At 73.7% G+C, this 57671-nt stretch carries 51 protein-coding genes and 1 riboswitch (2 of these 52 running past the window's edge); of the genes, 28 read left to right on the forward strand and 23 right to left on the reverse strand.

Translation table 11 applies throughout. The features are described from left to right. The 3 genes from AC060K_RS05405 to AC060K_RS05415 form a co-directional block, all read right to left on the reverse strand. Nucleotides 1–629 carry the 5' portion of a hypothetical protein gene (locus AC060K_RS05405; protein ID WP_483764438.1) on the reverse strand. The gene continues 106 nt to the left of window position 1, outside the view, so the window shows 629 of its 735 coding nt (coding positions 1–629); the start codon lies at nucleotides 627–629; its stop codon lies beyond the left edge, outside the window. Nucleotides 630–782: 153 nt separating this feature from the next. Then, nucleotides 783–1355, reverse strand: coding sequence for a hypothetical protein (locus AC060K_RS05410; protein ID WP_483764439.1), 573 nt, complete (start codon nucleotides 1353–1355; stop codon nucleotides 783–785). Nucleotides 1356–1375: 20 nt separating this feature from the next. Continuing rightward, nucleotides 1376–2515, reverse strand: a complete 1140-nt coding sequence (locus tag AC060K_RS05415; protein ID WP_483764440.1) for a zinc-dependent alcohol dehydrogenase — start codon at nucleotides 2513–2515, stop codon at nucleotides 1376–1378. A gap of 154 nt (nucleotides 2516–2669) precedes the next feature. Here AC060K_RS05415 and AC060K_RS05420 point away from each other — a divergent pair, with 154 nt between their 5' ends. Genes AC060K_RS05420 through AC060K_RS05430 form a run of 3 tightly spaced genes read left to right on the forward strand, consistent with a single transcriptional unit; the run spans nucleotide 2670 to nucleotide 5760 of the window. Then, complete coding sequence (locus AC060K_RS05420) at nucleotides 2670–3695, forward strand: tripartite tricarboxylate transporter substrate-binding protein (RefSeq protein ID WP_483764441.1); 1026 nt, start codon at nucleotides 2670–2672, stop codon at nucleotides 3693–3695. Nucleotides 3696–3732: 37 nt separating this feature from the next. Further along, nucleotides 3733–4248 (forward strand): tripartite tricarboxylate transporter TctB family protein, encoded by a 516-nt coding sequence (locus AC060K_RS05425; RefSeq protein WP_483764442.1) that lies wholly within the window; start codon nucleotides 3733–3735, stop codon nucleotides 4246–4248. A gap of 3 nt (nucleotides 4249–4251) precedes the next feature. Then, on the forward strand, nucleotides 4252–5760 hold the full coding sequence (locus AC060K_RS05430) for a tripartite tricarboxylate transporter permease (protein WP_483764443.1): 1509 nt from the start codon (nucleotides 4252–4254) through the stop codon (nucleotides 5758–5760). 9 nt (nucleotides 5761–5769) lie between these two features. Here AC060K_RS05430 and AC060K_RS05435 read toward each other — a convergent pair whose 3' ends face one another. Then, nucleotides 5770–6516: a sulfite exporter TauE/SafE family protein gene (locus tag AC060K_RS05435; protein WP_483764444.1), complete on the reverse strand. Its 747-nt coding sequence runs from the start codon at nucleotides 6514–6516 to the stop codon at nucleotides 5770–5772. Nucleotides 6517–6570: 54 nt separating this feature from the next. On the opposite strand from AC060K_RS05435, the gene AC060K_RS05440 reads away from it, so the two are divergent. The 4 genes from AC060K_RS05440 to AC060K_RS05455 all read left to right on the forward strand — a co-directional run bounded on the left by AC060K_RS05440 (nucleotide 6571) and on the right by AC060K_RS05455 (nucleotide 12073). Then, the gene (locus AC060K_RS05440; protein WP_483764445.1) at nucleotides 6571–8682 is read left to right on the forward strand and encodes an acyltransferase family protein; all 2112 of its coding nucleotides are present in this window, start codon (nucleotides 6571–6573) and stop codon (nucleotides 8680–8682) included. Nucleotides 8683–8921: 239 nt separating this feature from the next. Beyond that, nucleotides 8922–10238: a UDP-N-acetylglucosamine 1-carboxyvinyltransferase gene (gene murA / locus AC060K_RS05445; RefSeq protein ID WP_483764446.1), complete on the forward strand. Its 1317-nt coding sequence runs from the start codon at nucleotides 8922–8924 to the stop codon at nucleotides 10236–10238. A 60-nt stretch (nucleotides 10239–10298) separates the two neighbouring features. Further along, nucleotides 10299–11051, forward strand: coding sequence for a lysophospholipid acyltransferase family protein (locus AC060K_RS05450; RefSeq protein WP_483764447.1), 753 nt, complete (start codon nucleotides 10299–10301; stop codon nucleotides 11049–11051). Beyond that, nucleotides 11048–12073, forward strand: coding sequence for an NAD(P)H-dependent glycerol-3-phosphate dehydrogenase (locus AC060K_RS05455; protein ID WP_483764448.1), 1026 nt, complete (start codon nucleotides 11048–11050; stop codon nucleotides 12071–12073). Before AC060K_RS05450 ends, AC060K_RS05455 begins: the two co-directional genes overlap by 4 nt. Before the next feature lie 92 nt (nucleotides 12074–12165). Here AC060K_RS05455 and AC060K_RS05460 read toward each other — a convergent pair whose 3' ends face one another. From AC060K_RS05460 to AC060K_RS05475, 4 genes are all read right to left on the reverse strand, one after another. Continuing rightward, nucleotides 12166–12834, reverse strand: a complete 669-nt coding sequence (locus tag AC060K_RS05460) for an AMIN-like domain-containing (lipo)protein (protein WP_483764449.1) — start codon at nucleotides 12832–12834, stop codon at nucleotides 12166–12168. Nucleotides 12835–12937: 103 nt separating this feature from the next. Further along, the gene (locus tag AC060K_RS05465; protein ID WP_483764450.1) at nucleotides 12938–14083 is read right to left on the reverse strand and encodes a trans-sulfuration enzyme family protein; all 1146 of its coding nucleotides are present in this window, start codon (nucleotides 14081–14083) and stop codon (nucleotides 12938–12940) included. Nucleotides 14084–14105: 22 nt separating this feature from the next. After that, entirely contained in the window at nucleotides 14106–15125 is a 1020-nt protein-coding gene (locus AC060K_RS05470; RefSeq protein ID WP_483764451.1) for a DNA topoisomerase IB, read from the reverse strand. Between the two features lie 10 nt (nucleotides 15126–15135). Continuing rightward, on the reverse strand, nucleotides 15136–16119 hold the full coding sequence (locus tag AC060K_RS05475; protein WP_483764452.1) for a GlxA family transcriptional regulator: 984 nt from the start codon (nucleotides 16117–16119) through the stop codon (nucleotides 15136–15138). A gap of 72 nt (nucleotides 16120–16191) precedes the next feature. On the opposite strand from AC060K_RS05475, the gene AC060K_RS05480 reads away from it, so the two are divergent. From AC060K_RS05480 to AC060K_RS05490, 3 genes are all read left to right on the forward strand, one after another. Then, nucleotides 16192–17511: an MFS transporter gene (locus AC060K_RS05480; RefSeq protein ID WP_483764453.1), complete on the forward strand. Its 1320-nt coding sequence runs from the start codon at nucleotides 16192–16194 to the stop codon at nucleotides 17509–17511. A gap of 621 nt (nucleotides 17512–18132) precedes the next feature. Further along, nucleotides 18133–19401: a choice-of-anchor E domain-containing protein gene (locus AC060K_RS05485; protein ID WP_483764477.1), complete on the forward strand. Its 1269-nt coding sequence runs from the start codon at nucleotides 18133–18135 to the stop codon at nucleotides 19399–19401. Further along, the gene (locus AC060K_RS05490; protein ID WP_483764454.1) at nucleotides 19398–20237 is read left to right on the forward strand and encodes a choice-of-anchor E domain-containing protein; all 840 of its coding nucleotides are present in this window, start codon (nucleotides 19398–19400) and stop codon (nucleotides 20235–20237) included. Before AC060K_RS05485 ends, AC060K_RS05490 begins: the two co-directional genes overlap by 4 nt. A 55-nt stretch (nucleotides 20238–20292) precedes the next feature. Here the strand turns inward: AC060K_RS05490 and AC060K_RS05495 are convergent, their stop codons facing one another. Both AC060K_RS05495 and AC060K_RS05500 read right to left on the reverse strand, forming a co-directional pair. Further along, complete coding sequence (locus AC060K_RS05495) at nucleotides 20293–21438, reverse strand: acyl-CoA dehydrogenase family protein (protein WP_483764455.1); 1146 nt, start codon at nucleotides 21436–21438, stop codon at nucleotides 20293–20295. Between the two features lie 48 nt (nucleotides 21439–21486). Further along, nucleotides 21487–22731, reverse strand: coding sequence for a helix-turn-helix domain-containing protein (locus AC060K_RS05500; RefSeq protein WP_483764456.1), 1245 nt, complete (start codon nucleotides 22729–22731; stop codon nucleotides 21487–21489). 184 nt (nucleotides 22732–22915) lie between these two features. On the opposite strand from AC060K_RS05500, the gene AC060K_RS05505 reads away from it, so the two are divergent. The 3 genes from AC060K_RS05505 (at nucleotide 22916) to AC060K_RS05515 (ending at nucleotide 26994) form a co-directional block, all read left to right on the forward strand. Next, a complete protein-coding gene (locus tag AC060K_RS05505; RefSeq protein WP_483764457.1) occupies nucleotides 22916–24619 on the forward strand; it encodes an aldehyde dehydrogenase family protein in 1704 nt (567 codons plus the stop codon). Nucleotides 24620–24676: 57 nt separating this feature from the next. After that, complete coding sequence (locus AC060K_RS05510; RefSeq protein WP_483764458.1) at nucleotides 24677–25858, forward strand: D-alanine--D-alanine ligase family protein; 1182 nt, start codon at nucleotides 24677–24679, stop codon at nucleotides 25856–25858. 122 nt (nucleotides 25859–25980) lie between these two features. Continuing rightward, complete coding sequence (locus tag AC060K_RS05515; protein ID WP_483764459.1) at nucleotides 25981–26994, forward strand: hypothetical protein; 1014 nt, start codon at nucleotides 25981–25983, stop codon at nucleotides 26992–26994. A 5-nt stretch (nucleotides 26995–26999) separates the two neighbouring features. Here the strand turns inward: AC060K_RS05515 and AC060K_RS05520 are convergent, their stop codons facing one another. The 3 genes from AC060K_RS05520 to AC060K_RS05530 all read right to left on the reverse strand — a co-directional run bounded on the left by AC060K_RS05520 (nucleotide 27000) and on the right by AC060K_RS05530 (nucleotide 28760). Then, nucleotides 27000–27407, reverse strand: coding sequence for a VOC family protein (locus AC060K_RS05520; protein WP_483764460.1), 408 nt, complete (start codon nucleotides 27405–27407; stop codon nucleotides 27000–27002). 18 nt (nucleotides 27408–27425) lie between these two features. Then, a complete protein-coding gene (locus tag AC060K_RS05525) occupies nucleotides 27426–28151 on the reverse strand; it encodes a TetR/AcrR family transcriptional regulator (RefSeq protein ID WP_483764461.1) in 726 nt (241 codons plus the stop codon). 90 nt (nucleotides 28152–28241) lie between these two features. Further along, the gene (locus AC060K_RS05530) at nucleotides 28242–28760 is read right to left on the reverse strand and encodes a DUF3515 family protein (protein WP_483764462.1); all 519 of its coding nucleotides are present in this window, start codon (nucleotides 28758–28760) and stop codon (nucleotides 28242–28244) included. 64 nt (nucleotides 28761–28824) lie between these two features. Between AC060K_RS05530 and AC060K_RS05535 the strand changes: the two genes are divergently transcribed. Further along, entirely contained in the window at nucleotides 28825–29805 is a 981-nt protein-coding gene (locus AC060K_RS05535; protein WP_483764463.1) for a thiamine-phosphate kinase, read from the forward strand. Here the strand turns inward: AC060K_RS05535 and AC060K_RS05540 are convergent. Further along, nucleotides 29802–30248 (reverse strand): MarR family winged helix-turn-helix transcriptional regulator, encoded by a 447-nt coding sequence (locus tag AC060K_RS05540; RefSeq protein ID WP_483764464.1) that lies wholly within the window; start codon nucleotides 30246–30248, stop codon nucleotides 29802–29804. The two genes, AC060K_RS05535 and AC060K_RS05540, sit on opposite strands and share 4 nt — an antisense overlap. A gap of 126 nt (nucleotides 30249–30374) precedes the next feature. On the opposite strand from AC060K_RS05540, the gene AC060K_RS05545 reads away from it, so the two are divergent. Further along, nucleotides 30375–31394, forward strand: coding sequence for an NAD-dependent epimerase/dehydratase family protein (locus AC060K_RS05545; RefSeq protein WP_483764465.1), 1020 nt, complete (start codon nucleotides 30375–30377; stop codon nucleotides 31392–31394). On the opposite strand, the gene AC060K_RS05550 is transcribed toward AC060K_RS05545, so the two are convergent. Both AC060K_RS05550 and rpmB read right to left on the reverse strand, forming a co-directional pair. Continuing rightward, a complete protein-coding gene (locus tag AC060K_RS05550) occupies nucleotides 31373–31894 on the reverse strand; it encodes an N-acetyltransferase family protein (protein WP_483764466.1) in 522 nt (173 codons plus the stop codon). The two genes, AC060K_RS05545 and AC060K_RS05550, sit on opposite strands and share 22 nt — an antisense overlap. Nucleotides 31895–32039: 145 nt before the next feature. Continuing rightward, entirely contained in the window at nucleotides 32040–32237 is a 198-nt protein-coding gene (rpmB, locus tag AC060K_RS05555; RefSeq protein ID WP_483764467.1) for a 50S ribosomal protein L28, read from the reverse strand. A 244-nt stretch (nucleotides 32238–32481) separates the two neighbouring features. On the opposite strand from rpmB, the gene AC060K_RS05560 reads away from it, so the two are divergent. From AC060K_RS05560 to mutM, 9 genes are all read left to right on the forward strand, one after another. Continuing rightward, the gene (locus AC060K_RS05560; RefSeq protein ID WP_483764468.1) at nucleotides 32482–34281 is read left to right on the forward strand and encodes a DAK2 domain-containing protein; all 1800 of its coding nucleotides are present in this window, start codon (nucleotides 32482–32484) and stop codon (nucleotides 34279–34281) included. Nucleotides 34282–34285: 4 nt separating this feature from the next. Beyond that, nucleotides 34286–36583, forward strand: coding sequence for an ATP-dependent DNA helicase RecG (locus tag AC060K_RS05565; RefSeq protein ID WP_483764469.1), 2298 nt, complete (start codon nucleotides 34286–34288; stop codon nucleotides 36581–36583). Between the two features lie 41 nt (nucleotides 36584–36624). After that, on the forward strand, nucleotides 36625–37605 hold the full coding sequence (locus tag AC060K_RS05570) for an endonuclease/exonuclease/phosphatase family protein (protein WP_483764470.1): 981 nt from the start codon (nucleotides 36625–36627) through the stop codon (nucleotides 37603–37605). A gap of 66 nt (nucleotides 37606–37671) precedes the next feature. Then, complete coding sequence (locus tag AC060K_RS05575) at nucleotides 37672–38301, forward strand: RsmD family RNA methyltransferase (protein ID WP_483764471.1); 630 nt, start codon at nucleotides 37672–37674, stop codon at nucleotides 38299–38301. Between the two features lie 4 nt (nucleotides 38302–38305). Continuing rightward, nucleotides 38306–38788, forward strand: a complete 483-nt coding sequence (coaD, locus tag AC060K_RS05580; RefSeq protein ID WP_483764472.1) for a pantetheine-phosphate adenylyltransferase — start codon at nucleotides 38306–38308, stop codon at nucleotides 38786–38788. A gap of 162 nt (nucleotides 38789–38950) precedes the next feature. After that, nucleotides 38951–39505, forward strand: coding sequence for a YceD family protein (locus AC060K_RS05585; RefSeq protein ID WP_483764478.1), 555 nt, complete (start codon nucleotides 38951–38953; stop codon nucleotides 39503–39505). 2 nt (nucleotides 39506–39507) lie between these two features. Beyond that, nucleotides 39508–39702: a 50S ribosomal protein L32 gene (gene rpmF / locus AC060K_RS05590; RefSeq protein ID WP_125777564.1), complete on the forward strand. Its 195-nt coding sequence runs from the start codon at nucleotides 39508–39510 to the stop codon at nucleotides 39700–39702. A 1-nt stretch (nucleotide 39703) separates the two neighbouring features. After that, entirely contained in the window at nucleotides 39704–40513 is an 810-nt protein-coding gene (rnc, locus tag AC060K_RS05595; RefSeq protein ID WP_483764473.1) for a ribonuclease III, read from the forward strand. Next, the gene (mutM, locus tag AC060K_RS05600; protein WP_483764474.1) at nucleotides 40506–41453 is read left to right on the forward strand and encodes a bifunctional DNA-formamidopyrimidine glycosylase/DNA-(apurinic or apyrimidinic site) lyase; all 948 of its coding nucleotides are present in this window, start codon (nucleotides 40506–40508) and stop codon (nucleotides 41451–41453) included. The genes rnc and mutM overlap by 8 nt, the downstream gene beginning before the upstream one ends. On the opposite strand, the gene AC060K_RS05605 is transcribed toward mutM, so the two are convergent. After that, the gene (locus tag AC060K_RS05605; RefSeq protein WP_483763731.1) at nucleotides 41454–42437 is read right to left on the reverse strand and encodes an NAD(P)-dependent oxidoreductase; all 984 of its coding nucleotides are present in this window, start codon (nucleotides 42435–42437) and stop codon (nucleotides 41454–41456) included. A gap of 57 nt (nucleotides 42438–42494) precedes the next feature. Continuing rightward, nucleotides 42495–43388, reverse strand: coding sequence for a C40 family peptidase (locus AC060K_RS05610; RefSeq protein ID WP_483763732.1), 894 nt, complete (start codon nucleotides 43386–43388; stop codon nucleotides 42495–42497). Further along, nucleotides 43389–43569: riboswitch (cyclic di-AMP (ydaO/yuaA leader) on the reverse strand. Nucleotides 43570–43675: 106 nt separating this feature from the next. Here AC060K_RS05610 and AC060K_RS05615 point away from each other — a divergent pair. Further along, nucleotides 43676–45364, forward strand: coding sequence for a phytoene desaturase family protein (locus tag AC060K_RS05615; RefSeq protein ID WP_483763733.1), 1689 nt, complete (start codon nucleotides 43676–43678; stop codon nucleotides 45362–45364). Between the two features lie 14 nt (nucleotides 45365–45378). Here AC060K_RS05615 and cydC read toward each other — a convergent pair whose 3' ends face one another. The 4 genes from cydC to AC060K_RS05635 are packed head-to-tail and all read right to left on the reverse strand — an operon-like array spanning nucleotide 45379 to nucleotide 51730. Next, nucleotides 45379–47217: a thiol reductant ABC exporter subunit CydC gene (gene cydC / locus AC060K_RS05620; protein ID WP_483763734.1), complete on the reverse strand. Its 1839-nt coding sequence runs from the start codon at nucleotides 47215–47217 to the stop codon at nucleotides 45379–45381. Beyond that, the gene (gene cydD, locus AC060K_RS05625) at nucleotides 47214–49106 is read right to left on the reverse strand and encodes a thiol reductant ABC exporter subunit CydD (RefSeq protein ID WP_483763735.1); all 1893 of its coding nucleotides are present in this window, start codon (nucleotides 49104–49106) and stop codon (nucleotides 47214–47216) included. The genes cydC and cydD overlap by 4 nt, the downstream gene beginning before the upstream one ends. A gap of 22 nt (nucleotides 49107–49128) precedes the next feature. Next, on the reverse strand, nucleotides 49129–50178 hold the full coding sequence (gene cydB / locus AC060K_RS05630; protein WP_483763736.1) for a cytochrome d ubiquinol oxidase subunit II: 1050 nt from the start codon (nucleotides 50176–50178) through the stop codon (nucleotides 49129–49131). Between the two features lie 52 nt (nucleotides 50179–50230). Then, nucleotides 50231–51730 (reverse strand): cytochrome ubiquinol oxidase subunit I, encoded by a 1500-nt coding sequence (locus AC060K_RS05635; RefSeq protein ID WP_483763737.1) that lies wholly within the window; start codon nucleotides 51728–51730, stop codon nucleotides 50231–50233. 470 nt (nucleotides 51731–52200) lie between these two features. Here AC060K_RS05635 and AC060K_RS05640 point away from each other — a divergent pair, with 470 nt between their 5' ends. The 3 genes from AC060K_RS05640 (at nucleotide 52201) to AC060K_RS05650 (ending at nucleotide 57398) form a co-directional block, all read left to right on the forward strand. Beyond that, the gene (locus AC060K_RS05640; protein ID WP_483763738.1) at nucleotides 52201–56124 is read left to right on the forward strand and encodes an Rne/Rng family ribonuclease; all 3924 of its coding nucleotides are present in this window, start codon (nucleotides 52201–52203) and stop codon (nucleotides 56122–56124) included. Nucleotides 56125–56209: 85 nt separating this feature from the next. Next, on the forward strand, nucleotides 56210–56788 hold the full coding sequence (locus tag AC060K_RS05645; protein ID WP_483763739.1) for a GNAT family N-acetyltransferase: 579 nt from the start codon (nucleotides 56210–56212) through the stop codon (nucleotides 56786–56788). A 22-nt stretch (nucleotides 56789–56810) separates the two neighbouring features. Continuing rightward, on the forward strand, nucleotides 56811–57398 hold the full coding sequence (locus AC060K_RS05650) for a thymidine kinase (RefSeq protein WP_483763740.1): 588 nt from the start codon (nucleotides 56811–56813) through the stop codon (nucleotides 57396–57398). Nucleotides 57399–57489: 91 nt separating this feature from the next. Here AC060K_RS05650 and AC060K_RS05655 read toward each other — a convergent pair whose 3' ends face one another. Continuing rightward, a protein-coding gene (locus AC060K_RS05655; RefSeq protein WP_483763741.1) for a protein-L-isoaspartate O-methyltransferase family protein crosses the window boundary here: on the reverse strand, nucleotides 57490–57671 show its final stretch. Its footprint extends 421 nt past the window's final position; 182 of the gene's 603 nt are visible here — the last part of the coding sequence; its start codon lies beyond the right edge, outside the window; the stop codon is at nucleotides 57490–57492.

The following is a 57671-nucleotide window of genomic DNA, read 5'->3' on the forward strand; positions in this document are numbered from 1 at the left end:
GTGCTGGCGAGGGGCCCGTCCGAGCCCTCGGCCACGGCGGTCGAGGCCGACGCGGACGGGGACGGCACGGCGGCGGACACCGGCGAGGCGCTCGCGGACGGGGAGGCGGCGGGAGTTCCGGCGGGAGCGGGGGCAGCCGGTGCCGGGTTGCCGGGAGGGGCGTCGCCGGACGGTGTGGACGTCTCCGGCGACGGCTCCGGGTTCGGCGACTCGTCCGGTCCGGGGGCGTCCCGGGTCACGGGGGTGGCCGGGGTGTCCTCGGTGCAGACCGGCTCCTGGCCCCCCTCGCCAAAATGCTCGTTGTAGTCGCCCACCTGCACCCAGGTGATGCAGTACGTGTCGGTGCCGGTCAGGTCCCGCCAGGCCAGCGACGACTGGCCGACGTACCTCGCCGACTGCTGGCCGTTCTGAGCCTCGACGTGCAGGTTCTTCTGCCGCGTCTCGCCGCCGACGGTGAACCTCACGTTGACGTGGTCGCCGTCCTGGAACGTGGCGCCGTGCGGCAGCGTCAGCGTCTCGGCCGTGACGGTGTAGGGCGTCGGGTCGTCGGAACCGCCTGGCGTGGCCGCGGCCGAGGAGGCCGGGACGAGGAGCAGGAGGGTCGCGAGCGCCACGGGCGCGGTACGCATGGGTGGTCCTTTCGGGCAGGGGGATCACCTGGTCCGCCGCGCGCGCGAGGGCGCGGCGGGCCCGACGACTGGGTCCGCCCAGCATGGTAGGACATGGACATACAACCGATTGACCACGTTTCGCCCTGCGTCAGGGCGGGCGTCGGGGCGGCGTCAGGCGCGGCGCCTCCGGAGCGCGCGGACCGCGGCGACGACGGCCGCGCCGCCCAGGACCCAGGGTGCCGCCACGATCACCGGGTCGAGCATCATGTGCCCGACGTCGGTGCGTTTCCTGCCGACCCGCGACGACCAGCCGTGGTGGGAGAGCTCGCTGCGGATCCCCGTCTCTGCCACCGGGTTGTCCGGGCGCCCGGTGACGACGGCCGTGAGGGTGCTCTCGACGACGTCGACGCGGTCCGCCAGGATCAGCAGCAGCCAGTGGGCGGCGCGGCCCTCGCTGAACCGGGCGTAGGAGAGCCGGCGGATCGCGCCCGACACGCCCTTGAGCGGCACCGCCGTGCCGAAGACGGGGGTCAGCCGGGCGTGCTCGACCGAGCGCTCGCGTGGCCGCAGCTCGGGCTGCTGGTCGGGGACGTCCCAGTGGGCGCCCGTCGCGTCGGGGTCGTACCGCTCGCGCGGCACGGACGGGCGGTCGCGCGGGTCGAGGTCGGCGCCCCAGCCCGGGATGCGGGCGCGGAGCTGTTCCGGCGTCTCGGGGAGCGGTGGCTTGTTCCGGGTGTAGGCCATGCGGGGGCTCCTCTCGGTGGTCAGAGCACGACGAGCGGCTTGATGCAGCCGTCGAGCTTGGCCGAGAAGATGTGGTACCCCTCGGCGATGTGCTCCAGCGGGATGCGGTGGGTCACGAGGTCGCTCGGCGTGAGGTGCCCGTTGCGCACGTGCTCGAACAGGCGCGGCCACTGCCGCTTGACGTGGCACTGGTTCATCCGGAGCGTGAGGCCCTTGTTCATCGCGTCGCCGAACTTCACGGCGCTGAACATGGGCCCGTAGGCGCCCATGACGGAGACCGTGCCGCCCTTGCGCGCGGCGTCGATGGCCCAGTTGAGCGCGATCGGGGAGCCGCCCTGCAGCTTGAGCTTGGCGGCGGTGACGTGCTGGAGCAGGTTGCCGTCGGCCTCGGCGCCCACGGCGTCGATCACGACGTCGGCGCCGAGGTGGTCGGTGATCTTCTTGACGTGGACCACGATGTCGTCGTGCTCGGTGAAGTTGTACGTCTCGGCGTAGGCGAACTCCCGGGCCTTGGCGAGGCGGTACTCGAGGTGGTCGATCACGATGACCCGCCCAGCGCCCATCAGCCAGGCCGACCGCGCGGCGACGAGCCCGATCGGTCCGGCACCGAGCACGAGCACGACGTCACCCTCGTGGATGCTGCCGAGCTGGGCGCCGAAGTAGCCCGTCGCCACGGCGTCGGTGAGCAGGACGGCGTCCTCGTCGGCCATCCACGCGGGGATCTTGCTCGGTCCCACGTCGGCGAACGGGACCCGCACGAGCTGCGCCTGGCCGCCGTCGTACCCGCCGGTGGTGTGCGAGTAGCCGTAGATGGCGCCCACGGCGGTGGCGTTGGGGTTCACGTTGTGGCAGTTGGCGTAGAGCCCCCGCGCGCAGAAGAAGCACGAGCCGCAGTAGATGTTGAAGGGGACCATCACCCGGTCGCCCACCTGGAGGTTCTGGACCGACGGGCCCACCTCCTCGACCACGCCGATGAACTCGTGGCCGAACGTGCTGCCCACGCGCGTGTCGGGCATGAGGCCGTGGAACAGGTGCAGGTCCGACCCGCAGATCGCGGCCAGCTGGACCCGCACGATCGCGTCGTTCGGGTGCTCGATCCGGGGGGCGTCCTTCTCCTCGACGCGGACCCGGTACGGCCCGCGGTAGACCATGGCGTGCACGGCGGCTCCTCGGTGGTCGGGAAGGTTCGACCGGCCCAGGCTGACACCGGGCGGGCGCACTCGCAGGGCATCGAGCGGCCCGGTTTGTGGCGCGGGTCACATAGAGGCGAGTAATGTCACCCTCCTACCAGATCGACGACGATCGGAGACCGCCATGACCCGCGTAGCACGCCGCAAGACCCCTGTGGCCGCCGTGACGCTCCTCTTCCTCGGCCTCAGCCTGGCCGCCTGCGTGCCGGGCACCGGCGGAGGGGGAGGCGGGGAGGGTGACGGAGGGCAGGCCTTCCCGGAGGACGACATCGAGATCATCGTCCCGTTCGCGGCAGGCGGCCCCACCGACACCGTCACCCGCATGATCGCCGACCCGATGAGCGAGAGCCTCGGCGTGCAGATCGTGGTCCAGAACATCGAGGGTGCGGGCGGCACCGTCGCGGCGGGGCAGGCGGCCACCGCCCAGCCGGACGGGTACACGGTCCTCATGCACCATATCGGCATGTCCACGGCCCCGACCCTGTACCCGGACCTCGCCTACGACCCTCTCACCGACTTCCAGACCGTCGGCCTGGTCACCGAGGTGCCGATGACGATCATCGCGCGCAAGGACTTCGAGCCCACCACCCTGGACGAGCTCATCGCCTACGTGCAGGCCAACCAGGCCACCGTGACGCTGGCGCACGCGGGCGTCGGGTCGGCGTCGAACCTCTGCGGGCTGCTGCTCCAGGACGCCATGGGGGTGAAGGTCCAGGAGGTGCCCTACGACGGCACGGGGCCGGCCATGGCCGACCTCGTGGGCGGCCAGGTCGACTTCATGTGCGACCAGACCACCAACACCACCGGCCAGATCACCGCCGGCGAGGTCAAGGCCTACGCCGTCACCACGCCGGAGCGCGTGGAGAGCCTGCCGGACCTGCCCACCACGGCCGAGGAAGGGCTGCCCGACCTCGAGGTCACCGTCTGGCACGGCCTGTACGTCCCCACCGGCACGCCCGACGACGTCGTCGCGACCCTCACCGAGGCGCTCCAGGCTGCCCTCCAGGACGAGGGGGTCGTGGAGCAGATGGCCGACCTGGGCACCGCGCCCGTCGAGATCGACCGCGCGACGCCCGAGGCGCACAGCGACCTGCTCGAGGAGCAGCTCGGCGCCTGGGAAGAGGTCATCACCGCGAGCCAGGGAGGCTGAGATCTCCCGGCTCAGCCCCCGCTCCACGGCCGACCTGGTGGCGGGGACGGTGTTCGTCGCGCTCGGCGCGGCCTTCGCGGTCGGGTCGCTGGCGTACGACGTCGGCTCGCTCCTCGCCATGGGGCCCGGCTACGTGCCGCTGGTCCTCGGCGGAGTGCTCGTCGCGCTCGGCGTCGCCACCGTGGTCAAGGCGTACGTCGGCGCGCCGGCGGCGGCCGACGCGCCGGTGGGCGACGCGCCCGGCGACGGGTCGCCCGCCGACGCGCCCGGCGACGACGAGGACGCCGGCGACGACCGGCCGCTCGCCGGGCTGCGCTGGCGCCCCCTCGTGCTCGTCACCGCCGCCGTCGCGTTCTTCGCCTACACGGTGGACGGGCTCGGGCTGCTGCCCGCGGCGTTCGGCGCCGGACTCCTGGCCGCACTGGCGGACAGCGGGACGCGCTGGCTGCGCGCCCTGCTGATCGCCGCCTGCCTCACCGCGGCCAGCTACGTCATCTTCGTCCTGCTGCTGCAGCTCCGGCTGTCGCTGCTCGGCCCGTGGCTGGGGGGCTGACGCATGGACCTCCTCGACAACCTCGCGCTCGGGTTCAGCACCGCGCTCCAGTGGCAGAACGTGCTGTTCTGCCTCGCGGGCGTGGCGCTCGGCACGGCGGTGGGCGTGCTCCCCGGCATCGGCCCCACCGCCGCGATCGCCATGCTGCTGCCGGTCACGTTCGGGTTCGACGACCCGACGTCGGCCCTCATCATGCTGGCCGGCATCTACTACGGAGCCCAGTACGGCGGCTCCACCACGGCGATCCTGCTCAACCTGCCGGGGGAGTCGTCGGCGGCGGTGACGGCGATCGACGGGCACCAGCTGGCGCGTGCCGGGCAGGCGGGGACGGCGCTCGCGGTAGCCGCGATCGGGTCGTTCGTGGCCGGGACCGTCGCCACCGTGGTGCTCGCCGTGGCGGCGCCGCCGCTCGCCCGGGCCGCGCTCAGCTTCGGGGCCGCCGAGTACTTCGCGCTCGTGGTGCTGGGCCTCATCGCGTCCATCGCGCTCGCGAGCGGCTCCACGCTCAAGGCGCTCGCCATGATCGTGCTGGGCATCCTGCTCGGTCTCGTGGGCCAGGACCTTTACACAGGCGTGCCGCGGTTCACGTTCGGTCTGCGCGAGCTGTACGGCGGCCTGAACTTCGTGTCGGTGGCGGTCGGGGTGTTCGGCGTGGCCGAGATCCTGCGCAACCTCCACGACCCGCGGACCCGACGACGCATCGTCTCCCGCGTCACGAACATCTGGCCCTCGCGAGCCGACCTCCGCCGGATCACCTGGCCGGTGGTGCGGGCCACCGGCCTCGGGTCGGCGCTCGGCGTCCTGCCCGGCGGCGGGCACGTGCTCGCGTCCTACGCGTCGTACGCGGTGGAGAAGCGGGTGTCGCGGCACCCGGAGCGGTTCGGCCACGGGGCGATCGAGGGGGTCGCCGGCCCCGAGTCGGCCAACAACGCGGCGGCGCAGACGTCATTCATCCCGCTGCTCACCCTCGGCCTGCCCGCCCACCCCGTCATGGCGCTCATGGTGGGCGCCTTCATCATCCAGGGCATCACCCCCGGGCCCGACGTCATGACCGACCAGCCCGAGCTCGTCTGGGGGCTCATCGCGTCCATGTGGATCGGCAACGTTCTGCTCGTGCTGCTCAACCTCCCGCTCATCGGCCTCTGGGTCCGGATGCTGCGCGTGCCGTACTCCGTGCTGTTCCCCACCATCGTGGTCTTCGCCTGCATCGGCACGTACTCGCTGGGGCAGAACCCGTACCACGTGCTGGCCGTCGCGTTCTTCGGGATCCTCGGGTTCGTGCTGGTGCGCTGCGGGTGCGAGCCCGCACCCCTGCTGCTCGGCTTCGTCCTGGGGCCGCTGCTCGAGGACAACCTGCGGCGGGCGCTGCTGATCTCCCACGGCGACCCGTCGGTGTTCGTCGCCCGGCCCATCTCCGCGGTGCTGCTGGCGCTCGCGGTCGTGGCGCTCGTGGTGGCCGTTCTGCCCTCGATCCGGCGCAAGCGCGAGGTGGTGTTCGCCGAGGACGAGTGATCGCGGGCGTCACAGCGCCAAGAGGCCCCGCACCAGCGCTGTCGCCGCGCCCGCCACCGCGACGGTCACGGCGAGGGCCGCCGCTGCCCGGGACGGCACCACGCGGGCGAGGACCCCGCCGAGCGCCACGCCGCCGAACACCGCCACTGCGATCACCGGCCAGGTCCACCAGGACGGGACCGCGTCCGCCGGCACCGCGCCGAGCAGCAGCTTCGTCGCGAGCGACGTCACGTTGGCGACCAGGAGGAGCGGCTGGAGGGTGGCGGCGAACGACCGGTGCTCCCACCGCGTCGCCAGGGCGTACGCGGTCCAGGCGGGTGCGGCCACGCCGCAGGTCGTGTTCATGAAGCCCGCGGCCAGGCCCGTCCCCAGCGCCGCGGCCCGGCCTCGCACCCGTGCCCGACGGCGCAGCACCACCGTCGCAGCCAGTGCCACCAGCACCGACCCGCCCACGAGGACGTCGAGCCAGGTGGTGCTCGCCGCCCGGACCGTCAGCGCGCCGAGGACCGAGCCCACGAGGACGAGCGGCGTCAGCGCGGCGACGCGGCGCCAGTCCACGCCGTGCCGGAGCGCGCCCAGGACCAGCAGCGAGGTGACGACCGCCGCACCGTTGCTCATCAGGACGCCCGCGGACGGACCGAGGAGCACCGTCAGGACCGGTGCCGCCACCATGCCGAGGCCCATCCCGGCGACGCGCTGCAGCGCCGCACCGAGCACGACGGCGGCGCAGGCCGCGACCAGCGCCGTGGTGTCCACCGTCCCACGCTACCGACCATCGACGCAGCTACCGGATTCACCTAACATGCTCGGATGCTGACGACTCCGGTCACGGGCGCTGAGGCCCTGAGTCCGACCGAGAGCGAGCCGCGACGTGCCTTCCGTAGCGATATCCAGGCCCTGCGAGCGCTCGCCGTGGCGCTCGTGGTCGCGAACCACGTGTGGCACGACGACGTGCCGGGTGGATATGTCGGCGTGGACGTGTTCTTCGTGATCTCCGGGTACCTCATCACGAGCCACCTGGTCAAGGAGCTCGCCCGGGACGGGAGGATCCGGCTCGGTGCGTTTTACGCCCGGCGCGCCCGGCGTCTGCTCCCGGCGGCACTCCTGGTCCTTCTTGTCACGCTGGCCGCGGTCTGGTTCCTCCTGCCCTACTCCGAGTGGCGGGCGAACGCGCTCCACGCCGCGGCGGCCGCGCTGTACGGCGAGAACTGGCTCCTTGCCCAGCAATCTGTCGACTACTCAGCGCTCAACGACTCGGCGACCGCGACGCAGCACTACTGGTCCTTGTCCGTGGAGGAGCAGTTCTACCTCGGATGGCCGCTCCTCATCCTGGCGGTGGCCTGGGTCGGGCGCCGGCTCGGGAAAGGTCTGCGCCGACCGCTCCTGGTGGCAGTCGCCGGGTGCACGGTCGTCAGCCTCTCGCTGAGCGTCGTGATGACCGCAGCCGACCCCAGCCCCGCTTACTTCGTCACGTACGCGCGGGTGTGGGAGTTCATGCTCGGGGCGGGAGTCGCCGTCGCCGCACACAGGTTGCTGCTGCCGACCAGGACGGCGAGCGCACTGTCGACGGTGGGCTTCACGGCGATCCTCGCCTCCGCGTTCGCCTACGGGCCTGCCACGCCGTTCCCCGGCTGGGCCGCACTGGTGCCCGCCGGTGCGACGGCGCTCGTGATCGTGGCAGGGCTGAACCCGGTGGCCACACCCTGGCACAACCGGCTCACGGGGTCGCGACCGGTCCAGTACCTCGGCGAGATCTCCTACTCCGTCTACCTGTGGCACTGGCCCCTCGTCGTGGTGCTCCCATGGGTGGTCGGGCGTGCACCCGGCATCCTCGACCTGGTGGTGATGGTTCTTGCGACGCTGCTGCTCGCCGGACTCACCAAGCGCTTCGTCGAGGATGCCGTCCGGGACTGGCCTCCCTTGGGGTACGGTCCGCGAACCCTGGTCGCCACGGTGGCCGCCATGGCGCTGGTCGGCGTCTGTGCAGTGGCCGTGCACCGCGCCGCCGCCGTGGCAGAGCAGCAGGCCCTCGACGAGGCTACCGACCGGGCAGTCGTGGCGCCGCAGTGCTACGGGCCCGCAGCCCTCGCACCGGGTAGCGCCTGCGACGACCCCTTCGGGCCGGCTGCGGTCACGGTCATGGGCACGGCGAACGAGTACTTCCCGATGGCCCCCGAGTGCGTGCCGCTCGACGTCCTCGTGAACTCCACCGGCAACACGACGTTCCAGTGCGACTTCTCGTCCGGTGCGCCGGCGGAGGACGTCTGGCTGGTGGGCGACTCCCACGCCCAGCAGTGGCAGCTGGCGATCACGGATCTTGCGCGGGAGCGCGGCTGGCGGCTCACCCAGAGCTATCACGGTGGGTGTCCGCCGGCCGACGTCGCGTTCTACGCCTTCCGCGTGCCGATGTCCCAGGACCACCTGGACCGTTGCACCGCCTGGCGCAACGGCCTGATGGAGGTCATCCCGCGGTCCGGGGCAACGATCGTCTTCACGTCGGGTTTCACACGCAAGGAGACGGTCGACGACGGCTCCGGCCGGAGCCAGACCGAGCAGTACACCGAGGGGCTCCACACGTTCTGGCGGGAGATCACAGCGGGCGGTGCGCGCGTCGTGGTGCTCGCAGACCCGCCGATGAACGGTGACGTCCGTGACCACACCTGCGTCGCCCGGAACGCGACGGACCCGGCGGCGTGCGCAATCTCCCGGGCGAAGGCGGCTCCCCAGGACCCGATGGTGGTCGCTGCGCGGGCGTGGCCGGGGAACGAGGTCCAGGTTGTCGACCTCACCGACCGCTTCTGTGACGAGACGAGATGCTACGCCGTCGTCGGCAGCGTCACCGTGTACTACGACCGGGATCACCTCAACGCGGAGTACGTGCGGCTTCTGGGCCCCCTGATCGAGTCGGGTGCGGACCTGTGACGGAGGTCCGTGCAGCAACCACCTCCTCGATCCACGGCGTGTCGGTGCGGTTCTGCGATGGGGCGGGCGTGAAGGTGGTGTGAACGTGAATACGGGGACGCCCGCGCGTGTTGGCACCCGGGGGCGCGCGGGGGAATGATCGACCGGACGTCCCGCCGGACCGCCCGCGAGCCCGCAAGGTGCGCGAACCGATTCGGCTCGCCCCACGTCACATCCGACCGAGACCGAACGCCGAGGACATGACCGACCTGCTCTACGTGAACGGTGGCACTCCCCTCGAGGGGACGATCACCGTACGAGGTGCCAAGAACTTCGTCTCGAAGGCGATGGTCGCCTCGTTGCTCGGCGAGACGCCCAGCGTCCTGCGCAACGTGCCCCAGATCCGCGACGTCGCGGTGGTCTCGGGCCTCCTCGAGCTGCACGGCGTGAACGTCAAGTACGACAGCGACGCCGGCATCCTCGACCTCGACCCGTCGAACGTGGAGTCGGCGCACGTGGCCGACATCGACGCCCACGCCGGTTCGAGCCGCATCCCGATCCTGTTCTGCGGGCCTCTGCTGCATCGTCTGGGGGAAGCGTTCATCCCCGACCTGGGGGGCTGCCGCATCGGGGACCGGCCCATCAACTACCACCTGGACATCCTGCGGCAGTTCGGCGCGGTGGTCGACAAGCGCCCCAACGGCATCCACCTGCGTGCCCCGCGGCGGCTGCAGGGCACCAAGATCGCCCTGCCCTACCCGTCGGTGGGCGCTACGGAGCAGCTCCTGCTCACGGCCGTCCGCGCCGAGGGCATCACCGAGCTCACCAACGCTGCGATCGAGCCCGAGATCATGGACCTCATCGCCGTGCTCCAGAAGATGGGCGCCATCATCTCGGTCGACACCGACCGGGTGATCCGCATCGAGGGCGTCGACCGGCTGGACGGCTACGCCCACACCGCGCTCGGTGACCGCATCGAGACGGCCTCCTGGGCCTCGGCGGCCCTCGCCACCGGCGGCGACATCACCGTCAAGGGCGCCACCCAGCCCGAGATGATGACGTTCCTCAACACGTTCCGGAAGGTGGGCGGCCGGTTCGACGTGCAGGACGACGGCATCCGCTTCTGGCACCCCGGTGGCGACCTGCACTCGATCGTCCTCGAGACGGACGTGCATCCCGGCTTCATGACCGACTGGCAGCAGCCCCTCGTCGTGGCGCTCACCCAGGCCAAGGGTCTGTCGATCGTCCACGAGACCGTCTACGAGAACCGCTTCGGGTTCGCCGACGCCCTCCGCAGCATGGGCGCCACCATCCAGGTCTACAAGGAGTGCCTGGGCGGGCGGGACTGCCGCTTCGGCCAGCGCAACTTCCACCACTCCGCGGTCATCTCCGGCCCCACCCCGCTCGACGCGGCCGACATCGAGGTGCCGGACCTGCGCGGCGGCTTCTCGCACCTGATCGCGGCGCTGGCCGCGAAGGGCCGGTCCACGGTCCGCGGGATCGGCCTGATCGACAGGGGCTACGAGAGCTTCCAGGAGAAGCTGGTCGCCCTCGGCGCGGACGTCGAGCGCGGCTGACGCCCCGGCGTCGCGCACCGGGCGAGGTGCGCGACGCCGCCGACGGTAGGCTGTGGGCTCGTGCCCATCGCGAGACCCGACTCCCGCGCGTACCGAGCTGTCGCCTGGCTCGTGCGCCACCTGATGTTCGCCATGTGCCGGTACGACTGGCGTGGGGGCGAGCATCTCCAGCAGCCGGGCGGCGTCATCGCCGCCGGCAACCACGTGACGGAGCTGGATGCGCTGACCTTCGCGCACTATCTCTTCGACCAGGGCGTGGAACCGCGCATCCTGGCAAAGAAGGGCCTGTTCGACTCGCCGGTGGGCTTCGCCCTCCGCGCCACCCGCATGATCCCGGTGGACCGCGGCTCGGCCGGGGCCGCGAGGTCGCTCGAGGCGGCCGGCGAGCAGCTGCGCCGCGGCGACTGCGTCGCGATCCTCCCCGAGGGCACGCTGACCCGTGACCCCGACCTGTGGCCCATGGAGGGCAAGACCGGCCTGGCGCGCATCGCGCTCGCGACCCGCCTGCCTGTGGTGCCCATCGCCCAGTGGGGCGTCACGGAGATCATGCCCCGCTACGGCCGCGTCCTGAAGCCGTTCCCGCGCAAGAAGGTGTGGGTGTGGGCCGGCCCTCCGGTCGACCTGTCCGACCTGTACGACCGCCCCACCGACTCCGCGGTGCTGCGTGAGGCGACCACACGGGTCATGGACGCCATCACCGCCCTCCTGGAGGAGATCCGCGGCGAGAAGGCGCCCGAGCACCGGTTCGACCTGCGTCTCCACCCGGAGTACGAGGCGAAGCGCACGGTCTACCCGCCGGTGGAGCGCCCGTGAGCGCCCCCGCGAACGCCGCGCCGGTGCGCGCCGCCGTCCTCGGGTCGGGCGCCTGGGGCACCACCTTCGCGATGGTCCTGGCCGACGCCGGGTGCGACGTCACGCTCTGGGGCCGGGACGAGGCCGTGGCGCGCTCTGTCACCGACGACCGCCGCAACGAGAAGTACCTGCCGGGCGTGGAGCTCCCGGTCATGCGCGGCACCACGGATGCCGTGGAGGCGCTGGCCGGGGCATCGCTGGTGGTCGTGGCCATCCCGTCGCAGGTCTCGCGGGCGACGCTCGAAGGGCTGGCCCACCTCGTCGAGCCGGACGCGGTCGTGGTGTCGCTCATGAAGGGCGTCGAGCTCACCACCGACAAGCGCATGAGCCAGGTCGTGTCCGAGGCCCTCGGGATCCCGCCGGAGCGGGTCGCCGTCGTCTCGGGGCCCAACCTCGCGCTGGAGATCGCTGCCCGCCAGCCCACCGCGACGGTGGTGGCCTCGACGAGCGACGAGACCGCGCGCTTCGTGGCCGACGCGTGCGCCAACGCCTACTTCCGGCCCTACACGAACGACGACGTCGTGGGCGTGGAGCTGTGCGGCGCCGTGAAGAACATCATCGCGCTCGCCGTCGGCATGGCGCAGGGCCGCGGGTTCGGGTGGAACACGACCGCCACGCTGATCACGCGTGGCCTGGTCGAGATCACGCGTCTGGGCCGTGCGCTGGGCGCCGAGGCCGAGACGTTCGCCGGACTGGCGGGCATGGGCGACCTCGTCGCCACGTGCGCCTCGCCGCTCTCCCGCAACCACACGCTCGGCAAGCACCTGGGCCAGGGCCTCTCACTCGAGGAGGCGCTCAAGGTCACCGGCGGCACGGCGGAGGGCGTCAAGTCGTCGCAGTCGGTCCTCGAGCTGGCGGGGAAGCACGGGGTCGACATGCCCATCACCGCCGGCGTCGTGGGCGTCCTCAGCGGTGAGCTGCCGCTGAGCGAGCTCGCGGTCACCCTGCTCTCCAGGCCGCAGAAGTCCGAGGGCGTCTACTGACCTGCCCGGGGCGGGGGGGGTGTGGGTGGGGTGTGTTTCGCCCGGCCCCACCCCCCCCCCCCCCCCCACCCCCCCCCCCCCACGGGGGGTGGTCAGTGCTGGACGTCGACGACGACGCGGGTCGGGTCCTCCAGCAGGAAGGCCCGGAAGGGCTTCTGGCCGCCCTCGATACCGATGAACGCCGTGCTCGACCCCTCGAACGTGAAGCGGTAGTCGACGGCTGCCACGACCTCGGTGTCGTCCGGGTGGATGGGGTCGCCCGCGTACTCCTCCACGCCGCTGTCGAACGGGTACGCCGTTCGGTTGATGATGACGGAGAGGATCGTGTCGCCGTCGATCTCCACGACGCTCCCGCTCCCCTCGTCGATCGCCTGGTCGACGTACTCGACGCGCCAGCCCGGCGTCACGTCGCCGGTGCCGGCCAGCTCGAACACCACGCGGTCGTATCCCTCGTGCCGGCCGGTCCGTACCTCGGTCACCGAGTAGAAACCGTCGCCGCCGGGCTCGGACAGGTCCGGCTCGGTGTTCGCCGTGAACGGCGGAGCGGCGGCGTCGTCGGCCTCGTCGGCGGGTGCGTCGCCGGAGGGGCTCGCGCTCGGTGAGCTCGTGGCGCTGCCCGACGGCGACGGGGTCGCCTCGACGCTCTCGACCGGGCTCGGGGTGGCGTCGTCGGCGCCGTCGCCACCGGCACAGCCGGTGAGGGCGATCGCCACCGCGGCGAGGATCGCGAGCGACGCGGCACGTGCTGAGCGGTTTCTCATGCGTCGATCGTAGGGACGAATCCGGCGACCTACCCGACGGCGCCCCTCATCGTTGCCGGAACGCGGCTCAACCGAGGCCGAAGCTCCACCTCTGCCGAGCGGGTCAGACCAGCGTGCGCAGCGCCTGGTCGAGGTCGGCCCACAGGTCCTCGACGTCCTCGACCCCGACGGAGAGCCGCAGCAGGTCCTCCGGCACGGTCAGGGACTCCGTGGGGAAGCGGCGGCGGCGCTCCAGGCTCGACTCGACGCCACCGAGCGACGTGGCGGGCACCCACAGGCGGAGGGCGGCGACGACGCCGTCGGCCCCCGTGGCACCGCCTACGGGGCGCAGGCCGATGATGGCGCCGAAGCCGTTCATCTGCGCGGCCGCGCGCTCGTGGCCCGGGTCCGCGGGCAGCGAGGGGTGGCGCACCTCGGCGACCGCGGGGTGCTCGGCGAGCCGGGCGGCGAGCGTGGCGGCATTGGCCTGCGCCCGCTCGACCCGCAGGGCCAGGGTGCGCAGCCCGCGGAGCGCGAGCCAGACCTCGAACGGGCCGGCGATGGACCCGTGCAGCGTCCGGTACGCGCGCAGCTCGGCCTCGATGGCGGGATCGTTCGTCACGGCGGCGCCGAGCACCACGTCGGAGTGCCCGGCGAGGTACTTCGTGACCGAGTGGAAGACGACGTCGGCCCCGTGGGCGAGCGGCTGCTGACCGAGCGGGGTGGCGAACGTGTTGTCCACGACCGAGCGGACCCCGCGCTCCCGGGCCCCAGTCAGGATGGCGGGCAGGTCCGCGACCTCGAGCATGGGGTTGGTGGGCGACTCCACGAGCACCACGTCGGCGCCGTCGAGCGCGGCGACCACCTGGCCGGTGTCCGCGATGTCCACGCGGCGCACCTCGACGCCGTGGCGGGAGGCCAGGTCGTCGGCGTAGCCGAGGCTCACCTGGTAGGCGTGCCGGGGGACCACGAGCACGCCGCCGTCGGGCACCGCGGACAGCACCGCGGCCACCGCCGCCATGCCCGACCCGTACACGATCCCGGGCCGCTCGGCGCCCTCCAGCGCGGCGAGCGCCTGCTCGAACGGCTCCCACGTCTCCGTGCCGATCCGCGTGTAGAGCAGCTCGCCCGGGCCCACGACGCCCTGCGAGACGTAGGTCGAGCTGAGCACGAGCGGCGGGTTGACGGGACCGCCCTGCACCTTGGGCGGCCGCCCGGCGGTGACGGCGACGGTCGCGGGGGAGAGGGGCTGCTCGTGCGCGGTGCTCATGCTGGCGAGGATACGTGGCGTCTCACGATGCCCGCTCCGCCGTCCTGAGGACCTTCAGCAGGGCGCGCTCGTCGGCGTCCATCCAGCGGGACGTGCGAGCGGCGTCGGCCCCGGAGCGCTTGATCAGGCGGTCCAGCTCCGTGCGGTCGTCGGCGAGGATCACCGGATGGACGTAGCTCCTGCGGCACACCGCGGGGGTGTTGTGCAGGTGGGCCGCCGCGAGCCGGACCGCCTCCGCGCGCTGCGCGTCGTGCTCACGCTGGCTCGCGGGCTCCAGGCGGCGCAGGTGGCCGAGGGCGAGCGCGCTCGCGCCCCACGTGCGGAACGTCTTGGCGGTGTAGTCGGCCGACGTCGTCTCGCTCAGGTAGGCGTTGACGTCGCCCGAACCGATCTTCCGCACCTCGTCCCCGTCCACGTACTGCAGCAGCTGCTGGCCCGGCAGCTCCCGGCAGCGCCGGACGACGCTCGCCACGCGGCGGTCCTCGACCACCACGTCGTGCGGCGTGCCCGACTTCCCGTTGAACCGGAACCGGATCTCCGCCCCGTCGACCCTGGCGTGCCGGTTCCGGAGCGTCGTCAGCCCGTACGACTCGCCGGTGCGGACGTACTCGTCGTTGCCGACGCGGACCAGGGTGTTGTCGAGCAGCCAGACGGTGGTGGCGACGACCTTCTCGAAGGAGAGCCGCGGGGACCGCAGGTCCTGGTCCACCCGCTTGCGCAGGTCGACCAGCGCCTCCCCGAAGCCCACGAGCTCGTGGAACTTGGCGGCGTCGCGGTGCTCGCGCCAGCGTGGGTGGTACAGGTACTGCTTGCGGTTCTTCGCGTCGCGGCCGGTCGCCTGGACATGGCCGGTCGAGTCCACGCAGATCCACACGTCCGTCCACGCGGGCGGGATCACGAGCCCGCGGATCCGCTGGAGCGTCTCGGGGTCGGTGACGCGGTGCCCCCGGTCGTCGACGTACGTGAACCCCCGGCCCTGCCGCTTGCGGCGGAGGCCGGGGTCGGCGTCGCAGCTGTGGGTCAGCCCCTCCGGGGTGGACATCCGGGTTCCCTCACCGTGCCAGGAGGAACGTACGCCGGTACGACGTCGGCGTGGTGCCCAGGGCCTCCTGCATGCGCAGGCGGAGCGACTGCGCCGTGCCGAACCCCGCCCGCACCGCGACCTGCTCGACCGGCAGGTCGGTGGTCTCCAGGAGGCTGCACGCGCGCTCGATCCGGCGGCGCGCCAGCCAGGTGCCCGGGCTCTCGCCCGTCTCCTCGCGGAACCGACGGGTGAACGTCCGCACGCTCATGGCGCAGCGGTCCGCCAGGTCGCGCAGGGCGACGGGCTGGTCGAGGTGGTCCAGTGCCCAGGCGCGCGCCACCGCGGTGCCGGTGTCGCCGACGGCGGGGACGGTTCGCCGGACGTACTGCGCCTGGCCGCCGTCGCGGTGCGGTGGGACGACCGTGCGCCGCGCGACCTCGTCCGCCACCGCCGCGCCGTGGTCGCGGCGCACGATGTGCAGGCACAGGTCCAGGCCGGAGGCCACACCGGCCGAGGTGAGCACGTCGCCGTCGTCCACGTAGAGCACGTCCGGGTCGAGGAGGACCTTGGGAAAGAAGCGGCGGAAGTCGTCGGCGTCGGCCCAGTGCGTCGAGGCCGGGCGGCCGTCGAGCAGGCCCGCCGCGGCGAGCACGAAGCTGCCCACGCAGATCGAGACCAGGCGGGTGCCCGGGCGCACGTGGCCCAACGCGACCGCTGCCGCGTCCGAGAGGCGTCCCTCGCGGAGCTCCGGGCCGTCGTCGAGGGCAGCGGGAAAGATGACGGTGTCTGCCTCCGCCAGCGCCTCGGGGCCCCGCTCCACGAGGATCGTGACGTCGGTGTCGGACGGCACGGGGCCGGGCGCGGGCGTGCAGGTCACCACCTCGTACAGCGGGTGGCCGACGGCGTCGCGGGCCCGGCCCAGGATGCGATGGGGGATGCCGAGCTCGAGCGGGATGAAGCCCGGCCGGACGAGCACGGCGACCTTGTGCGGTACGGGCGCGGGACCGGTCATGGCCTGATCCTATCGGACGGTGTCATTCGGGCCACTGGTGGCTGTGGCGGCTCGAAGCCCATGCTTCCAGTCATGACCGGACTCACCACCCCGACCTCGCCGGAGCCGACCACCGGATCGGCGGGGGCTCCGCCCGAGCCGGCCGGGCGCCGTCGTCGGGCACCTCTGGTGCACCGCGCATGGCTCGTCGCGGCCGTCGGCTTCGTGGCTCTCATGGGTGCCGCCGCCTTCGGGTCCGCGCCCGGGCTGCTCATCGAACCGCTGAACGCCGAGCTCGGCTGGTCGCGGGCCACCATCGGGCTGGGCGTGTCGGTGCAGCTGGCGCTGTACGGGCTCACCGCGCCGTTCGCGGCGGCGCTGATGGACCGGGTCGGCATGCGCCGGGTGCTGTCCGTCGCGCTGCTCGTGATCGCCGGCGGGGCCCTGCTCACCGTGAACATGACCGAGCCGTGGCAGTTCGTGCTGTGCTGGGGCGTGCTGGTGGGCGTCGGCACCGGGTGCATCGCGCCGTCGTTCACCGCGACGCTCACCAGCCGCTGGTTCGTGGCCAGGCGTGGCCTGGTGACCGGGATCCTGACGGCCGGGGCCGCGTCGGGCCAGCTCGTGTTCCTGCCGCTCCTCTCGTGGCTGATCGAGAACCACGGCTGGCGGCCCGCGAGCGTGACCGTCGCGCTCGCCGCGGCCGTGGTGCTGCCGCTGGTGCTCCTGTTCCTGCGCGACCACCCCGCCGACGTCGGCCTCGCGCCCTACGGCGGGGACTACCAGGCGAAGCCCGCACCCCTGCGCGGCGCTGCGCTCCGGACCGTCACGGTGCTCGCTCGCGCGGCCCGGACCGGACCCTTCTGGCTGCTCGCCGGGGCGTTCGCCATCTGCGGCGCGTCGACCAACGGCCTGGTCAAGACGCACTTCGTGCCCGCCGTGCACGACCACGGCATGGCGATGACCGCCGGGGCCTCGCTGCTGGCCGTGATCGGGATCTTCGACATCGTCGGCACGATCTTCTCCGGCTGGCTCACCGACCGGTTCAACGCCCGCGTGCTCCTCGGCGTCTACTACGTGCTGCGCGGGCTGGCGCTCATGGCGCTGCCGTCGCTCATGGCGCCCGAGGTGGAGCCGCCCATGGTGCTCTTCATCGTGTTCTACGGGCTCGACTGGGTCGCCACGGTCCCGCCCACCCTCGCGCTGTGCCGGGAGCTGTGGGGCGACGACGCGCCGGTCGTGTTCGGCTGGGTGCTCGCCTCGCACCAGGTCGGGGCGGCGGTCGTCGCCTGGGCCGGCGGGCTCGTGCGCGACCTCACGGGGACCTACGACCCCGTGTGGTTCGGGGCCGGGGCGCTCTGCGCGGCGGCCGCGGCGATGTCGCTCGTGGTGCGCAAGGCGACGCCGGCGTGAGGGCCGAAAATGGCAAGAGCAATGAGCGGGTGAAATGCTTTTGTTGAGTTCTTATCAGTTGACGGGAAGTAATTGCCCGGAGCGGGTGAAGTTGATGTGCGACATTTCGGTGTGACCGCGGTTCTCCGTGGCTCCGACCTGCAGATCTGCGGCTCAAATGCAGCAATGGACTTTTGTCAAATCATTCGCCGGATGTGAGGGCCCGTAACTCACCTCCGCACCCTGGGGCGGGCCAGATCGGCGCCACGGGCACTCCATCACCAGCTCTCGCTGGGGATCGGCGGCGCCCTGGAAGAAATACGCAGGGGGTGTTCCACGTATGACAAGACGTCATCGCGCGATCGCCACCGTCGTCACCTCCGGGTTGATATCCGGCATGGTGACAATGGTGGCCGCGCCGGTGCAGGCAGAGACCGTGACGCATACCGCGTCGGTCGAGCTGCAGTCCTTTCCTGCCGTCCACAATGTCTAGCTCCAGCAGTTCGACGACCTCGGCGGCACGTTGATCCTCGACAGCATCACGCTGAGCGGCTGGGTGTCCGGCACCGTCACGGGTGGCCTCGAGAACCTCAGCACCTACGAGGACAAGACGCTGACCGCCTCGGTCGACGCGAGCATCACATCGACGGCCAGCTCGCCGAGTACACGGCGGAGGCGCACGACGCACAGACATTCACGCTGGCCCCTGGCGAGCAGGTCGACTACGAGATCTCGGACGAGGGCACCACCTCGGCCACCACGACCGACCCTGGTGTGCTCGCGTCGTTCGTCGGCGACGGCTTCGTCACGTACCCGGTGACGAGCCTGATCGAGACGAGCGTGTCCGGGCCGGCGCCGTACGTCTCGACGGGCGTCGCCGTCGGCGAGGCCGAGGTCACCGTCTCGTACGAGTACCACCCGGCCCCGACGCAGTCGCTCGCGATCTACGTGTACGAGTGCGTGGACGGGGAGCCGACGACCACGCCGGTGGTCTCCACGGTCGCAGGTACCCGGGCGGGGATCTCCCAGCCCGGCCCGCTGCTGCCGACGCAGGTCGAGGCAGGGGTGCACGACACCACGGCTGTGGTGGGCCCCGAGTGGGAGTTCGTGGCGTGTGGTCAGCAGGGTGTGACCATCACGGACGGGCAGCACGCCTCGCAGCCGGGCACCGTCCCGGTGGGTGGCCACACGGACCTGTACTACTACGTGAACGCGGTGCCGCCGCCCACGCAGTCGCTCGCGATCTACGTGTACGAGTGCGTGGACGGTCAGCAGACCACGACGCCGGTGGCCTCGACGGTCGCTGACGCGACGGCGGGGATCTCGCAGGCGGGTCCGCTGCTGCCGACGCAGGTGGCCGCGGGGGTGCACCAGACCACGGCTGTGGTGGGTGACGAGTGGGAGTTTGTCGCGTGTGGTCAGCAGGGTGTGACCATCACCGACGGTCAGCACGCCTCGCAGCCGGGCACCGTCCCGGTGGGAGGCCACACGGACCTCTACTACTACGTGACCGAGCGCGTCTGCTACTGCGACCTCACCGAGAACACCTACAAGCGGCCCCTCACGGTCCGTGTCTGGAAGGAGATCCAGGGCTGGGCCTATGAGGACGGTCAGTGGGTCGACAAGGGGGACGACGGCTGGTACTCGCTGCCGGAGTCGTTCGGCGCGTTCCACGACTGGGACGTCAGCCACCTCGACGAAGGCCCGGCCTGGCTGCCGCCCGGCGTCTACGCCGGGAACCCGCCCGGGCTGACGTACCGGTACAAGGTGTCAGAAGGCACCCCGCTGACCTGGGAGTACTCGGGCGTCTGGTCCGAGACCCCGCCCACGGAACCCGACCCGGCGCCGAACGGCTTCGGCTGGGTCGTGGACCAGACCCGCACGACTCAGGTGGAGGTGCCATGCGAGTGACGCGAACAGCCCTGGCTCTGGCCGCGGCCGGGGTGCTGAGCATCGCCGGCGCCGGCCCGGCCGCGGCGGAGACCACGCCGGAGGAGACAGCCACCTTCGACCTGGGGGACCTCGACCTGTCGGGTGAGGGAACCTTCCAGCAGTTCGACCCTGCCCTGGGGACGCTCCAGTCGGTGGTGATCACCGCCGACGTGACCATGGACTTCGACGTCTGCCTGACGAACCTGAGCCAGGAGGCGAGCACCATCCCGGCGGGATCGGTGTCCGGCCTGGCACCGGTCACGTTCGCCGGCGACGTGGTGGCCACCGCGACCGGGGCGATGGACGTCCCCGGCGGGGAGCTCACCGCCAACACGGGTGCCGACGCGTGCTCGGAGTGGCTCGAGACCGGGACGGTGCCGACGGCGTCGGACTCGTTCTACTACACGGAGACGGACGTGTCGCCGTTCAGCGAGACGCTGACCGACCCGGCACAGCTCGCGCTCTACACCGGGACGGGCACCGTGCCCTTCTCGTTCGAGGCGTCGTCCGCGTCGGACCTCGCCCAGCCGTCGGAGTGGACGATCATCTTCCTCGCCGGTGGCTCGGGCAGCGCCACGATCCAGTACAACTACGTGCCGGCGCCGGTCCCCGTACCGGCTCCCGTGCCCACGCCGTCGGTCACGCCGACCCCCAGCGTGGCACCGGCCGCGGCGGCCCGGCCGGCACCCCCGGCCGCCCCGCTCCCGGTCACGGGTGGTGACGTCGCGAGGGTGATCCTCGTCGCGGGTCTCCTCCTGGCGGGGGGCACGACAGCCCTCGTGGTGGGTCGCAAGGTGCGGTCCCGGAAGGTCTGACAGACCCCTCGGCCGGTGGGGACGCCCCGAGCGCCCCACCGGCCGAGGCATGTCTCTACTCCAGCGGGCCGAGCAGCGACTGCGCCACCGTCGCGTGCGCCGACTCGTCGTCGGACGGGTGGAAGATGCCCGCGAGGACGTCGCGGTAGAGGCGTCCCAGCTCCGAGCCGCTGAAGTACGTGGACCCGCCCGACGACCGCACCGCCTGGTCCACCACGAACCGGGCCGCCTCCGTGGCTCGCACCTTGAGCCCGGCGGTGGCGCGGAACCAGCCGGCGCCACGGTCCTCGCCGGCGTCGATGGCGCCCGTGAGGGCGTCGAGCTGGAGCCAGATCCCGTCGAGCGTGAGCGCCGCGTCGGCGATACGCCACCGGATGTCCGGGTCCTGCGACAGCAGCTTTCCCGTCTTCATCGACGACCGCCGTTCCACCGCCTCGACAGCGAGCTCGAGCGCGCGGTCCGCGATCCCCGTGTACACGGCGGCGAGCAGCAGCTCGAACGAGGTGAAGATGCCGACCACGTAGGGGTCCAGGGTGGGGCCGGGGGCGAGCCGTCGCAGCACGCGCGACGCCGGGGCGTGGGCGCCCTCCAGCACGGTCGTGCGGGACTGGGACGCGCGCATCCCGATCGTGTCCCAGTCGTCGAGGATGTCGAAGCCGCCACCGTCCCGCGTCACGAACGCGTGCACCAGCACGGGCGCGTCGGGCGACGTGTCGTCCCGGCCCAGCACGCCGAGACGCGTCCAGGCGGGGGAGTTGCTCGTGAAGATCTTGCGGCCGTGGAACGTGTACCCGCCCTCGCCGTCGGGCCGCGCCTCCGTGCGGGAGCCCAGCAGCACCAGGTCGTTGCCCGCTTCGGAGTACCCGAACCCGAACACCTCGCCGGCCGCCGCCTCCTCGAGGAGCCAGTCGAGCGAGGAGTCGCCGCGCGCGTGCAGGTAGCGCGCCACGCCGGTCCAGACATGGTGCATGTTGACGGCCAGGGCGGTCGCGGGTGCTGCCGCGGCCAGGCGGGCCTGCTCGCGCGCCAGCTCGCGCAGCGAGAGGCCGGCGCCGCCGAGCGGGGCGGGCACCAGGGCGGCGAGGTAACCGGCGGCCCTGAGGTCGTCGAGGTCCTCGGTGAAGAAGGAGTTCTCCCGGTCGTATCGCGCGGCCCGGCCGCGAACGGTGTCCAGCAGGTCGTCGCTCAGGATCTGCGTCATGCTCCCGACGCTACGCCGCACCTGGTCAGGGTCGCGCGGTGTCGTGCGTCACGCGGGCTCGTGGAGGCGGCGCGCCCGCACGGCGGCATAGAGCTCGGCGGCGTCACGCGGGTGGTTCACGTCCCTGCCGGTCTGCTCGGTCACGCGGGCGAGCCGGTTGAGGACCGTGTTCCGGTGGCAGTGCAGCGCCTTCGCGGCGCGGGTGGACGAGCCGCCGGCGTCGAACCAGGCCTCCAGGGTGCGCACGAGGAGTTCCTCGTCCCGTGCGTCCCGGCCGCCGAGCCCGGTGAGCACCGCCGCGGCGAGCTCGCCGGCCCGGGCGCTGTCGGACGCCAGGAGAGCGTCCAGGGGCGCCGAACCGTACCGGAGCGTCCCCGTCGCCCCGGGAGAGAGACACTGCAGCGCCGTGCGCGCCTGGTCGAGCGCTGCCGGCGCCTGCGCCAGGCTGGTGAACGGCCGGCTCAAGCCGGCCCGGCCGTCGCCCAGGCAGGCCTCCACGGCGGCGACCGCCGCCTCGGCGGTGGCCGCCGTGACGAGACCGAGTCGCTCACCCCCGTGGTCCACCCAGCGTGCCGTCGTCCCCCGCGTGGCGTCGTCGCTCCAGGAGCGCGCGTGCTGCCCGACGCCGGCCGCTCGCCCGGGTGCACCGGACCGGCCGGGTGCCTGGCGTGCCGGGCGGGGCGCGGCGCCGCGTGCGGGGCCGGGACCCGGCAGGGAGCCCGCGTCCGCGACCGCCACGACGAACACCCCGCGCTCCGGGAGGCGCAGGGTACGGCGTGCGGCGTCGCTGTACGGGTCGGACCCGTCGAGGAGACCGAGGAGGGCCGCCTCCCGGGCCGCGCGCACCCCGGCGGCGCGCTCCGCAGCGGCCCAGCGGTACGCGTCGGTGGCGGCGCTCGAGAAGCGGTCGATCGCCGCCCACACCCTGGACGACAGGCTGACCAGCGCCGTCGGGTCCGGGCTGTGGGATGCGCGGCTGGTGAGCTCGTCCCAGATCAGCATCCCCGCGACCCGGTAGGCCCGCAGCACGTTCTCGAGGGGTGCACCGGCAAGGGCCGTGACCTGGCCGGCCCGGCGTGCGGGAGCGAGGGACTCGGGGTCGCCTGCCAGGCCGGCGAGCAGCTCCACCACGTTGGCGCGGACCAGGGCGCGGACCTGGTCCGGGGTGATCGTCGGGTCGCCGTCGAGGGCGCCGGGAGGGAGGGCACCCTGCGCCACAGAGTCCGTCAGCTGGTCGACCTCGTTGCGCAGGTCGACCAGGGCCGGGCAGGTGAGGCGGGCCGGCCCCCGCACGCAATGTCCGACATGGGGGAGACTACCGACGCGGGCGTGATTGTGCATTCGCACAGTGAATGTCAAACAACTGGGTGCAGGCGGCTCTGGCGCTGAGACCACGTATCAGGTCACACTGTGGGGCGGTGGCCCCCTCGCAGGGGGACGGGGCCGCTGTCGTTCCGACGATCGAAGGAGATCTGCGATGAGCGTCACGGACGCACGCGCCCTGACGAGCCACGAGCTCGACGACGCGATCGACCGGCTCACCGTCGGAGCCGAGCGCTGGGCCACCCTGCCCCACGACGGCAGGGCCCGGCTGCTCCGCGAGGTCAGCGCTGCGGTGGCCGGCGTGGCCGAGCGGTGGGCGACCGCGGCCTGCCGGGCCAAGTCTGTCGCCGAGGGGTCGGAGCTCGCCGGCGAGGAGTGGCTCACGGGCCCCTACGGTGCGCTCTGCGCCCTGACGGCTTACGCCCAGGCCTACGACGCGGTCGCGAAGGGCCGGTCGGCCCTCGCCGGGTCTCGTCCGCAGCCGGCGCCCGGGGGCCGGGTGGCCGTCCGCGTGCTCCCCGAGAATGCCCACGAGCGCGTGATGTTCCACGGCTTCCTCGCCGAGGTGTGGATGCCGCCAGGGGTCACGGCCGACGAGGTCCGGCGCCACGTGGGCCCGCCGACGCCGGCTCCGGGCGGCCACGGCGGCGTGTGCGTCGTGCTCGGTGCCGGCAACGTCTCGTCGATCGCGCCGCTGGACGCCCTGTACGAGCTGGTCGCGCACGACCGTGCGTCGATCGTGAAGCTCAACCCCACGTTCGCGGACCTCCTGCCCGTGTACGAGGAGGCGTTCGCGCCGCTGGTGGCTGCGGGCGTGGTGCGGTTCATCACCGGCGGTGCCGAGGTCGGTGCCCGCCTCACGGCGCACGACCGCATCGCCACGGTGCACATCACCGGTTCCGCCCGGACCCACGACGCGATCGTGTGGGGCACGGGCGAGGAGGCGCGACGTCGTCGGGCCTCGAACGAGCCCCGGCTGACCGTGCCCATCACGAGCGAGCTGGGCGGCGTCGCGCCCGTGATCGTGGTGCCCGGCCGGTGGAGCCGCGCGGACCTCAGGTTCCAGGCGGAGCACGTCGCCACCATGCGGCTGAACAACGCGGGCCACAACTGCATCGCCGGGCAGGTCCTGGTCCTGCCGGCGGACTGGCCGCAGAAGGACGACTTCCTCGCCGAGGTCCGGGCCGCCTTCGGACGGCTGCCCGCCCGCGCCCCCTGGTATCCCGGCGCCGAGGCGACGATGGCCCGCGTGGCCGCGGACCACCCGGACGCCGAGGAGGTCAACGGCCGCCTGCTCGTGCGGGTGGACCCCGACGACGCCGCGTGCACGGACGAGTACTTCGCGCCCGTCCTGGCATGGACGGAGCTGCCGGGCGAGGGCGCCGCGTACCTCGACGCCGCCGTCAGGCTCGCCAACGACCGGCTCGCCGGGACGCTCGGCGCCAACGTGATCGTGCGGCCCCAGGACCGGCGCGCCCTGGGCGCCGCCTTCGACCGGGCGGTCGCCGACCTGCGGTACGGGACCGTGGCGATCAACGCCTGGACCGGGATGGGCTTCCTCCTCCCTCGCGCCACGTGGGGCGCCTTCCCCGGCCACACGCTGCACGACGTCGGCAGCGGGATCGGCGTGGTGCACAACAGCCACCTGGTGCACGATCCGGAGCGGACGGTCCTGACCGGGCCGTTCCGCCCGTTCCCGCGGTCGGTCCTGCACGGCGAGCCGTCGCTGTTCCCCAAGCCGCCGTGGTTCGTCGGCGCCCGGAGCGGCCTCGCCACGGCGCGGGCCCTCACCGCCTACGCGGCGGCGCCGTCGTGGGGCAGGCTGGCTGCCGTGCTGGTCCACGCCTTCCGAGCCTGAGCTCGCACCACGGCCCCGGCGCTGATCCGGCGGGGCCGGTCGGGTAGGGTCAGGCCGATGTCGCACCACAGCCTCACCCCTGAGCCCACGCCCGAGCCGGCCCCTGCGGCGGCCCTGCCGGACGGCGGCGCGCGCAAGCCGCGCGTCGTGATCCTGTTCGGCGGTCGCTCCGGCGAGCACGCCGTCTCCGTGGCGACGGCCGGTGGCGTGCTCGGCGCGATCGACCGCGACAAGTACGACGTGATCCCCGTGGGGATCACGCGTGAGGGTCAGTGGGTCCTGGCCGAGGACACGCCGGGCCGCTGGGCCATCACGGACGGGCGCCTGCCCGAGGTGACGGCCGGGGGCGGCGAGGTCGTGCTGCCGCTCGCGGTGGGCGAGCGCTCGCTGCGGGTGCTCGCTCCCGGGCAGGTGCCCGAGGTGCTGGGCGACGTCGACGTCGTGTTCCCCCTCCTGCACGGTCCGTTCGGCGAGGACGGCACGCTGCAGGGCCTGCTCGAGCTGGCAGACGTGCACTATGTGGGCGCCGGGGTGCTCGCCTCCGCCGTGGGCATGGACAAGCACTTCATGAAGCTGGTCCTGGCCGGCCAGGGGCTGCCCGTGGGGCCGTACGCCGTGATCCGGCCCGGGGAGTGGGACACCCGGCGCGACGTGTGCGTCCAGACGGTCGAGACGCTCGGGCTGCCGCTGTTCGTGAAGCCGGCCCGCGCGGGATCGTCGCTGGGCATCAGCCGGGTCGACGACCTGGCCGACCTGCCCGCAGCCGTCGAGGAAGCCCGCCGGCACGATCCCAAGGTGATCGTCGAGGCGGGCATCAGCGGCCGTGAGATCGAGTGCGCGGTGCTCGGCGGACGGGCCGGTGCCCGGGCGCGGGCGTCGCTGCCGGGCGAGATCGTGGTCACCGGCGGTGAGCACACCTTCTACGACTACGAGGCGAAGTACCTCGACGAGGCCAACGTGCAGCTCTCCTGCCCGGCCGACCTGCCGGAGAACCTCATCAAGGAGATCCAGGAGGTCGCGGTCCGCACCTTCGAGGCGGTGGGTGCCGAGGGGCTGTCGCGCGTGGACGTGTTCGTCACCGACGACGACCAGGTGGTCGTCAACGAGATCAACACGATGCCCGGCTTCACGCCGTTCTCGATGTACCCGCGCATGTGGCAGGCGTCGGGCATGACGTATGCCGAGCTCGTCGACGAGCTGATCCAGCTCGCGCTGGACCGCCCCACCGGCCTGCGCTGACCGCCGCACCGGATCACCCGCGGGTTCACCCGGTCCGGACGTCACGAGCGGGGTGCCGCGCGCTCTTGAGCGGCGACACCCCCAGGCCCGGTCGCGACCGGGCTCTCGTCACGAGGAGACCCGTGCCTTCCACGCACCACCGGCCCGGCGCCCTGCGCCGGGCCGTCGCCCTGTCCGCCGCGCTCTCGACGGCCTTCCTGCTCGCCGCGTGCGACGACCTGGACCCCGCCGTCCCGGACGGCTTCGACCAGCCCGGCCCCAGCCCGTCGTCGGGCACCACTGCGGCTGACCTCGGCCTGACCTGGGGGGCCGACGGCGTCGCGACCCTCGCCTCGGGCGCGGTGCTGCACCGCTCCACCGGCCACGTGGAGCTGCCCGCCGACCGGTTCCTGGAGACCTGGGAGGAGATCCAGACGCTGGAGATGGCGCGCAACGTAGCCGTCGCGGCGTGCGGCCGGCTGTCCGGGCTGGACGTCCAGGCCGTCCGCTGGGAGGTGGACCCCCTCGCCGGCGTCAGCCAGCCGTTCGGGGCCTGGTCCCGCGAGGTGGCTGAGCAGTACGGGTTCGGCGTCGGGCCGGTGGACCCGTACGCGACGCAGGACGTCGGCGACGAGGGGCTGCCCCCGGCGTTCGCCGGCGCGTCGGTGGGCCCGGACGGGTTCGCGACCCTGCCCGAGGACCAGGCCGTGCTCGACGCGTGCTACCAGGAGGCCGACGCGCAGCGCTTCGACCTGGTCACGGTCACGTCCGGCGGGACCGCCCAGTGGCGCATCGACCTGGAGCAGGTCTGGATCGAGTGGCAGACGTACCCGGAGGCCCAGGCGGTCGAGGCCGAGTACGCCTCCTGCCTCGCCGGCGTGGGGGCCGAGCCCAACCCCGACCTCTGGGGCGGCGCGGCGGGCATGGACCTCGGGTCTGCCTCGCAGCCGCAGATCGACCTGGCGCTGCTGGTGGTCGGCTGCAAGGAGGAGGTGGCCTACGTGCCGCGTCTCGCCGACCTCGTGGCAGGGCGCCAGGCGCCCGTGCTGGAGGCGTATGCCGCGGAGCTCCACGCCTACCGGGCCGACGTCGACCTCGTGGTCGAGGCCGCTCGCGAGGTGCTGGAGCTCAACGCGGACGTGATGGTCCAGGGCTGAGGCCCTCAGGGCACCAGGTCCGGGGCGTCGGGGTTCCAGGCGATCTCCCAGCGGAAACCGTCCGGGTCGGCGAAGTAGCCGCTGTAGCCGCCCCAGGCCCGGTCCCGGGCGTCCTGGACCTCGGCGCCCGCCGCACGCGCGGTGCTCAGCACGGTGTCCACGTCCTCGCGCGAGGCGACGTTGTGGGCGAGCGTCAGGGGAGGCACGCCCGTACCGCGGGCGATCGGGCCCACCTCCTCCTCGAACGCCGCGGCGTCCCAGAGGGACAGGAGCAGGTGCTCCGCCGTCTGGAACATGAGCACCTCGCCCGGGGCCTCGAAGCGTGGCTGCCAGCCGAGGCCCTCCACGTAGAAGCGGCGGGCGGCGCCGAGGTCGCGCACGGGCAGGGTGACGAGGCTGACGCGCTGGTCCATGGGACCAGCGTGCCACCGTCACCGCAGGTTCGGGCTGACCTCGAGGTTCAGATACGTGAGGATCGACGCCATCATGTCGTCGAACAGCTCCACGTGGCCCTTGTAGGCGAACTCCAGGTGCCCGTACGCGGCCATGCTGAGCAGGCCGACGACCTGCCGCCAGCCCGTCGACATCATGTAGACCACGCCGAGCGGGAGGCTCGACGACAGGGCGTCCCGGTGGCGCTCGATCGAGGGGCGCAGCGGGGCCGGGATCTCGTCGTCGGCCGGATAGGGCAGGCCCGCCCGCACGTAGTCCTCGAAGAGGCCCACGTAGACCGTGCCGATCTCGAGCACGAAGAAGCGGTCCACGGCCGGGTCCAGCTCGTACGCGCCCCGGAAGCCGGAGCCCATGAGGAGGTCGAACTCCGGCCGGTTCGCCGTGGTCCAGCGGAAGATCGCACGGGTGGCCGCGTGGATCCGGGCGCTCAGGTCGTCCGGGTCCTGGAGGGCGACGTCGTGCCGCATGGCCTGGAGGAGGTCGTCCATGGACGCCTCGTAGACGGCGCGGATCAGCTCGCCGCGCCCGTCGAAGTACCGGTAGAGGGCAGGAGCCGTGACGCCGACCGCCTTGGCGACGGCCGCCATGGTCACACCCTGGATGCCGCCGCTCTGGGAGAGGATCGTCCGCGCCTCACGCAGGACGTCCCGCTGCAGCTCCTGCTGGAGCCGGTCTCGTCGCGACCCGACCGCAATGTCGCTCAACACAATTACCCCTTCCATTGCGGTGCCCAGCTCGCGAACGATCCGGCACAGTGTCGAAGAACCTTCGACAGGAAGATTCGCACGTTCGCGTCAGGAGCAGTGCTTATTGGCACGAACATGCCGTACAGCGGGTGCGAGGTCGGAGATGAACGACGTGGACCGGGTCTCGCTGACGGCGGGCGGCACCACGACCTCGACGGCGGGGTCCCGGCCGTAGGTGGTGAACGACCAGGTGCCCTCGCCGTCGGTGACGACGATCCAGTCCACGACCGTGCCGTCGGCGGACTCCACCCGCTGGCAGTCCGCAGCGACCTCGGGCGGGGTGACCCCGCACCGCATGGTCACGGCCGCACCCGGTTCGCCCCAGGCGGCCGTGGCCTGGGCGTTCGTCCGTACCTTCGGCAGGCCCTCGCCGAGGGACTCCGGGACCGCGAGCATCACCTCGGCGCAGACAGGGTCGGCGGCGTCGTCGGCCACCTCGACGCCGATGGTGGGGGCGCAGCCGGCGAGCAGGGTGGCGACGGCCGTTGCGCAAGCCCCCGCGAGCAGGGTCCGGTGCCCCGTCCGGTGTGCGGGACGGGCGTCGTCGGAGGTGTCTGGGGATGCCACGCCGCCACGTTACCGTCGAAGAACTTCGAGCCGGAGCGAGGGCTGGAACGCATAGGGTCGGAGTGTGACAGAACTCGTCCGCGACCTCACCGAGGAACAGCTCCTCGCCCGCATCTTCCCGCTGCTGCCTGCGGGCGCAGCGACCGTGCTGGGGCCGGGCGACGACGCCGCGGTGGTGGCCGCCCCCGACGGACGGTTCGTGGTCTCCACCGACGTGCTCGTCGAGGACCGGCACTTCCGCGCGCGGTGGTCGACGGGCTACGACGTCGGCCGGCGCGCCGCGGCGCAGAACCTGGCGGACGTGGCGGCGATGGGGGCCCGCCCCACGGCGCTGGTGGTGTCGCTGGTGGTCCCCGGCGCCACGCCGGTCGAGTGGGTGACAGGCCTGGCCCGGGGCCTGGCGGAGGCGTGCGCGCGCGCCGGTGCCGGGGTCGTGGGCGGAGACCTCTCGGGCGGTGACGCCCTCGTCGTCGCCGTCACCGTGCACGGCGACCTGGAGGGCCGGGCGCCCGTGCTGCGGTCCGGCGCCCGGGCCGGGGACCTCGTCGCGTACGCCGGGGTACGCGGCCGCTCGGCCGCCGGGCTGGCGCTCCTCGAGGCGGACCTCGCGGAGGCCGGGCCGTTCGAGGCGTCGATCGCGGGCTATCTCCGGCCGGACCCGCCCCTCTCCGCCGGCCCGGAGGCGGCCGACGCCGGAGCCACCGCGATGCTCGACGTGTCGGACGGCCTGCTGCGGGACGCCGCCCGTGTGGCCCGCGCCTCCGCGGTGCGGATCGACCTCGACCCCGGCGCCTTCGCCGCCGACCGGGAGGCCCTTCGCCCGGCGGCGGAGGCGGTCGCCGCGGGCGCCGTCGACAAGGTGCTCGACCAGTGGGTGTTCGGCGGCGGGGAGGACCACGGGCTCCTGGCCACGTTCCCGGGGGACGCAGTGCTCCCGGCGAGGTGGTCCGTCGTCGGGCGCGTGCTCGACGACATCCCGGGCGAGGTCACGGTGGGTGGCCTGCCGCCGGGCGTGGGGACCGGCTGGGACCACTTCAAGGCCTAGCTGCGGCCGCCGAGGATCGACATGATGTCGATGAGCTCCGACCAGCGGGACTGCGGGAGCGGGGCGAACAGCTCCTCGGCCGTGGCCTCGTAGGCCTTCAGCCACGACGCCGCCTGCTGCAGGCCCTCCGGGGTGGCGACCAGCTTGGTCACCCGCCGGTCGGCCGTGTCGGTGGAGCGTTCCACCAGGCCGTCCCGGACCAGCGCCTCCAGCAGCGCCGAGGCGGTCCCCTGCGCTACCCCGACGGCCGCGGCGACGTCGGTGACGCGGATGGGGCCCAGCCGGGCGACCTCCACCAGCACGCGGGCGCGCGGGAAGGACACCCCGACCTCGCCGAGTCGTTCGTCGAACTCCCGGGCCAGGGTCTTGGCCACGCGGCCGAACGTGTCCGCGAGCTCGGCGGCTGACGGCCGCGGGCTCTCGCCGCCGGGCTGATCTCCCATGACAAGCCTCTCGTCTGACATCTCCTCTTGACACCAGTATGCATCGGGGCCAATCTATTGGGACCGATGCATTGCCTCCGATGCATCTCGCTCGATGCCTCGGCATCGACAACCCGAGGAGTCTTCATGCGCATCTTCCTGACCGGTGGAAGCGGCTTCGTGGGCCAGCACCTGATCCGGCGGCTCCGTGCGGACGGCCACTCCGTCCTGGCCCTGGCCCGCTCCACGGCCAGCGCGCGGACCGTGCGCGACGCCGGTGCCGAGCCCGTCCACGGAGACCTGGCCGAGCTGTCCGGCCCGGACGGCCCGGCGGTCCGCCCGGACTGGCTGGACCACCTCCGCGAGGCCGACGCCGTGGTGCATGCCGCAGCCCGGATGGAGTTCTGGGGGCCCGACGCGGGCTTCCGCACCGACAACCACGAACCGACGGTCGCCCTGCACGCCGTCGCGGCGCAGGCGGGGGTCTCCCGGTTCGTGCTCATCAGCGCCGCGGGCGTGTCCCTGGGCGGGCAGCGTGCGACCGTGGTGGACGAGAGCACCGACGAAGGCACCCCCAACACCGCCTACTCCCGGGTCAAGCTGGAGACGGAGAAGGCGCTGCGCGGCGCCGCCACGCCGGGGATGAGCCTCGTGATCCTGCGGCCGCCGTTCATCTGGGGCAGCGGGGTCACCACGATCGACGACGCGATCGCGGCGGTCGTGAAGGGACGGTGGCTGTGGATCGACGGCGGCCGCCACATCATGGACCACGTGCACGTCGCCAACCTCGCCGACGCCGTCGTGCTGTCCCTCACGCGCGGACGCGACGGCGCGGTGTACTACGTCACCGACGGCGACCCCAGGCCGGTCCGCGACTTCTTCGTCGCTCTGCTCGGCACCCGGGGGGTGGACGTCTCCGGCAGCCGCAGCCTTCCGCTGGCTGTCGTCGCGCCGCTCGCGGCCGTCATGGACGGCACCGCCCGACTCGTCCGGGCGCACACCGCGCCGCCGCTCACCAACTGGCTCGTCACGATCATGGGTCGTGACCGGACCTACGACATCAGCGCCGCCCGTGCGGACCTCGGCTACGAGCCGCGGGTGAGCTTCGACGCCGGCCTGGCGGAGATGGCCGCGGCGGCCGGCGGTCAGCGGGCCGTGCGCCGGTAGCGAAGCTGCGTCAGCGGCTTGCCGCCGATGGTGTCGAGCCGCTCGACGCCGTCCGGCTGGAAGCCGTGGCGCCGGTAGAAGTGCTGCGCGCGCTCGTTGCCCTCCAGGATCCACAGGGTGACGCTCGTGCCGGGCTGCACGTCCGCCAGGACGGACCGCATGAGGTCACGGGCCACCCCGCTGCCCCAGGCGCGCGGGTGCAGGTAGATCGCGTAGATCTCCAGGTCGCCCGGCTCCGCGTCCTCGTCGCGCGAGGGCCCCACGCTGGTGAAACCGACGGTGCCGGCCCCGTCCTCGGCGACGAGGACCTTGGCGCCGGAGGCGGTGAGGACGTCCTGCCACTCGCCCGCCCGGTCGTGCACGTCCAGCGACGCGAGGAAGGAGTCCGGGAGCAGCTCGGAGTACGCGCCGCGCCAGGACGCGATGTCCACCTGGGCGATCTTCTCGGCGTCTGCCGCCGTGGCCGGCCGGATGGTCACGTCGTCGGTCTGGGCCGTCATGTCCTCACAGTGTCACGGCCCGCTGAACCTCGGCAACACGCCGAGGCAACGATCCGGGAACAGCACGACGCCCGCAGGGAATCCCTGCGGGCGTCGTGGGAAAAGCATGCGCGGCGGCCGGGTCACCGGCCGCGCGGCGGCAGCGTCAGGCCGAGACCTTGCGCGTGACCTTGCCGGCCTTGAGGCACGAGGTGCACACGTTCACGCGCTTGGGCGTACCGCCCACGATCGCGCGCACACGCTGGATGTTCGGGTTCCAGCGGCGCTTGGTGCGGATGTGGGAGTGCGAGATGCTGTGCCCGAAGCCCGGGCCCTTGCCGCAGACGTCGCAGTTGGCAGCCACGGTGGTCTCCTGAGGTTGGTCGTGCACGTCCGTGCACGACTGCAGGACGTGAATGGTCGAGGGGGCGCCCGGAGAAACTCTCCCGGGCAACCACGACAGCGTACCTGATGCGGCGACAGGCCCTCAAACGAGGGGCAAGGCTGGTGCATCACACCGTCGGGACCAGCCTACCCGCGGTAGGAGGTGAGGCGGTCCGGCGAAGTACGGTGGAGGCCGACCCGGACCGACCGCAGGAGGCCTCAGCGTGACCGACGTCACGGACAGCGCGCCGCACGTCCCGGCGCGGCCACCGGCCGCGCCGTCGCCCGAGGCCCTCGACGCGGGGCTCGTCCGCGCGTGGGCGGGGCTGGCGGCGAGGTCCGTGGGGCGCGAGCGCGCGGCCCTCGACCGCGTCAACGTGTTCCCCGTCGCGGACGCCGACACCGGGACCAACCTCTACCTCACGCTCCGCGAGGCCGAGCGTGCGGTGCGCTCGGCCGCGTCGTCGGCCACGGGGACGCAGCTGCTGGGCGCGTTCGCGCGTGGTGCCCTGCTCGGCGCGCGCGGCAACTCCGGCGTGATCCTCAGCGAGTGGCTGCGAGGGCTCGCCGTCGCCGCGCGGCGGGGTGGCGGACCGGCCGACCTGCTGGCGCAGGCCGCGCGGTCGGCGCGGGCCGCGGTGGCCGACCCGGCGGAGGGGACCATCCTGACGGCGGCGGACGCGGCGGCGGAGCGCGCGGCGGCGGCGGACGCAGCGACGGAGCGTGCGACGGCGGCGGAAGGCATCACGGAAGGCATCGCGGAAGGCGCGGCCGGCTCGCCGTCGGCGCTCCTGGCCGCCGTCCGGGCGGGGGCCGACGGCGCCCGCGAGGCTGCCCGGGCGAGCGTCCGCACGCTCGACGCGCTGAGCCGCGCCGGCGTGCTCGACGCGGGCGCGTGCGGCCTGGTCGTGGTGCTGGACGCGCTGGTGGCGGTGGTGTCGGCGGGAGTGTCAGAGGCCGGCGGCACCATGGACCCCGTGACGATCGGCCTCGAGCTCGACCTGCCGCGCGCCCGGGAGCATTCCGGGGAGCCCGGCGGGCTCGACGCGCCGCTCGTCGTCGGGTCGGTGAGCGCGCCGGAGCCGTGGCTCACGTCGGCCGGCCACGAGCCGCTGGGCGCTGGGTCGCTGGAGCTCATGTTCGTGCTCACCCGCCCCAGCGCGGCGACCGAGGGCGTGGCGGAGGCTCTCCGGGCCCGGCTCGGGGAGGTCGGCGACTCCGTGGTCGTGGTCGGGGGAGACTCCGGCGGGGGAGACGCCGTCTGGCAGGGGCACGTCCACACCGACGATCTCGGGGCGGGCCTGGCGGCTGCCTCGGCGTTCCTGGCCGACGGCGGCACGCTCGCCCAGGTCCACGTGCGCCACCTGGAGGCGGCGCCGCAGCATCAGTGGGGCGTCGTCGTGGCGACCGCCGCCCCGGCACTGGCCGCGGAACTGGCCCTGGCGGGTGCCGTCGTGCTGCTGACCGGCGGGTTCGGCGGCGCCGTCGAGCCGCTCACCGCCGCCGACGTGCACCGCGCGGCGGCGAGCACCGGCGCGCGCCGCGCGCTCGTGCTGCCCGGCGAGGCCCGGGAGGCGGCCGAGGGCGCGGCCCGCCGGGCCACGTCCGGGGAGGCCGCCGACCTGGACGCCGTGGTGGTGCTCGACGCCGCCACCGACGTGCACGCGGTCGTGGCCCTCGCCGCGCTCGGCACGCTGCTGCCCGTCGACGACTCGGACGCTGCCGATGCCTCCGAGGTTGCCGAGGAGGTGCAGGAGGTGCTGGCGGGGCTCCGGGTCGTCGTCGTCCCCGGGGGCGCGGCAGAGGCCGAGCTGGAGCGCCTGCTGACGGACCTGCCCGACGCGGAGGTGGTCACAGCCCTGCTGGACGACGACGTCCCGGCCGGGCTGGCTGAGCGCCTCGCGGACGTGGTGGTGCGCCTCGCGCCCGACGCCGAGCTGGTCGCCCGGGCCACCGGGCGGACGGGCGGGTCGGTGCAGCTGGGCGCGGAGGACGTGGACGGACCGCCGGACGAGGAGGAGTGAGCCCATGGCCGGAACGACGGCGCGGCGCGAGGACGAGAAGCTGTCCCGCGCCGTGGGGCCCCGGAGCGCGAACGCGCTCGCCAAGCTGGGCCTGGAGACGGTGGGCGACCTGCTGGGCCACTACCCGCGCCGCTACGCCGACCCGGGCCGGCTGACGGACCTGGGGTCCCTGGAGATCGGGGAGCACGCGACGGTGATGGCGCGCGTGGAGCGGGCCACGATCCGCACCATGCGGGCCCGCAGCGGCGCGCTGCTGGAGGCCACGATCACCGACGGCCGCCACCGGCTCTCGCTCACCTTCTTCGGCAAGCACAAGGGCGGGCTGTACGGCTTCGAGCAGCGGCTCACGCCGGGGGCGTCGGGCCTCTTCTCCGGCACGGTCGGCGTCTACAAGGGCGTGCGGCAGCTGGCGCACCCGGACTTCGTGATGATCGGCGAGCAGGACCTCGACAGTGACGAGGCGCTCCTGGAGCACGCGAGCCGTCCCATCCCCATCTACCCGGCGTCGGCGTCGATCTCGAGCTGGAAGATCCAGCAGGCGGCCCGGGTCGTCATCGACACCCTGACGGACGACGACGTGGTGGACCCCGTGCCGGTCGAGGTGCGGGCCCGGCTGCGGCTGCCCGGCAGGGCGGCGGCCCTGCGCATGGTTCACCGGCCCGAGTCCATGGAGGCCGCCCGGGTGGGGCAGCACCGGCTGCGGTTCGAGGAGGCCTTCGTGCTGCAGGCCGCGCTCGCCCAGCGCCGGGCGCGCGCCGCGCAGGAGGACGCCACCGCCCGCCCGCCGCGTGCGCCGGGAGAGCCCAGCATCCTCGCCGACTTCGACGCGTCCCTGCCCTTCGAGCTGACCGAGGGGCAGCGCTGGGTGGGGGAGGAGATCGCAGCGGAGCTGGCGTCGCCGCGGCCCATGCAGCGGCTGCTGCAGGGCGAGGTGGGGTCCGGCAAGACCGTCGTGGCCCTGCGCGCCATGCTCCAGGTGGTCGACGCGGGCGGGCAGGGGGCCCTCCTCGCCCCCACCGAGGTGCTCGCCGCCCAGCACGCCCGCACTCTGCGCGCCCTGCTCGGGCCGCTCGCCGAGGGCGGGCTGCTCGGCGGCGCCGAGCACGGCACCCGGGTCGCCCTGCTGACGGGGTCCCTCGGTGCGGCCGCCCGCAAGACGGCGCTCCTGCAGGCCGCGAGCGGCGAGGCAGGGATCGTCGTGGGCACGCACGCGCTGCTCGGCGAGCAGGTGCAGTTCGCCGACCTGGGGCTCGTCGTCGTGGACGAGCAGCACCGGTTCGGCGTCGAGCAGCGCGACGCGCTCCGGGCCAAGGGCCGCGTGTCGCCGCACCTCCTCGTGATGACCGCGACGCCGATCCCGCGCACCGTCGCGATGACGGTCTTCGGCGACCTCGAGACATCGTCGCTCACGCAGGTCCCGGCCGGCCGCGCGGGCGTCACCACGCACATGGTCCCCGCGGGCAACGTCGCCTGGGTGGACCGCACGTGGCAGCGGGTCCGCGAGGAGGTGGAGGCCGGGCACCGCGCCTACGTGGTGTGCCCGCGCATCCACCCCGACGACGACCTGCCGGCCGGCGGGGCCACCGCCGTGGCCGACTTCGACACCGTGCCCGACTTCCTCGCGCTCGCCGGTCCGGGCGGAGGCGGCGGCCCGGGGGCGGACGACGCCGGCGGGCCGGACCGTCCGCCCCTGCGGGCCGTGCTGGAGGTCGCCGACGAGCTGCGGGAACGGCCCCAGCTCGCCGGGCTGGAGATCGGCGTGCTGCACGGGCAGATGGCGCCCGCCGACAAGGACGCCGCCATGGCCCGGTTCGCGTCGGGCGAGACGCCGGTCCTCGTGTCCACCACCGTGGTCGAGGTGGGGGTCGACGTGCCCGAGGCGACGGTCATGGTGATCTTCGACGCCGACCGGTTCGGCATCTCGCAGCTCCACCAGCTGCGCGGGCGCGTAGGCCGCGGGAATGACGCGGGGCTGTGCCTCCTCGTCTCGGACGCCGAGCCCGGCACGCCCGCCGCAGCACGGCTGGAGGCGATGGTGCGCACCACCGACGGTTTCGAGCTGGCGAACCTCGACCTGGAGCAGCGGAGCGAGGGCGACGTCCTCGGCGCCGCCCAGTCCGGCCGGTCCAGCTCGCTGCGCCTCCTGCGCGTGGTCAAGGACGCCGACCTCATCGAGCTGGCCCGGCGCGAGGCCGGACCCGTCGTCGCAGGTGACCCCGCCCTGGCGGGCTTCCCGGACCTCGCGGCCGCCATCGCCGCCCAGCTGGACGAACAGCAGGAGGAGTTCCTGGAACGGGCCTGAGCCGTTCCCACAGCGGGTGAGTTCCGCTAGGGTCCGGGCCCGTGAGCACCGACGCGAAACACGTCCCGCCCGACGCGCGGCCGCGCAAGTCGGCGTGGCAGCGCGGCCGGATCCTCGCGTTCCTCGCCGTCGTCGCCGCCCTGCTGATCGTCCTCCACGGCCTCGTGCCCAACCGCTGGGGAGGCCTCGGCAGCCTGGTGCAGACGTTCGCGCCGTGGCTCGGTCTCGCCGTGCCGGTCCTCATCGTCCTCGCCCTCGTGCGCCGGTCGGCCACGGCCGTCCTCTTCGCGCTGGTTCCGCTCGCGGCCTGGCTCTGGCAGTTCGGGCCCGGGCTGCTCCCCGAGGACCCCGTCACCTACGACCTCGTGGTGGTCCAGCACAACCTCAGCGACGAGAACGACGACGTCGCCGGGACTCTCGCCGACCTGCTCGCCGAGGACCCGGACCTCATCGCGCTGGAGGAGGTGACGCCCGGGCTCCTGCCCGACGTCCAGGCGGCGCTCGCGGCGGGCTACCCCCATCACGCGGTCCAGGGCACCGTGGGCCTCTGGTCGCGGCTGCCGCTGGCCGAGGCCGCCCCGGTGGACCTGCGGCCCAGCGGCGTCGACGCCTCGTGGGACCGCGGGCTGCGCGTCGTCGCGCAGGCGCCGCAGGGTCCGGTCGCGGTGTACGTGGCGCACCTGCCCTCGGCCCGCGTGGGGCTCCGCGGGCTCGACGCCGATGCCCGCGACGAGAGCATCGGGATCCTCGCCGGGGCGCTCGCGGCCGAGCCGACCACCATGGTGATCCTCGCCGGCGACCTCAACTCCGAGCTGCGCGACCGGGCGCTCGACCCGGTGCTGGAGCACGTGGGCGGGTCGGTGCACGGCTTCGACCTGACGTTCCCCGCGGCCTTCCCCGTGGTCCGGCTCGACCAGGTGCTCACCCGCGAGGCCGAGGTGGTGCGCACGTGGACCCTGGACCCCACGGGTAGCGACCACCGCCCTGTCGTCGCGTACGTGTCGCTCCCGGACCCGGCGTAGGGCGCTGCCCCTTCTCGAGCTGCCGAACAAACCGGCCGGGGCGGGCGCCCGCGTTAGGCTCGGGCCGTGACGAGGATCGTGGCCGGCTCGGTCGGCGGGCGCACCATCGCGGTGCCGGCCAAGGGGACCCGCCCCACCAGCGACCGCGTGCGCGAGGCGATCTTCTCCCGGCTGGAGCACCTCGACGTGCTCGACGGCGCCCGCGTGCTCGACCTCTACGCCGGTTCCGGCGCGCTCGGCCTGGAGGCGGCCAGCCGCGGGGCGGCGTCGGTCACCCTGGTGGACAGCGCCCGCGCGGCCGCCGACGTCGCGCGCCGCAACGTCACCACCCTCGGCCTGGCCGGGGTGCGCGTGGTCGCGGACAGCGCGGAGCGTTTCGCCGCGTCGCTGGTGCCCGACGGCGCCCGGGCCGCCCAGGCGCACCACGCCGGGCCGGACGGGGCGCCCCCGGGTGGCCCGCCGCCGGCCGGGCTCGACCTCGTGTTCCTGGACCCGCCCTACGACCTGGCCGAGACGGAGCTGGCGGCGGTCCTCGCCCACCTCGCCGCGCCCGGAGTGCTCGCGCCCGGCGCCGTGGTGGTGGTGGAGCGCTCGACGCGCAGCCCCGAACCCGCGTGGCCCGCCGGCCTCGAGCCGTTCGCCCGCAAGGACTACGGCGAGACCGCCGTGCACTACGCCGAGCCCGCTAGCGTGTGACGTCATGACCACCGTCGTCTGCCCCGGCTCGTTCGACCCCTTCACCCTCGGCCACCTGGACGTGGTGCGCCGCACGCGCGCCATGTTCGACGACGTCGTGGTGGGTGTCGCGAAGAATGCCGGCAAGTCGGGTCTCCTGGACCCCGAGGTCCGCGCCGGGCTGGCGCGTGCGGCGCTCGCCGCCGATCCCGCGACCGCCGACGTGCGCGTCGCGCTGGTCCCCGGCCTCCTCGTCGACTTCTGCCGGGAGCTCGGCGCGGTCGCCGTGGTGAAGGGCCTGCGCGGGGGAGCCGACTTCGACTCCGAGGCCCCCATGGCGCTCATGAACCGGCACCTCACCGGCCTGGAGACAGTGTTCGTCGTCGGCGACCCGGCGTACGCGCACATCGCGTCGTCGCTGGTGAAGGACGTGGCCCGGTACGGCGGCCGGATCGAGGACCTGGTCCCCGCAGGGGTGGCGGAGGCCGTGCGGGCCGCCCTGGCGTAGCGGTCCGGCGCGGCCGACGTCACACCGGCCTCCAGTAGGGCGGCGGCCGCCAGTGCCGTAGACTGGTGTGCTGGCTCGCACTTCGTCGCAGGGCCGCCTCCCTCACCGGACACCCATCCTTCTTTGGAGCCTGTCATCACCCTCCACCCGCGCTCGCCGCTCGTGCTCGACACGCACGAGCTGTCTCGGCGTCCCGGCAGCATGCGCACGGTCTCGCGCACCGTGCAGGCGCCGTCGGACCTGGGCACGGTCGTCATCGGCATCCCCGAGGGGTCCGAGATCGAGCTCGACCTGCGGCTCGAGGCCGTGATGGAAGGTGTGCTGGTGTCGGGTACGGTGAGCGGCGTGGCGGTGGGCGAGTGTGTCCGCTGCCTCGACACGATCACCGAGCCTGTCACGGTGGACCTCACCGAGCTCTTCGCCTACCCGGAGCGTGCGCGCGCCGCAGAGGCTGCGGGCGACGACGAGGCGGAGGACGAGGAGTCGCTCCTCGAGGACGATCTCGCGGACCTGGAACCCCCGCTGAGGGATTCCGTCGTGACTGCGCTACCATTTCAACCGCTGTGCTCGCCGGACTGCCCGGGCTTGTGCTCCGAGTGCGGAGCGCGCCTGGCCGACGACCCCGGCCACCACCATGACGTTGTCGACCCTCGTTGGTCGGCGCTGCAGAGCATGCTCGGATCCACGAGCGTGTCGGACGAGACGAAAGAGAGCTAGCCGTGGCTGTTCCGAAGCGCAAGATGTCGCGCAGCAACACCCGTGCGCGTCGCTCGCAGTGGAAGACCACCGCAGCGACCCTCACCACCTGCCCCGCGTGCAAGGCCGACAAGCTGTCGCACACGGCCTGCCCCACGTGCGGCACCTACAAGGGTCGTCAGTACGCCCAGGCCGTGAAGCCCGTCTTCGCCGGCTGACGTGGTCAGGGACGGCGCACCGGCACGGCCGGAGCCGACCGCACTTCTCGAGAAGCTCGGGGTCCATCTGGACCCCGAGCTTCTCGTGCTCGCGCTGACGCACCGGTCGTTCGCGCACGAGGCGGGCGGCATCCCCACGAACGAGCGGCTCGAGTTCCTGGGCGACACGGTGCTCGGGCTGGTGGTCACGGAGGCGCTGTACCGGCGCCACCCGGACCTGTCCGAGGGCGACCTGGCACGGATGCGCGCGGCCACGGTGTCGCAGCGCTCGCTCGCGCAGATCGCCCGGCGCCTCGACCTGGGCCGGTACGTGCTGCTGGGCAAGGGTGAGCTGCGCACGCGCGGGTTCGACAAGGACTCGATCCTGTCCGACACGGTGGAGGCCCTGATCGGCGCCACCTACCTGAGCCACGGCCTCGAGGTGTCTCGTGCGCTGGTGCACCGCCTCGCCGACCCGCAGCTGGCGGTCGCCGCGCGGCTCGGCGCGGGCCTCGACTGGAAGACGTCGCTGCAGGAGGCCGCTGCTGAGCGCGGCCTGCCCGCACCGGAGTACCTCGCCAACGCCGAGGGGCCGGAGCATGCCCGGATCTTCCACTCCCGCGTGGTGATCGACGGCGTCACCTACGGCACCGGGTCGGGCACAGCCAAGAAGCACGCCGAGCAGGGCGCGGCCGAGGAGGCCTACCACGCGCTGCACGAGGCGTTCCCTCTCCCGGGCGACGTCGTGGTCGCCCCGGCGGACGCCCTGCCGGACGTCCCGGCTCCGGACATCCCCGCTCCTGACGTCCCCGCCGAAGGCGCGAATGCCTGAGCTCCCCGAGGTCGAGACCGTCCGTGACGGTCTCGACCGGTTCGTGGTGGGAGCGGTGGTGCGGGACGTCGAGGTCTTCCGCGACTACAGCGTCCGCCGGCACGACGGCGGTGCGGTCGCCCTCCGCGGTCAGCTCGCCGGGCAGCGTCTGATCGCCGCCGTGCGCCGCGGCAAGTTCCTGTGGCTTCCCCTCGCTCCCACAGTGGACGGGCTCCCGGCCGCGGCGCTGCTCGCGCACCTCGGCATGTCGGGGCAGCTCCTGGTCCGCGCGGAGGACCCCGGCGACGACTTCCAGCACCCCCACCTCCGCGTCCGCCTCCACCTGGAGGGCGCGCCCTCCGGCGCCCGGTACCTCGACTTCGTGGACCAGCGCACGTTCGGCCACCTGAGCGTCGTGGACCTCCAGCCCGTGCCCGACGGCGTGTCGGCCGGGCTCGGCAGCGACCTCCCCCTGATCCCGGGCCCGGTCGCGCACATCGCCCGCGACCTGCTGGACCCGCACCTGGGGCGCGACGACCTCGTGGCGCGGGTGCGCCGCCGTCGGACCGATGTCAAGCGGGCGCTGCTCGACCAGACCGTGGTGTCCGGGGTGGGCAACATCTACGCCGACGAGGCGCTGTGGCGCGCCCGCCTGCACTGGGCACGGCCGACGGACAAGCTGCGGGCCGCCGATGTGCACCGGGTGCTCGACGCGGCCGAGGAGGTCATGCGGGAGGCGCTCGTACAGGGCGGCACCAGCTTCGACGCGCTGTACGTGAACGTCAACGGCCAGTCGGGCTACTTCGAGCGGTCGCTCAACGTCTACGGCCGGGAGGGCGAGCCGTGCCGGCGCTGCGGGACGGCGATCCGCCGTGAATCGTTCATGAACCGGTCGTCGTTCACGTGCCCGGTGTGCCAGCCGCCCCCACGCGGCCGGGCGGCGCAGCGCCGGACGACCTGACTATCTCGGCACGACGTTGCGCAGGGATTCTGCCCCGCCCGACCGCCAGGCCGTGAGCTGCTCCGCCAGGAACTGCGCCGCCCGCCGGGGCCGGCCCCCGGCCACGTGCGGCGTGAGGATCGTGTTCGGCGCGTCCCACAGGGGAGAGCCGGCCGGGAGCGGCTCGGTCTCCATGACGTCGAGCGCTGCCCCGGCGAGACGGCCGGAGCGCAAGGCGTCGAGGAGCGCCGCCTCGTCCACCGTCGCCCCGCGGCCTACGTTCACGAACCGTGCGTGCGGTGGGAGCAGATCCAGCGTGGCCGCGTCGAGGGCGTGCCGGGTGGCGTCCGTGGCCGGCAGCAGGGAGATCAGCACGTCGGTCCGCGGCAGCACCCGCGGCAGGTCCGCGGCGGTCACCACCGGGAACCCGGCCCGCTCGCCCGCCGTGCCCGCCACCCCGGTCACCTCGGCGCCGAGCGCCGCGAGCAACGGCGCGAGGCGCAGCGCGATGGACCCGAAACCCCAGATCGTCACCCGCGCACCATCGAGCGTGTACTGCCCCTCGGTGGCCGGGTCGGCCTGGGCGAAGGCGATGGCGCGCTCCCACCGGTGCTCCCGCTGGGCGCTCAGGGCCACGTCGATCCGCCGCACGGTCGCGAGGACGAGGGCCAGCGTGTGCTCCGCGACGGTGTCGTCGTGCAGCGAGCGGCCCGACGAGATCACGACCTCCGGAGCGAAGCCCGCGGCGAGCGCGACGTCCGGCCCTGCGGACAGCGTCTGCACCCAGCGCAGCCGGGTGAGCCGGCGGGCGGCGTCGGCCACGACCCGCGGCGGGCTGGACCACGTCACCAGCACCTCGGCGTCGATGTGCTCCTCGGGGACCGGGTCCTTCATCCCGTAGGCCACCACCATGTCGGTGCCGCCGGCGCCGAAGGAGGCTCCGCCGTCGGGCAGCCGGGCCGGGAAGTCGAGGTCGAACGGGACGTCCGGGACGAGGATCTTCACCCGCCGGACGTTACCTGACGTCCTGGGCCGCCCCAGCGGCCCAGGACGTCAGGAGTCTCACGCGACCCGGACGATGATCGGGTTGTCCTGCCACATCGAGACGTACCGGACGGGCATGCCGGGCTTGTTGGCCTCGACGATCATCCCGTTGCCCGCGTAGAGGGCGACGTGCCCGGAGGTCCACACGATGTCACCCGGCCGGGCGTTGGCGAGCGACACCTGCGTGCCCGCGTACCGGAGCTCGGACGACGTGCGCGGCAGGCTGATGCCCAGCTGCTTGTAGACGTACCAGATCAGTCCCGAGCAGTCGAAGCCCGTCGACGGCGACTCCTCGCCGTAGACGTAGGGCGTACCGACCAGCTCCAGCGCGAGGTTGACGGCCTGCTGCCCCACGGCGGACGTGCTGGTGGAGACGGTCTGCGCGGCGGCCTGCGCGGCGGCTGCCTCCGCCTCCGCCTCCGCCGCGGCGGCTGCCGCGGCAGCGCGGGCCTCGGCGGCGGCACGTGCCTCGGCCTCCGCCCGGGCACGGGCCTCGGCCTCGGCCTTGGCACGGGCCTCCGCCTCCGCCTTGGCCCGAGCCTCGGCGATGCCCGCCTCGGTCTCGGCGTAGGGCAGCACCGGGGCCGGGGCCTGCTCGACGGCGAAGGTGGTCTCGGGGGCGACGGTCACCACGGGCACCAGCTGGAGGGTGGCACCCGGCACGGCCGTGCGGTCCAGGCTGTGCTCCGTGACCCCGTTCGACACGGGGGCGGCGCTCGCGGTCTGCGTGAAGACGGAGGCGAGCAGCCCCGAGGAGACGACGGCGATCGCTCCCGTGCGGGCGGCGACCGACATGTTCTCGGCGGCGGTCTGGGTGATGGACGTGAGGGGGGTGATGGCCCGGCCGTCGGCCCGGTGGCGGGCGCGGGCGGCTCGGGTCGTCGACTGTTCGGGCTCGGTCAGAGTAGGCACGATGGATCTCCTCGACGCCTGCGAGGTGAGCTGTCGGGTTCGGATGGGGAGTCACCCGGCCCCGCACTGACGTGCAGGGCTTCACCCCAAGGACGCAGGTGCGTCCGGCTTACCTGGTTCCCCCGTCCCCGCCACGTCGTCGCTGGTCAGAACCGGTGGCGGGGCTCGGCGTCCGGTCCTGGGCCTCGTCTGGACGGCGAGGCGAGGATGACCGTACCGGTCTTCCCGTGAAATGTCACGAAAGGATCACGGGACGGCATATTCCGGCCACGTGCCACGATGTCGCCATGCAGGAGCACCTCGCCGCCCGGTACGACGCCGTCGTCGTCGGAGCGGGCCACAACGGCCTCGTGGCCGCCGCCTACCTCGCCCGTGCGGGCCGCTCGGTCCTGGTTCTGGAGCGCCTGGACCACGTGGGCGGCGCGGCTGTGTCGGCCCGCCCGTTCGCCGGGGTGGACGCGCGACTGTCGCGGTACTCGTACCTCGTCTCGCTCCTGCCGCGGCAGATCGTGGCCGAGCTCGGCCTCGACGTGCGCCTCCGGCGGCGGCGCTACTCGTCGTACACGCCGGTGGGCGCGGGCGGCCTCCTCGTGGACACGGGGTCCGACGACGTCACCCGTGCGTCGTTCCGCCGCCTCACCGGGGGCGACGCGGACTTCGAGGCCTGGCAGGCGTTCTACGCCATGACGGGTTCCGTGGCCCGGCGGCTGTTCCCGACGGTGACCGAGCCGCTGCTCTCCCGCGCCCAGGCACAGGCAGCGGTGGGCGACGACGAGGCGTGGCGGGCCCTGTTCGAGGAGCCGCTGGGCGCCGTGCTGCGCCGCACGTTCGCCGACGACGTGGTGCGCGGCGTCGCCGCCACCGACGGCCTGATCGGCACGTTCGCCGACCTCGACGAGGACTCCTTGCGCCAGAACCGGTGCTTCCTCTACCACGTGATCGGTAACGGGACCGGTGACTGGGACGTCCCCGTGGGTGGCATGGGCGCCGTCAGCGGGGCGCTGCGGGACGCGGCGCTCGCCGCCGGGGCGACGATCCTGACCGGGGCGGACGTGACGGCGGTGGCGCCGGGTGGCGCCGGGGGTGGCGTGGGCTCGGGCGGCGGGGGTGACGCCGAGGTCGCCTGGACGGACGACGACGGTGTGGCTCACGGCGTGCGCGCCGGTCACGTGCTGGCCGGCTGCGCCCCCGCGACGCTGGACCGGCTGCTCGTGGCGGGCGGCGGCGCGCCGGTGGGCGGGGAAGCCGCGGTGGGCGGCGGCGCGCTGGCCGGCGGCGCCCGTGGTGACGCGGTGCACCTGGGCGGGCGATCGCCATCGGGCAGCGCACCCGAAGGCGCACAGCTCAAGGTGAACCTGCTGCTCACCCGGCTGCCGCGGCTGCGCGACGGGGTGGACCCGGCGTCGGCGTTCGGCGGCACGTTCCACGTCAACGAGTCGTTCACCCAGCTGCAGGCCGCGTACGCGCAGGCGGCGGCGGGGCAGATCCCGGACCTGCCCCCGTGCGAGATCTACTGCCACACGCTCACCGACCCGTCGATCCTCGGGCCGGAGCTGCGCGCCGCCGGGGCGCAGACCATCACGCTGTTCGGGCTGCACCTGCCCGCGCGGCTGTTCCGCGAGGACCCCGAGGGGGCGCGGTCGCGGGCGCTCGCGGCGACCCTCCGGTCGCTCGACTCGGTGCTCGCCGAGCCGATCGAGGACTGCCTGGCGCTCGACGCCGACGGGGCACCGTGCCTGGAGGTGCGGACCCCCGTGGACCTGGAGGGCGACGTGGGCCTGCCGGGCGGGCACATCTTCCACCGCGACCTCGCGTGGCCGTTCGCCGAAGACCCTCGCGACGCGGGCCGGTGGGGCGTCGAGACCGACCATCCCCGGGTGCTGCTGGCGGGCGCCGGCGCGCGGCGGGGCGGGGGAGTGAGCGGCATCCCGGGCCGCTCGGCGGCGATGGCGGTCCTGGAGGCGGCGCCGAGATAGTCAGCTCGTCCGGGTCAGTGCGCCCGAGCTTCCTGGGCGACCGACCAGGCGTAGGCCTCGTCGCGGAGGAGGTCGGCGTGCGTGCCCCGCGCGCGGACCGTCGCCGGCTCGCCGGGACCGAGGACGACCACCTCGTCCACCGCCGCCAGCGGGCTGAGCCGGTGCGTGGCGACGAGCACCGCTCGACCCGTCGAGCGGGCGTGCGCCGCGAGGGTCTGCACGAGGGTGTCGGCGGTGGCGGCGTCGAGATGCTCGGCGGGCTCGTCGACAAGCAGGACCCGGGCCGGGGCGAGCAGGGCGCGCGCGACCAGGAGCCTGCGGCGCTCGCCGCCCGAGACCGCCGCGGCGTCCGAGCCGAGCACCGTGCCGAGGCCGTCCGGCAGCGCACCCAGCCAGTCCCCGAGGCCCACCGTGGCCAGCGCCTCGCGAGCCTCGTCCGGCGTGACGTCGCCGCGCGCGACCCGCAGGTTCTCCAGCACCGTCGTGTCGAACACGTGCCCGTCCTCGGCGACGAAGAGGGCCGACGGCGAGCTCACCTCCCCCGAGAGCGGAGGCACCAGACCCGCCGCCGTGGCCAGCAGCGTGGTCTTGCCGACGCCCGACGGCCCCGCCAGCGCCACCACCGATCCCGGCCGCAGGGTGAGCGAGACTCCCATGACGACGGCGCGCTCGCCCCACCCGGCGGTGACGTCGGTGAGCTGGAGCACCGGGTCGGCGCGGTCCGGTCCGACGACGCCCTGGTCTGTGTGATCGGTAGTTCGGTGCGTGATCGGCAGCTCGAACTGCCGATCACGCACCGAACTACCGATGACGCGGGTGGGGGGCTCGGCGCCGCCCGGGGGCGTGGCGGAGGTGGGGCCCGGGTCGCCCAGCAGGGCCAGCAGCCGCCGTGCCGCAGCCCGCGACCGGTGCAGCTGGACCGCCGCCGCGGGCAGGCCCGCCGTCGCCTCGAAGACGGCGAGCGGGGTCAGCACCACCACGGTCAGCTCCTCCGGCGCGAGCCGCCCCTCGAGCACGGCCGGTACGCCGAGCGCGACCGACGCCACGACGGCGAGCCCCTGGGCGAGGGCCCCGAGGAGGGCGGAGAGGCCGGTGGTGCGGGCGCCGGCGTCGGCCACCGCGGTGAGGCGGTCGTCGGCGCGTGCCAGGGCGGCGAGCCGGTCGTCGAAGCGGCCGGCCACCCGCAGCGGGGCGGCGTCCTCCAGGAGCTCGAGCGTCAGTGCCGTGACCTCGCCCCGGACCGCGGCGCCCTGGGTCTCGACGGTCGACGCCGCCCGTGCAGCCAGCCACGGCGCCACGACCCCCGCCAGCACGAGGCAGGCCGCGAGCGTCGCGCCGGCCGCGGGCAGGAAGGCACCGACGAGCACCACGGACCCCAGCCCCACCACGAGCGCCACCCCCGCGGGGACGAGCGCGCGGACCACCACGTCACCCACGTCGTCGACGTCCGCCCCGAGCCGGGCGAGCAGGTCGCCGCGGCGCACCGTCAGCGGAGCGGTGCTCCGGGCGAGGGCCTCGTACACGTTGGCGCGCAGTGCCGCCATGCCACGCAGCGCCACGTCGTGCGACGCGAGGCGCTCGCAGTACCGCAGGACGCCCCGCCCGATCCCGAACGCCCGCACCGACACCACAGCCACCGACAGCGTGAGCACCGGCGGCATCTGCGAGGCCCGGGCGACCAACCACGCCGCCGCGGCGGCCAGCCCGACCGCGCAGGCCAGCGCCAGCGTCCCCAGCGTGATCGCTGCCACCACCCGCCCGGGTCGCACCTCGAGCATCGGCAGCACGCGCCGCAGGGGGTCGCCGCTCGTCCGGCCCACGCTGCCCGACGTCGACGCCTGGGTCGCGCTCATGACTCACCTCCCGCTGTGGGTCTGTCTGTGGCGTGAATTCCGGGGCGGATTGCCGCCACGTCCATACCCACAGCGGACGTGAGGGCGGGGGCGGGGGCCGACGACACGTCGACCACCTGGTCGGCCAGCGCCAGGAGCGACGCCCGGTGAGCCACGACGACGACGGTGCGGCCCTCGTCGCGCCAGGTCCGGACCGTGTCCAGCACGGCCTGCTCGCCCCGCGCGTCGAGGTGCGCGGTGGGTTCGTCGAGGATGACGAGCGGCCGGGCGGCGGCGTCGTCGAGGAGGGCCGTGGTGAGCGCGACCCGCTGCCGCTGCCCGACGCTGAGGCCCACCCCACCGAGTCCGACAGCCGTGTCCCAGCCCTGCGGCAGGTCCGCGACGACGGCGTCGAGCCCGGTGCGCCGAGCCGCCGCCTCCAGGTCCGGCCCGACCCCGGCGCCCGGGGCTCCGGGACCACCGTCACGCGGTGGGGCGGTCGCCCGGCCGGCCGTGACGACGTCGTGCAGCGTGCCCGGAGGGAGCGTGGGGCGCTGCGGCACCCAGGTGAGCTGCGCCCACCAGGACTGCGGGTCCACCTCGGCGAGGTCAACGGCGGTGCCACCGGCGCGCTCGAGCAGGACGCGGCCGGCGTCGGGCCGCAGCAGGCCCAGGAGGGCGAGGACCGCGGTGGACTTCCCGGCACCGCTCGGGCCGCGCAGTGCGACGACGCGGCCGGTGCCGGGCGTCCCGTCACCGACCGGGATGCGGGCCGACAGGCCTGCGGGCGCGAGGACGGCGCGGTCGCCGGCCCGGACGGTGACGCCGTCGAGCACGATGGTCCCGCCCGCCACCCCGCCCCCGCCTGCTGTGGGTATGGCTGTGGCGGGAATCTGGTGTCGGATTGTCGCCACAGCCATACCCACAGCGGCGGAGCGGGCGGCGGAGGGGGCGGCGCCCGGGGCCGTGGCGATCACCGCGAAGGCCCGGTCCGCCGCCGCGAGGCCGTCGGTGGAGGCGTGGAACTCCGCGCCGACCCGGCGCAGCGGGAGGTAGACCTCGGGCGCCAGCATGAGCACTGCGATGGCGGGCTCCAGCGGCATGGCGCCCTCCACGAGACGCAGGCCCACGCCGACAGCCACGATCGCGACCGACAGGGTGGTGAGCAGCTCGAGGACCATCGACGAGAGGAACGCGACCCGCAGCGTCCCCATCGTGGCCCGGCGTGACGCCTCGCCGAGCTCCCGGACCCGGGCCACCGGGCCGAGGGAGCGGCCGAAGGCGCGGAGCGTCGGCAGCCCGGCGACGAGGTCGAGCACCTGGGCGCCGAGCCGCTGCACGGTCGCCAGACGTCGCTCCGACGTCCCGGCCGTGAGGCGCCCGACCAGCACCATGAACACCGGGACGAGCGGCAGCGTCACGACCACGACGAGGGCGGAAACCCAGTCCAGCGTCCACACGACCATCACGAGCGCAGGCGTGAGGATCGCTGTGAGGACGAGCTGGGGCAGGTAGCGCACGAGGTAGGGCTCGAGCGCATCGAGGCCTCGGGTGGCGAGGGTCGCGACGTCGGCCTCGCGGCTCACCGACGACCGCGCGGGTCGGGTGGCCCAGGCGGTCACGACCGCGGCGCGCAGCTCGGCGACCGTCCGGGCGGCCGCCCGCAGGGCGTACCGGTCCTGCGCCCAGGCGAGCCCGGCCCGGGCGACGACGACCAGCACGAGCGCGGTGAAGGCGCCGCCGAGCGGACCGGCGACGACGTCGCCGGCCACGACGGGCGTCAGGATCCGGGCCACCAGCAGGGCCTGCGCGACCACGAGCGCCGCCGACAGCGCGCCGAGCACCACGGTGAGCACCACGTAGGCGCGCGCCGCCGGGCTCTGCGCCAGGCGCGGGTCGAAAGGCTTCACGAGCCCATCCTCCCGTGCGTGCTCAGAACGCCGCGTCCTTGATCTTCTGCCAGGTGAGCCCGGCAGGCGCGGGGATGTGCTCCACGCTGAGCCGGCGGCGGAACACCCAGTAGGTCCACGCCTGGTAGGCGATGACCAGCGGCGTGAGAAAGACGGCCACCCAGGTCATCACCGTGAGGGTGTACGGGGTGGAGGCCGCCTCCGTGACGGTGAGCGACTCGCCGCCGTCCAGACCCGGCATGACGTCCGGGAACATGGACCCGAAGATCAGGACTGCCGCCGCCACGATCGACACCGCCGAGAGCGTGAAGGCCCAGCCCTCACGGCCGGCCCCGTTGGTCACGGCCACGCCCACCAGAGCGGCCGCGGCGAGGGCCACCGCCACCCACGTCCAGGCCGGGGAGAAGGCGACCTGGGCCCAGACCGCCCAGCCTCCGGCGACGGCGACCGCCGCCACGGAGAGCCCTGCGGCGAGGCGTCGTGCACGGTGCCGGATGTCGCCGTCGGTCTTGAGCGCCACGAACACGGTGCCGTGGAGCAGGAAGAGCACGAGCGTGGTGAGCCCGCCGAGCAGGGCGAAGGGGTTGAGCAGCGCCCAGAACCCGCCCACGTACTGGTGGCCCTCGTCGAGCTGGACACCGCGCACGAGGTTGGCGAAGGCGACGCCCCACAGCACGGCGGGCAGCCACGACCCCACCTGGATCGCGACGTCGCAGCGGCGGGCCCACGCCGCGTCGGCGATCTTGCCGCGGTACTCGAACGCGACCCCGCGCACGATGAGCGCCACGAGGATGAGCAGCAGCGGGATGTAGAAGCCGGAGAACAGGGTGGCGTACCACTCGGGGAAGGCGGCGAACGTGGCACCGCCCGCGGTGATCAGCCACACCTCGTTCCCGTCCCAGACGGGGCCGATCGTGTTGACGAGGAGCCGGCGTTCCTTCTCACGCGCCGCACGGTCCCCGCGGGGGAGCAGCGACGCGAGCATGCCGACGCCGAAGTCGAAGCCCTCGAGCACGAGGTACCCGGTCCACAGGACCGCGATCAGGACGAACCAGACGATGGTGAGATCCATACCATTCCCTCAAGTCAATGGAGCCGGCGGCTCGGGACCAAGCGGCTCGGGACTAATAGGCGAAGCTGAGGGGGCGGTCCGCGTCGTCGTCCGTCCGGGCCTCCGGCGAGTCGTCGTGGACCACCAGCGGGACGCCCTCCACCGCGTAGCGGTGCATGAGCCGGAACCAGACGACGGCGAGCACCCCGTAGAGCAGGGTGAACACGATCATCGAGGCGAGGACCATCCCGGGGCTGACCACCGTGGACACGCCTCGCTCGGTGAGCAGGCGCACCATGTCGATGCCCGAGGGGTTCGGCACGACGACCCAGGGCTGCCGGCCCGTCTCGGTGAAGATCCAGCCGAACGAGGACGCCAGGAACGGCGTGGGGATGGCGGCGATGCCGATGCGGGCGAGCCACGGGTTGCCGCTGACGCGCCCGCCCCGGGTGAACCACAGCGCGGCGAGGGAGAGGGCGACGGAACCGGCCGCGAAGCCGATCATGAGCCGGAAGCTCCAGTAGGTGAGCGCGAGGTTCGGGGTGTAGACCACCGGGTTGCCCGCAGCGTCGGTGTCGCCGTACCGGGCGGTGTAGTCCTCCTGGACGTCCTCGACGCCGGGCAGGTAGCTCTCCTCGCCCGAGAAGTGCCCGGTGCCGAGGTAGCTGGACAGCCCGGGCACCTCGATGAGGTGCCGCACACCCTCGCAGGAGTTGGTCAGGTCGCCGATGGTGAGGATCGAGAAGGCCGCGCCCTCGGTGCCCTCGCACAGCGCCTCGGCCGACGCCATCTTGGCCGGCTGTTGCTCGAACATCAGCTTGGCCTGCAGGTCGCCCGAGACCGCGACGCCGACGCCGGCCACGAGCATGGTCACCGTGCCCAGGACGACGGCGGGCCGGTAGACGGTGCGCGCCAGCTCGATGTTCTCGGGGACGCGCGTGCGCACGAGCCGGACCATCCACCAGGCGGCGATGCCCGCCACGAACGTACCCGCCGTGAGGAACGCCGCGGTGACCGTGTGCGGGTACGCCGCCCAGAGGGTGTTGTTGGCGAGGATCGCCCAGATGGACTCCATCTCGGCGCGTCCGGTCTCGGGGTTGTACCGGGTGCCCACGGGGTGCTGCATCCACGAGTTGGCCGCGAGGATGAAGAACGCCGAGAGGTTGACGGCGACCGCGACGGCCCAGATGCAGGCGAGGTGGACGCGCTTGCTCAGGCGGTCCCAGCCGAAGATCCACAGCCCCAGGAACGTGGACTCCACGAAGAAGGCGGCCAGGGCCTCCATGGCGAGCGGCGCGCCGAAGACGTCGCCCACGAAGCGCGAGTACTCGCTCCAGTTCATGCCGAACTGGAACTCCTGGACGATGCCGGTCACGACGCCGAGCGCGAAGTTGATGAGGAAGAGCTTGCCGAAGAACTTGGTCAGCCGGAGCCAGCGCTCGTCGCCGGTGCGGACCCAGGCGGTCTGCATGATGGCGACCAGGGGTGCCAGCCCGATGGTGAGGGGCACAAAGACGAAGTGGTAGACGGTGACGATGGCGAACTGCCATCGGGCGAGGTCGAGGGCGTCCACAGGGGGCTCCAGTTCTTCAGAGCAGGCGCTCTGCAGGTGCGGTCCGAATGCTTGTGAAGGCGTTCACAAGGAAGGTACCGGTGGCGGCACGGCCGGCGCTCCACCTGGCGGGTGACATCGGCCACAAGCGACGGCCATGGTTGTGGCCGACCGGCGTGGCGCGCGGGGCGCGCCGGGGCCGTCCGCTCCTCGGGCGGTGGTGACCTGCTGTGCGATACTTGACGAAGCTGTGCTGGGCCCCACACCCCCGCACGGCCTGACGAGCCAGCAGCTCCGCGATCCGCACGCGGTGCCGCGACGAAGGACTGTGAAGGGGTCCCGTGTCGCAGGCGTCCGCGAAGACGTGGCAGAGGTGGCCGCAGCCGAGACTTCCGTCCCGGCACTCGCTTCGACGCGACGTGCCCCAGGGCGACCGACCGCCCGGCGGTCCGCGGGTGTGGGGCGGACCCTGGGTCACAGGAGAACAGCACGTGACGCCTCGCAGCACCACAGATTCAACCCTCGGGTCACAGAACGATCACGACGCTCCTGAGGGGAGCGCCGAGGCGGGACAGGGCGAGGAGGTGCAGGCGACGTCCGGCGGACGTCCCACGCGCCGCCGTGCCGTGCGCCCCACGGCGGCGCCGGCTCCCGCCGTCGCGCCGATCGTGGTCGCCCCGGCCGCGACCGAGACGTCGGCGACCGGTGAGCAGCCGGACACGTCCGCGTTGGTCGTGACCTCCGCCGACGCGACCGAGGCGCCGCGCAAGCGGTCCCGGCGCGCCGTGCGCGACACGGCCGCGCCGCCCGCGGTCGTCGCGCCCGCCACCCCGGTGGCCGACGACGAGCCGACGCCGGTCGAGGAGATCGTCGAGCCCGGTGACCTGTCGCTCGACGACCGGTCCGCCGAGACCGACCCGGCCGCGGCCGAGGTCGAGGAGCCGGTGACGTCGGCGAAGGATCTCCTCGCCGACCTCCGCCTCCCGGAGCGCACGGTGGAGGCGCAGCCCGCCCCTGCTGCGGGCGGTATCCGGAGCCTGGACGACATCGTGCTGCCCGGCGGTCCCGCCGCCCGCGCCGAGTCGCCCGTCCCGGCAGACGAGCCCGCGGTCGAGGAGCCGAAGGCGCCGCGTGCCCGCCGCCGGACCAAGCGCGTCGAGCCTGAGGCCGTCGAGCCGGTCGAGGCCCCCGCGGAGGACGCCGAGCCGGCGCCGCGCGCCCGCTCCCGCCGTCGTGCCACCACGCCTGCTCCTGAGGACCTGGGCATCGTGCTGCCCGAGGCGCCGGCCACGCCGCCCGCGGCTCAGCCCGCCGCCGAGGCGGCCCCGGAGCCCGTCGCCGAGCCCGAGAAGCCCGCCCGTGCCCGCCGGACCGCGCGCCGCCGCGGCGGTGAGCCGGCCGACGCCGTGCCCCCGCAGGCCGCGGGGCCTGCCGCGACCGGCCGGCCGGCCGAGTCCGCCCCGGCAGCAGCCGAGGCCCAGGCAGCAGCCGAGGCCCCGGCCCGGCCCGAGTCGCCCGCCGCCACGACCGGCGGCTCGCGCACGCCTCGCCTCGCCACGACGGCGCTGCTCTTCCAGGCGCCGGACCTGTCGGCCGCGCGCCGCCCGCGTCGCGCCCAGGCCCCCGCAGGCCCGCCGCGCCCGCACGAGGCCGAGCAGGAGGTCCAGGCCACGTTCCGGACGCGGGCAGCGTCCCCCGCCCAGGCGGAGGCCCCGGCCCGGGCCGCGACCCCGTTCGGCGCGGAGGCACAGGCGCCGTCGCGCACCGAGGCACCCACCCGCGCCGAGGCACCCACCCGCACCGAGGCGCCGTCGCGTACCGAGGCCGCACCCGCGGCCGAGGCAGCGCCCGCGACCGAGACGCGCGGACGTCGCCGCCGGGCGGCGACCCGGCCCGCCGCGTCGCCCGCCGCGACCTTCGCGCCGGCTCCGGAGCGCGCTCCCGAGCGCGCCGAGCCGACGGCCCCCGCGTCCCCGGTCGCCGAGGCCCCCGAGGCCGCGGTGCTCGACGCGGAGGCTGACGAGACGTTCGCCGACGGCACCGTGGAGCCCACCACGATCTCCACGCCGCAGTTCCTGGCGGTCGAGCTCAGCGAGGACGACGCCGCGGCGGCCGAGGAGGTCGGGCTCATCGAGTCCGAGCTGCTGGCCGAGGGCGTCGAGCTCGCCGATCTCGCCCCCGAGGACTTCGACGAGGTCGAGGAGGAGGACGACGACGAGCTCCGGCCGGTGCGCCGCCGTCGTCGCCGGGGCGGGCGTGGCCGCCGGGGTGGCCGTGGCCGTGACGGCTACGACGACGAGTCCGACGAGGACGCCGACGAGCGTGACGAGTCCGACGAGCCCGGCTCCGCGGACGACGTGACGGCTGAGGACGAGGCGAGCACGCCGTCGTCGGCCGACGAGGACGAGGACGAGGGTGACGACGAGGGCGGGAGCCGCCGTCGTCGCCGTCGCCGCCGGGGCACGCGCGGCGAGCGCGCGGAGGCGGCCGCGAGCCGCACCCGCGAGCGCGCCGCAGGACCTGTCTCCGACGAGGTGACGGCGCTCAAGGGCTCCACCCGGCTCGAGGCCAAGCGCCAGCGCCGCCGCGAGGGCCGTGACGCAGGCCGTCGCCGCCAGATCATCACGGAGGCCGAGTTCCTGGCCCGCCGTGAGTCGGTCACGCGCTCGATGGTGGTGCGCGAGAAGGACGGCCGCACGCAGATCGCGGTGCTCGAGGACGGCGTGCTCGTGGAGCACTACGTGTCGCAGCAGTCGCAGACGTCGATGGCCGGCAACGTGTACCTGGGCCGCGTGCAGAACGTGCTGCCCAGCATGGAGGCCGCGTTCGTCGACATCGGCAAGGGCCGCAACGCCGTGCTGTACGCGGGCGAGGTCAACTGGGACGCCGCGGGCCTCGAGGGGCAGCCGCGCCGGATCGAGCAGGCGCTGAAGTCGGGCGACTCGGTGCTGGTGCAGGTCACCAAGGACCCGATCGGCCACAAGGGCGCGCGTCTGACCAGCCAGGTCACGCTCGCCGGCCGCTACCTGGTGTTCGTGCCGGGCGGCGGGATGACCGGCATCAGCCGCAAGCTGCCCGACACCGAGCGCAACCGCCTCAAGAAGATTCTCCGCGAGGTGGTCCCCGAGGGGGCGGGCGTCATCGTCCGCACGGCGGCGGAGGGCGCGAGCGAGGACGAGCTGCGTGCCGACGTCGAGCGCCTGCAGAACCAGTGGACGCAGATCGAGAAGAAGTCGAAGACGGCGAACGCCCCGGCCCTGCTCCAGGGCGAGCCGGACCTGGCGATCCGCGTGGTCCGCGACATCTTCAACGACGACTTCTCGTCGCTGGTGGTGCAGGGCGACGGGGCGTGGGACGAGATCTCGTCCTACGTCGACGAGCTGGCGCCCGACCTGCGCGAGCGCGTGTCCAAGTGGGTGGAGAGCACCGACGTGTTCGCCGTCCACCGCGTGGACGAGCAGCTCGCCAAGGGCATGGACCGCAAGGTGTGGCTGCCGTCCGGCGGCTCGCTGGTCATCGACCGCACCGAGGCCATGACCGTCGTGGACGTCAACACCGGCAAGTTCACCGGTGCGGGCGGCACGCTCGAGGAGACCGTCACGCGGAACAACCTCGAGGCGGCCGAGGAGATCGTGCGGCAGCTCCGGCTGCGCGACATCGGCGGCATCATCGTCATCGACTTCATCGACATGGTGCTGGAGTCCAACCGTGACCTGGTGCTCCGTCGCCTGGTCGAGTGCCTGGGCCGGGACCGGACCAAGCACCAGGTCGCCGAGGTGACGTCGCTGGGCCTGGTCCAGATGACGCGCAAGCGTGTGGGCCAGGGCCTCGTCGAGGCCTTCTCCGAGACGTGCGAGCACTGCCACGGGCGCGGGTTCATCGTGCACGAGGAGCCCGTCGAGCGTGGCGGGGCCTCCGGCTCCACGGGCTCGCACGGTGGCGCGGCCCCGGTCGCGCACGGGTCGCACGGCAACGGGTCGGCCTCCGAGGAGGGCCGTGGCAAGCGTCGCAAGCGTGGCGCGGCCACCCCGGCCAAGGAGTCGGCGCCGACGCCGGTCGTTCCCGTGCTGCCGGACGAGCGGTCCGAGGCACGCGAGGCGGTGAAGGCGACGCTCGCCACGATCGCCGCCGCGGCGGCGCACGCGCACGAGACGCGGGACCACGAGCACGGGGCCTCCGGGGACCCGTCGCACCTCGCGGCACTCGCCGAGGCGGTGGGTGGCTCGCCCGTCGAGGAGCCGGCCGACCTGGTGGTCGAGGCGTCGCGGGTCGACGCCGACGCGACGGAGGCCTTCGTCGAGGACGCGGTCGCCACCCAGACGGGTACCTCGGCACAGGTGACGGACAGGCCCGAGGCGGTCGACGTCGGGCAGGGTGACGACCTGCCCAAAGGAGCAGGCGACGAGGTCGCCTAAGCGAGGGTTCTGGCAGCGGCTGATGGGCCGCTGAGGCAGGCCACGGTAGCGGGGTCGGTCGGTGGTCGCGGCCTAGGCTCGGCGCGTGAGCTCCGAGACCTACGCCGCCGGCCCGCAGGTGACCCTCCGGGGCTGGACGGTGCGCGACCTGGCCGCGTTCCGAGAGTGGATGCGGCCCGGGCACGACTGGCACCGCTGGGACGGCCCGTACTACCCGGTGCCGTCCGACGCCGAGGCGGACGCCGCGGTGGAGGCGCTGGCCCGCGCGGCCGGGCTCGGTCCCGGCCCGGCGCCCGACGCGGACGGGCTGCCGCCCCGCCGCCTGGTGATCGACGTGGGCGGCGAGCTGGCCGGCACCGTGGCCTGGTACTGGGAGTCACGCGAGACGGAGTGGGCCCGGGTCGGTATCACCGTGTACGACCCGGCGGTGCGCGGGCGGGGCATCGGCCGTGAGGCCCTCGGGTTGTGGGTGTCGTACCTGTTCGGGACGACGGACTGGGTGCGCCTGGACTTCGCGACGTGGTCGGGCAACCACGCGATGCTGGCGGTCGGTCGGGCGCTCGGCTTCACCGAGGAGGGCAGGTTCCGGCGGGCCCGCGTGGTGGACGGGCAGCGGTACGACTCGGTGGTCATGGGCGTGCTCCGCGAGGAGTGGCCCGGCTGAGCCCCGGTGGTTGACTGTCCTCATGGATGACGGCTTCTCCACCGGCAGGCTCGAGGTGATCGCCGGCCCCATGTTCGCGGGAAAGTCCGAGGAGCTGGTGCGTCGGGTGCGGCGCGCGCAGATCGCCCGGCGGGGTGTGCTCGTGGTGAGCCACGCGATGGACACGCGGCGGGGTACGGGCGTGGTGTCGTCGCACTCGGGGCTCGAGGTGGCGTCGGTCGTGGCGTCGTCGGCGGAGGAGATCCCGGGTCTCGTCTCCGCCGGGACGGAGCTCGTGGCGGTCGACGAGGCGCAGTTCTTCGGCGACGCCCTCGTGCCCGTGGCGACCGCCCTGGCCGACGCCGGGCTCGTGGTCGTCGTCGCCGGGCTCTCCGTCACGTTCGACGCCCGCCCGTTCGAGCCGCTGCCCGCGCTCATGGCAGTGGCCGAGTCGGTGGTGAAGCTCACCGCGGTGTGCGCCGTCTGTGGTGCGGACGCGGCGTTCCACGTCCGCACGGCTCCGGTGCCCGACGACGCCTCGCCCGGCTCGGGCTCGTCCCTCACGCCGGTCCCGGCGCACGTGGGGGGCGCCGACCTGTACGAGGCGCGCTGCCGGCAGCACCGGGGCTGAGTCAGTCGTCGTTCGTGGAGGCCCGAGCCTGCGGTTCCGTTCCGCGCGGGTCCTGCTTCGCTGCGGCCCCACGCTGCACTGCACCTCCGTCTCAGTCCTCGATCAAGGGCACAAAACGGTAGGCGCCGTGGTCGGTGGTCCGGACGCCGCCGTCGGGCAGCCGCTCGACCAGGTACATGGTGGTGCGGACCGGGATCACCATGCGACCGCCGTAGCCCACCTGGTCCACGAGGTCCTGGGGCAGCTCCGTGGCCGAGGCCGAGACGAGGACGC

Source organism: Antribacter sp. NEAU-D49 (assembly GCF_057158775.1).

Coding starts and splice junctions, on each gene's coding strand:
- AC060K_RS05410 (WP_483764439.1), bottom strand. CDS start 1,355: ATGGCCTACACCCGGAACAAGCCACCGCTCCCCGAGACGCCGGAACAG.
- AC060K_RS05420 (WP_483764441.1), top strand. CDS start 2,670: ATGACCCGCGTAGCACGCCGCAAGACCCCTGTGGCCGCCGTGACGCTC.
- AC060K_RS05430 (WP_483764443.1), top strand. CDS start 4,252: ATGGACCTCCTCGACAACCTCGCGCTCGGGTTCAGCACCGCGCTCCAG.
- AC060K_RS05440 (WP_483764445.1), top strand. CDS start 6,571: ATGCTGACGACTCCGGTCACGGGCGCTGAGGCCCTGAGTCCGACCGAG.
- murA (WP_483764446.1), top strand. CDS start 8,922: ATGACCGACCTGCTCTACGTGAACGGTGGCACTCCCCTCGAGGGGACG.
- AC060K_RS05460 (WP_483764449.1), bottom strand. CDS start 12,834: ATGAGAAACCGCTCAGCACGTGCCGCGTCGCTCGCGATCCTCGCCGCG.
- AC060K_RS05465 (WP_483764450.1), bottom strand. CDS start 14,083: ATGAGCACCGCGCACGAGCAGCCCCTCTCCCCCGCGACCGTCGCCGTC.
- AC060K_RS05470 (WP_483764451.1), bottom strand. CDS start 15,125: ATGTCCACCCCGGAGGGGCTGACCCACAGCTGCGACGCCGACCCCGGC.
- AC060K_RS05475 (WP_483764452.1), bottom strand. CDS start 16,119: ATGACCGGTCCCGCGCCCGTACCGCACAAGGTCGCCGTGCTCGTCCGG.
- AC060K_RS05480 (WP_483764453.1), top strand. CDS start 16,192: ATGACCGGACTCACCACCCCGACCTCGCCGGAGCCGACCACCGGATCG.
- AC060K_RS05495 (WP_483764455.1), bottom strand. CDS start 21,438: ATGACGCAGATCCTGAGCGACGACCTGCTGGACACCGTTCGCGGCCGG.
- AC060K_RS05505 (WP_483764457.1), top strand. CDS start 22,916: ATGAGCGTCACGGACGCACGCGCCCTGACGAGCCACGAGCTCGACGAC.
- AC060K_RS05510 (WP_483764458.1), top strand. CDS start 24,677: ATGTCGCACCACAGCCTCACCCCTGAGCCCACGCCCGAGCCGGCCCCT.
- AC060K_RS05520 (WP_483764460.1), bottom strand. CDS start 27,407: ATGGACCAGCGCGTCAGCCTCGTCACCCTGCCCGTGCGCGACCTCGGC.
- AC060K_RS05540 (WP_483764464.1), bottom strand. CDS start 30,248: ATGGGAGATCAGCCCGGCGGCGAGAGCCCGCGGCCGTCAGCCGCCGAG.
- AC060K_RS05545 (WP_483764465.1), top strand. CDS start 30,375: ATGCGCATCTTCCTGACCGGTGGAAGCGGCTTCGTGGGCCAGCACCTG.
- AC060K_RS05550 (WP_483764466.1), bottom strand. CDS start 31,894: ATGACGGCCCAGACCGACGACGTGACCATCCGGCCGGCCACGGCGGCA.
- AC060K_RS05565 (WP_483764469.1), top strand. CDS start 34,286: ATGGCCGGAACGACGGCGCGGCGCGAGGACGAGAAGCTGTCCCGCGCC.
- coaD (WP_483764472.1), top strand. CDS start 38,306: ATGACCACCGTCGTCTGCCCCGGCTCGTTCGACCCCTTCACCCTCGGC.
- mutM (WP_483764474.1), top strand. CDS start 40,506: ATGCCTGAGCTCCCCGAGGTCGAGACCGTCCGTGACGGTCTCGACCGG.
- AC060K_RS05615 (WP_483763733.1), top strand. CDS start 43,676: ATGCAGGAGCACCTCGCCGCCCGGTACGACGCCGTCGTCGTCGGAGCG.
- cydC (WP_483763734.1), bottom strand. CDS start 47,217: ATGAGCGCGACCCAGGCGTCGACGTCGGGCAGCGTGGGCCGGACGAGC.
- cydB (WP_483763736.1), bottom strand. CDS start 50,178: ATGGATCTCACCATCGTCTGGTTCGTCCTGATCGCGGTCCTGTGGACC.
- AC060K_RS05650 (WP_483763740.1), top strand. CDS start 56,811: ATGGATGACGGCTTCTCCACCGGCAGGCTCGAGGTGATCGCCGGCCCC.